Source organism: Rhizobium sp. BK060, assembly GCF_014193145.1.
Classification (GTDB): domain Bacteria; phylum Pseudomonadota; class Alphaproteobacteria; order Rhizobiales; family Rhizobiaceae; genus Rhizobium.
Map to the genome: position 1 here is coordinate 229,014 of NZ_JACHYW010000005.1, position 51,486 is coordinate 280,499.

Annotated in this window: 39 protein-coding genes and 3 pseudogenes (1 of these 42 cut by a window edge); 29 read left to right on the forward strand and 13 right to left on the reverse strand. The window is 58.0% G+C overall.

Annotation, left to right across the window (positions count from 1 at the left end):
* The 8 genes from FHT71_RS07985 to FHT71_RS08020 all read left to right on the forward strand — a co-directional run.
* A protein-coding gene (locus tag FHT71_RS07985) for a phosphomannomutase (RefSeq protein WP_183719424.1) crosses the window boundary here: on the forward strand, positions 1-894 show its 3' portion. Its footprint begins 555 nt before the window's first position; only the last 894 of its 1,449 coding nucleotides appear in the window; its start codon lies beyond the left edge, outside the window; its stop codon occupies positions 892-894.
* A 101-nt stretch (positions 895-995) separates the two neighbouring features.
* Positions 996-2,372, forward strand: a complete 1,377-nt coding sequence (locus FHT71_RS07990; protein WP_183719372.1) for an SEL1-like repeat protein — start codon at positions 996-998, stop codon at positions 2,370-2,372.
* 15 nt (positions 2,373-2,387) lie between these two features.
* Positions 2,388-3,578, forward strand: a complete 1,191-nt coding sequence (locus FHT71_RS07995) for an AGE family epimerase/isomerase (protein WP_132589056.1) — start codon at positions 2,388-2,390, stop codon at positions 3,576-3,578.
* A gap of 216 nt (positions 3,579-3,794) precedes the next feature.
* Positions 3,795-5,231, forward strand: a complete 1,437-nt coding sequence (locus tag FHT71_RS08000) for an MBOAT family protein (protein WP_132589057.1) — start codon at positions 3,795-3,797, stop codon at positions 5,229-5,231.
* Between the two features lie 14 nt (positions 5,232-5,245).
* Positions 5,246-6,394, forward strand: a complete 1,149-nt coding sequence (locus tag FHT71_RS08005) for a hypothetical protein (protein WP_183719374.1) — start codon at positions 5,246-5,248, stop codon at positions 6,392-6,394.
* 63 nt (positions 6,395-6,457) lie between these two features.
* Positions 6,458-6,646 (forward strand): hypothetical protein, encoded by a 189-nt coding sequence (locus FHT71_RS31480; protein WP_246717972.1) that lies wholly within the window; start codon positions 6,458-6,460, stop codon positions 6,644-6,646.
* Between the two features lie 14 nt (positions 6,647-6,660).
* Complete coding sequence (locus tag FHT71_RS08015) at positions 6,661-8,409, forward strand: type I secretion system permease/ATPase (protein ID WP_210294096.1); 1,749 nt, start codon at positions 6,661-6,663, stop codon at positions 8,407-8,409.
* On the forward strand, positions 8,406-9,716 hold the full coding sequence (locus FHT71_RS08020) for an HlyD family type I secretion periplasmic adaptor subunit (protein ID WP_183719376.1): 1,311 nt from the start codon (positions 8,406-8,408) through the stop codon (positions 9,714-9,716). Before FHT71_RS08015 ends, FHT71_RS08020 begins: the two co-directional genes overlap by 4 nt.
* 263 nt (positions 9,717-9,979) lie before the next feature.
* Here the strand turns inward: FHT71_RS08020 and FHT71_RS08025 are convergent, their stop codons facing one another.
* The 6 genes and pseudogenes from FHT71_RS08025 to FHT71_RS31485 form a co-directional block, all read right to left on the reverse strand.
* Positions 9,980-12,280, reverse strand: coding sequence for a cellulose synthase (locus FHT71_RS08025; RefSeq protein WP_183719378.1), 2,301 nt, complete (start codon positions 12,278-12,280; stop codon positions 9,980-9,982).
* Complete coding sequence (locus FHT71_RS08030; RefSeq protein WP_183719380.1) at positions 12,277-13,326, reverse strand: glycosyl hydrolase family 8; 1,050 nt, start codon at positions 13,324-13,326, stop codon at positions 12,277-12,279. The genes FHT71_RS08025 and FHT71_RS08030 overlap by 4 nt, the downstream gene beginning before the upstream one ends.
* Positions 13,323-15,818, reverse strand: a complete 2,496-nt coding sequence (locus FHT71_RS08035) for a cellulose biosynthesis cyclic di-GMP-binding regulatory protein BcsB (RefSeq protein ID WP_183719382.1) — start codon at positions 15,816-15,818, stop codon at positions 13,323-13,325. Before FHT71_RS08035 ends, FHT71_RS08030 begins: the two co-directional genes overlap by 4 nt.
* On the reverse strand, positions 15,818-18,007 hold the full coding sequence (gene bcsA, locus FHT71_RS08040) for a UDP-forming cellulose synthase catalytic subunit (RefSeq protein ID WP_183719384.1): 2,190 nt from the start codon (positions 18,005-18,007) through the stop codon (positions 15,818-15,820). The genes FHT71_RS08035 and bcsA overlap by 1 nt, the downstream gene beginning before the upstream one ends.
* A gap of 58 nt (positions 18,008-18,065) precedes the next feature.
* Complete coding sequence (gene bcsN, locus FHT71_RS08045; RefSeq protein WP_246717973.1) at positions 18,066-19,028, reverse strand: cellulose biosynthesis protein BcsN; 963 nt, start codon at positions 19,026-19,028, stop codon at positions 18,066-18,068.
* A gap of 207 nt (positions 19,029-19,235) precedes the next feature.
* A pseudogene (locus FHT71_RS31485) lies at positions 19,236-19,366 on the reverse strand (3-hydroxyacyl-CoA dehydrogenase family protein); the annotation flags it as partial.
* A gap of 676 nt (positions 19,367-20,042) precedes the next feature.
* Here FHT71_RS31485 and FHT71_RS08055 point away from each other — a divergent pair.
* Positions 20,043-20,960: a hypothetical protein gene (locus FHT71_RS08055; protein ID WP_132594764.1), complete on the forward strand. Its 918-nt coding sequence runs from the start codon at positions 20,043-20,045 to the stop codon at positions 20,958-20,960.
* 13 nt (positions 20,961-20,973) lie between these two features.
* Here the strand turns inward: FHT71_RS08055 and FHT71_RS08060 are convergent, their stop codons facing one another.
* Positions 20,974-21,162, reverse strand: a complete 189-nt coding sequence (locus FHT71_RS08060; RefSeq protein WP_183719388.1) for a hypothetical protein — start codon at positions 21,160-21,162, stop codon at positions 20,974-20,976.
* A 17-nt stretch (positions 21,163-21,179) separates the two neighbouring features.
* Between FHT71_RS08060 and FHT71_RS31490 the strand changes: the two are divergent.
* A pseudogene (locus FHT71_RS31490) lies at positions 21,180-21,355 on the forward strand (trypsin-like peptidase domain-containing protein); the annotation flags it as partial.
* A gap of 197 nt (positions 21,356-21,552) precedes the next feature.
* On the opposite strand, the gene FHT71_RS08065 reads toward FHT71_RS31490, so the two are convergent.
* Positions 21,553-21,933 carry a hypothetical protein gene (locus FHT71_RS08065; RefSeq protein WP_183719390.1) on the reverse strand — a complete coding sequence of 127 codons (381 nt, stop codon included), beginning with the start codon at positions 21,931-21,933 and terminating at the stop codon, positions 21,553-21,555.
* A gap of 194 nt (positions 21,934-22,127) precedes the next feature.
* On the opposite strand from FHT71_RS08065, the gene FHT71_RS08070 reads away from it, so the two are divergent.
* On the forward strand, positions 22,128-22,808 hold the full coding sequence (locus FHT71_RS08070; protein ID WP_183719392.1) for a redoxin family protein: 681 nt from the start codon (positions 22,128-22,130) through the stop codon (positions 22,806-22,808).
* A gap of 446 nt (positions 22,809-23,254) precedes the next feature.
* Positions 23,255-23,475: pseudogene (locus FHT71_RS31495) on the forward strand (M20 peptidase family dipeptidase); the annotation flags it as partial.
* Positions 23,476-24,020: 545 nt separating this feature from the next.
* Here FHT71_RS31495 and FHT71_RS08075 read toward each other — a convergent pair.
* Positions 24,021-24,740, reverse strand: a complete 720-nt coding sequence (locus FHT71_RS08075) for a GntR family transcriptional regulator (RefSeq protein ID WP_132594770.1) — start codon at positions 24,738-24,740, stop codon at positions 24,021-24,023.
* Between the two features lie 196 nt (positions 24,741-24,936).
* On the opposite strand from FHT71_RS08075, the gene FHT71_RS08080 reads away from it, so the two are divergent.
* From FHT71_RS08080 to FHT71_RS08125, 10 genes are all read left to right on the forward strand, one after another.
* Positions 24,937-25,770 carry a transporter substrate-binding domain-containing protein gene (locus FHT71_RS08080; protein WP_183719394.1) on the forward strand — a complete coding sequence of 278 codons (834 nt, stop codon included), beginning with the start codon at positions 24,937-24,939 and terminating at the stop codon, positions 25,768-25,770.
* 67 nt (positions 25,771-25,837) lie between these two features.
* On the forward strand, positions 25,838-26,620 hold the full coding sequence (locus FHT71_RS08085) for an amino acid ABC transporter ATP-binding protein (protein ID WP_132594774.1): 783 nt from the start codon (positions 25,838-25,840) through the stop codon (positions 26,618-26,620).
* A 9-nt stretch (positions 26,621-26,629) separates the two neighbouring features.
* Positions 26,630-27,292: an amino acid ABC transporter permease gene (locus FHT71_RS08090; protein WP_132594776.1), complete on the forward strand. Its 663-nt coding sequence runs from the start codon at positions 26,630-26,632 to the stop codon at positions 27,290-27,292.
* A gap of 10 nt (positions 27,293-27,302) precedes the next feature.
* Positions 27,303-27,968: an amino acid ABC transporter permease gene (locus FHT71_RS08095; protein WP_183719395.1), complete on the forward strand. Its 666-nt coding sequence runs from the start codon at positions 27,303-27,305 to the stop codon at positions 27,966-27,968.
* Between the two features lie 37 nt (positions 27,969-28,005).
* Positions 28,006-28,884 carry a 4-hydroxy-tetrahydrodipicolinate synthase gene (gene dapA, locus FHT71_RS08100; protein WP_183719428.1) on the forward strand — a complete coding sequence of 293 codons (879 nt, stop codon included), beginning with the start codon at positions 28,006-28,008 and terminating at the stop codon, positions 28,882-28,884.
* A gap of 50 nt (positions 28,885-28,934) precedes the next feature.
* A complete protein-coding gene (locus FHT71_RS08105) occupies positions 28,935-30,173 on the forward strand; it encodes an FAD-binding oxidoreductase (RefSeq protein ID WP_183719397.1) in 1,239 nt (412 codons plus the stop codon).
* A 33-nt stretch (positions 30,174-30,206) separates the two neighbouring features.
* Positions 30,207-31,682 (forward strand): aldehyde dehydrogenase family protein, encoded by a 1,476-nt coding sequence (locus FHT71_RS08110; protein ID WP_183719399.1) that lies wholly within the window; start codon positions 30,207-30,209, stop codon positions 31,680-31,682.
* Positions 31,683-31,693: 11 nt separating this feature from the next.
* Positions 31,694-32,755, forward strand: coding sequence for a proline racemase family protein (locus FHT71_RS08115; protein WP_183719401.1), 1,062 nt, complete (start codon positions 31,694-31,696; stop codon positions 32,753-32,755).
* A complete protein-coding gene (locus FHT71_RS08120) occupies positions 32,739-33,497 on the forward strand; it encodes an SDR family oxidoreductase (protein ID WP_183719403.1) in 759 nt (252 codons plus the stop codon). Before FHT71_RS08115 ends, FHT71_RS08120 begins: the two co-directional genes overlap by 17 nt.
* A 16-nt stretch (positions 33,498-33,513) precedes the next feature.
* A complete protein-coding gene (locus tag FHT71_RS08125) occupies positions 33,514-34,269 on the forward strand; it encodes an SDR family NAD(P)-dependent oxidoreductase (RefSeq protein ID WP_183719405.1) in 756 nt (251 codons plus the stop codon).
* A 182-nt stretch (positions 34,270-34,451) separates the two neighbouring features.
* Here FHT71_RS08125 and FHT71_RS08130 read toward each other — a convergent pair whose 3' ends face one another.
* On the reverse strand, positions 34,452-34,991 hold the full coding sequence (locus tag FHT71_RS08130; RefSeq protein WP_132594790.1) for a Pycsar system effector family protein: 540 nt from the start codon (positions 34,989-34,991) through the stop codon (positions 34,452-34,454).
* Positions 34,992-35,103: 112 nt separating this feature from the next.
* Between FHT71_RS08130 and FHT71_RS08135 the strand changes: the two genes are divergently transcribed.
* Complete coding sequence (locus FHT71_RS08135) at positions 35,104-38,874, forward strand: FecR domain-containing protein (RefSeq protein WP_183719407.1); 3,771 nt, start codon at positions 35,104-35,106, stop codon at positions 38,872-38,874.
* On the forward strand, positions 38,874-40,859 hold the full coding sequence (locus FHT71_RS08140; protein ID WP_183719408.1) for an adenylate/guanylate cyclase domain-containing protein: 1,986 nt from the start codon (positions 38,874-38,876) through the stop codon (positions 40,857-40,859). The genes FHT71_RS08135 and FHT71_RS08140 overlap by 1 nt, the downstream gene beginning before the upstream one ends.
* A 346-nt stretch (positions 40,860-41,205) precedes the next feature.
* On the opposite strand, the gene FHT71_RS08145 is transcribed toward FHT71_RS08140, so the two are convergent.
* Positions 41,206-42,132 carry a class I SAM-dependent methyltransferase gene (locus tag FHT71_RS08145; protein WP_183719410.1) on the reverse strand — a complete coding sequence of 309 codons (927 nt, stop codon included), beginning with the start codon at positions 42,130-42,132 and terminating at the stop codon, positions 41,206-41,208.
* A 379-nt stretch (positions 42,133-42,511) separates the two neighbouring features.
* Here FHT71_RS08145 and FHT71_RS08150 point away from each other — a divergent pair, with 379 nt between their 5' ends.
* The 5 genes from FHT71_RS08150 to FHT71_RS08170 all read left to right on the forward strand — a co-directional run bounded on the left by FHT71_RS08150 (position 42,512) and on the right by FHT71_RS08170 (position 47,813).
* Positions 42,512-43,624 (forward strand): glycosyltransferase family 4 protein, encoded by a 1,113-nt coding sequence (locus FHT71_RS08150; protein ID WP_183719430.1) that lies wholly within the window; start codon positions 42,512-42,514, stop codon positions 43,622-43,624.
* Between the two features lie 197 nt (positions 43,625-43,821).
* Positions 43,822-44,841 (forward strand): glycosyltransferase family 2 protein, encoded by a 1,020-nt coding sequence (locus FHT71_RS08155; RefSeq protein WP_183719412.1) that lies wholly within the window; start codon positions 43,822-43,824, stop codon positions 44,839-44,841.
* 4 nt (positions 44,842-44,845) lie between these two features.
* Positions 44,846-45,469, forward strand: coding sequence for a methyltransferase domain-containing protein (locus FHT71_RS08160; RefSeq protein WP_183719414.1), 624 nt, complete (start codon positions 44,846-44,848; stop codon positions 45,467-45,469).
* Between the two features lie 73 nt (positions 45,470-45,542).
* On the forward strand, positions 45,543-46,421 hold the full coding sequence (locus tag FHT71_RS08165) for a hypothetical protein (protein ID WP_210294099.1): 879 nt from the start codon (positions 45,543-45,545) through the stop codon (positions 46,419-46,421).
* Between the two features lie 330 nt (positions 46,422-46,751).
* Positions 46,752-47,813: a class I SAM-dependent methyltransferase gene (locus FHT71_RS08170; RefSeq protein WP_183719418.1), complete on the forward strand. Its 1,062-nt coding sequence runs from the start codon at positions 46,752-46,754 to the stop codon at positions 47,811-47,813.
* 168 nt (positions 47,814-47,981) lie between these two features.
* On the opposite strand, the gene FHT71_RS08175 is transcribed toward FHT71_RS08170, so the two are convergent.
* Together FHT71_RS08175 and FHT71_RS08180 are read right to left on the reverse strand one after the other, a co-directional pair.
* Positions 47,982-50,039, reverse strand: a complete 2,058-nt coding sequence (locus FHT71_RS08175) for a hypothetical protein (RefSeq protein WP_183719420.1) — start codon at positions 50,037-50,039, stop codon at positions 47,982-47,984.
* A gap of 396 nt (positions 50,040-50,435) precedes the next feature.
* Positions 50,436-51,486, reverse strand: a 1,051-nt coding sequence (locus tag FHT71_RS08180) for an IS66 family transposase (RefSeq protein WP_246717974.1), incomplete at its 5' end; no start/stop codon positions are given.

The window sequence follows — 51,486 nt, forward strand, 5'->3', positions numbered from 1 at the left end:
GACATGCTGAGCGAGATCCTGGTCTATTATGGGGCCGAGGTGTTCGATCTAGGCCGATGCGAAGTCTTCATCCCGGTCGATACGGAAGCCGTCTCCGCCCAAACCATCGCGGCGTTGCAAGAGTGGGCCGCCGAGCTCCGCCTCGACGCGATCGTTTCGGCTGATGGTGACGGTGACCGGCCGCTGATCGCCGACGAGACCGGCACACCGATCAACGGAGACATATGCGGCCTGATCGCTGCCCACTTTCTCGGCGCCGATGCGATCGTCACGCCGATCACTTCCAACTCGGGCATAGAGGCGCTTGGCAGTCATGTCGTGCGTACCAAGGTAGGCTCGCCCTTCGTGATTGCCGGAATGCAAGAAGCGCAAAAGACACACCAAGGCGTTGTTGGTTTCGAGGCGAATGGCGGGACGCTGACCGGTTCGTCCTTTCCGGTGGCGTCGGGCGTGCTCGAGCCTTTGCCGACGCGTGACTCGTTCCTGCCCATTCTGGCCGTGCTCGCCGCGGCGGCGGCTACCGGCCAGGCGCTGTCCAAGCTGAAACTGAGCCTCGGTCTGCCGTTCACGGCTGCCGACCGGCTGGAGAACTTTGCGACCGAGCGGAGTGCTGCACTGATGGCCTGGCTGCGCGCCGATGACACTAATCTTGAGCGCTTTACCGCCCCTTTGGGGCAGGTCTCCGGGATCAGCGAACTCGACGGACTGCGAGTGACTCTCAGCAACGGCAGGATCGTCCATTTCAGGCCGTCCGGGAATGCTCCTGAGATGCGTTGCTATGTCGAGGCCGGCAGCGCCAAGGAGACGGCGCAGGTGCTCGATATAGGGCTCGGATTGCTGCGCGACTTCGACACAGCCCGATCGGTGCTGAACATGGGGATAGGGCCGGCCTGACGCCGACCTTGGTGGTGGTTTGGATCTGCCGACGCGTGATCGGTTAGGGCCACCGTTGGATGTATTTGAGGGGTAAGGGTGGACTGACAATGAAGAAGATGATGAGTTTGAGTAAGACGCTCGTGGTGGGAACCATGTTGGCTTCCATAGCCGGGTGTACGACTTCGCCGAAGCTTGCCTATAACGACGCAAAGGTCCAGATCGGTTACGAGAAGGCGGGCTTCAAGTCGCGTCGTGATCCGGAACAGTTGCTTGCCTATGCCGCGCAGCATGCGAAGGCCGAGGACGAGGTGGTGCGCTACAACCGCGCCTATGGCAATCTGGTGCTCAATCGCGGTAAAAGCAGTGAGGCCTACGCTGCTTTCGAGCGCGCTGCACTTGCCGGCGATGCCAGCGCCGGCCGCCGCCTTGTCAAGGGGCACCTCGCTGGGGTCTATCGTCCGGCAAATGTCCCGATGATCGCCCGTTCGGTTTATCTGCCGCTGACAGCTGACAAGTCCGACGCAAACACGCGGCTGCTCTTGGCGCAGCTGCTCGATAGCGGCGAGATTGGGGGCGGGGAATTCCGCACCGCCGACGCCTGGCTCGATGAAGCTGCGGCCGCGGGTGCCACGAAGGCATTCCGCGAATTGGCCGAGCGGACTGAGAAGTCCGGCAACGTCGCGCTTGCCTCCGACTATTATTATCGGGCGGACAAGACATCGAAGGCCGATCGTGCCCTGCGCCAAGCGCGGGTCCACTATCTCGGCCTCGAGGGCGGCCCCAACCCGAAGCTCGGTCATGCCTGGCTGGAACTGGCGCGTAAGCTCGACAAGCAGGGCGCTGGCCAGCTTGCCGCACGCGTCTATCGCGCCACGTCCGGCGGGCGTGACGGATCCTATCTGATCAGCGTTGCGACGGCCGCCAGCGTCAACGTGCTGTCGCGTGAACAGTTGCTGGAAGCATATCGCAGTGCCAAGACCGATCTGGACCGGGCCAAGATCCTCGAGCCGCTGAAGGCAGCGGCGCGCAGCAACGACCCCAATGCGTCCTATGAACTGGCCGCTATTTACATCGGCACGCGCGGCGACCCGAGCGAAATCAACAGTCTCCTCGTCAAGGCCTATTCCAAGGGCAAGCCCGAGGCGCTCGACTTGATGATCTCGCAGCTGATGCGTGCGGAAGCCGGGCAGGAGGCCGCGGATATCCTGTTCGACGGTGTCGTCAAGGCCGCACAAAAGGGCAATGTCGAGGCGGCCCGCTCGCTAAGCTCGCTCTACCGCATCGGCGGCTTCAAGGCTGCCGACCGGGCAGAAGGCCGCAAGTGGCTGCAACGGGCAGCCGACGCGGGCGATGCCAAGTCGCAATACGAGCTCGGTGTCGATCTCTACGAGAACGGCGGCAATCCGCAATCCAAGCAGATCGCGCTGCAATATCTCAACAAGGCGGCCGGGCAGGGTGACCTCTTCGCCCAGAGCTATCTCAAATCCAAGACCTAAGGGGAGCGTTGGCGAATGTTGGACGCTGAGTATGCACGGGCCTTGGCCGCCTTTTCGGACGAAGTCTCTCTCTTGCGCGACTGGCTGCACGGTAACGCGCTGCCACTCTGGTTCGAGGTCGGCTACGACCGGCAGGCCGGAGGCTTCTTTGAACGGGTTGCGCTGGATGGCACACCTTGCGTGGCTGACAACCGGAGGGCTCGGGTGCATCCGCGGCAGATCTATTGCTTTGCGGCGGCGGGTGGGCGCAACGTGCTTGTCGATTGGCGCGAACTGATCCAGCACGGATTTTCGTGGTTTGAGCGCGTCTACCGCAGGGACGATGCGCTCTTCGGTAGTGTCGCGTCCCCTTCGGGGGAGATGATCGATGAGAGTTTCGACCTCTATAATCAGGCCTTCGCTCTCTTCGCTTTTTCCCAGTTGGCCCTGTCCGTCCCCGAACAGAAGGACGCGATGGAGCAAAAGGCGCGCGTCCTGCTCAGCACGTTGAAGGCGGAATATGCCCATCCGGAAGCGGGGTTCGAGGAAGGCCGCCCGGTCAAGCTGCCGTTGTGCTCCAATCCGCACATGCATCTCTTCGAGGCCTGCCTCGCCTGGGAGACGATGGCTGCGGATCCCACACCCTGGACTGCATTGGCCGATGAGATCGCCAATCTTGCGATAACGCGGTTCATCGATCAGGGGACCGGTGTTCTCAGGGAGTTCTTTGACCGCGACTGGACACCGTTTCCCGGTGACAAGGGACGGATTGTCGAGCCCGGCCATCAATTCGAATGGGCATGGCTTCTGACCCGCTGGGGGATTGCGCGCAACGCCCCGGAGGCAATTGCGGCCGCCGAGCGGCTCTTCGAAATCGGCGTCGAACACGGTGTCTGCGAGGAGCGGCAGGTGGCCTTCATGGGGCTGTTCGACGATTTTTCGATTTCTGACCACGTCGCCAGACTTTGGCCGCAGACCGAGTGGCTGAAAGCATCCGCCCTGCTGGCCCAGATCAGCCATGGCGAGCTACGGACTTACTATCTTCGCCAGGCAGCGAAGGCCGGTGCGGCGCTACGCAAATTCCTCGCCACCGACATTCCCGGGCTCTGGTACGACAAGCTCCCGCCGAGCGGGCAGTTTGTTAACGAGCCTGCCCCTGCCAGCAGTTTCTACCACATCCTTTGCTCGATCTACGAAGTCGACGAAACCCTAAAACAATTGCAGTGAATTCCGCCCGTTTCTTTGCCGGTCTGACCCGACGCCCCGCGCGACATGGTTCGTCGCCGGTCTGCAATCACGAATGAGGACATCAACTTGGCCACTGATCTTGCTTCTGACCATGAGGGTGCAGCTTTGCCCGGATGCGCGGTTTACTCGTTCTCGCACGCATCGAGCCGCGCGGGTCGCCGCCCGAGTTCCCGCCAGAACTAGGAGGTTGCGGACATGGTGTTTTCGTCGGTCATCTTCATTTTCGTCTATCTGCCGCTGTTCCTCGCGCTCTATTACGCCTGCCCGGTCCGATACAGGTCCTATTTCATCCTGATCGGCTCGTACGGCTTCTATGCTTGGTGGCGGGTGGATTTTTCTCTGCTGATGCTGGCCACAACGGCGTTCAACTATTGCGCGGCGCTGTCGGTCCACAAGGCACAAACGCCGCAAAGGCAAAAACTGCTCCTCGTCGCGACCGTCGTGTGCGATCTCGCCCTGCTTTTCTATTTTAAGTATTTCAACTTCTTCGCTGACAGCAGCGCCTATCTGTTCAATCAGGGTGAACCCTACAGCTGGTCCTTGCCGCACGTCATCCTGCCGATCGGCATCTCCTTTTATATCTTCCACAACATCAGCTATGTCGTCGACGTCTATCGGCGTGATCTCGAACCGTCGCGGACCTTCGTTGATTATGCGGCCTTCATCGCCTTCTTTCCGCATCAGATCGCCGGTCCGGTGCTACGCTTTTCTGATCTTGCCGAGCAGTTCTATGGCCGTGAGCACAACTGGGCGAAGTTCAACTATGGGGCGATGCGTTTCCTGACGGGGCTTGCGAAAAAAGTGCTTATCGCCGACTCGATCGCCCCGATTGCCGACGCGGCCTTTTCGATCCCAAATCCGACCATGGCGGAGAGCTGGCTCGGCGCCATAGCATACACGCTCCAGCTCTATTTCGATTTTTCCGGCTATTCGTCCATGGCGATCGGACTCGGCATGATGGTCGGGTTCCATTTTGTCGAGAACTTCGACGCGCCCTATAGGTCCGTCAACATTACGGATTTCTGGCGCCGCTGGCATATTTCACTCTCGAGCTGGCTACGCGACTATCTCTACATTTCGCTCGGCGGCAACCGAAAAGGTGTTGGACGTACCTATTTCAACTTGGCGGCCACCATGGTCCTTGGAGGCCTGTGGCACGGAGCAAATACGACCTTCCTTGTCTGGGGAGCCTGGCACGGCTTGTGGCTTGCGGTGGAGCGCTATTTCAAGATTTCGGCCAATGCGCCCTTTCGCGTTTCGTCCTGGCTCTTCACCATGCTGCTCGTGGTGATTGGCTGGGTCTTCTTCCGGGCGGCCAATATGACCGAGGCAATGAGCATGCTCGCCGGCATGGTCGGGCGGAATGGCTTTGGCTTGCGCAGCGACTATGCCTGGGAGTTTCTCAACTTTGGATTTCTGCTGATGGTCGTCGGCGTTCTCACGGCGCTTGGCGAGCCGCAATTACGCCGGTTCTTCGGACTGAAGACCACCAAGGAACTGGTGTACGTCGGAGGGATCGACTGTCCGCATGTCAATCCCGTTCTGGGGGTTACCGCGACCGTTCTCGGATTGGCCGCGATCGTCAAGCTCGTGGCCGATAGCGACACACCCTTCCTCTATTTTCAGTTCTAAGGAGAGTCCCTGATATGGACGAGATCACTCAGGTCGCTACTTCCGGCGAAATAGATACTCTGACTTCGAACAAAGACGGGCTTAGTCTGAAGGGGAAACTGGCCTATCTACCGGCCTTTTCGATCTTCATCCTGTTTGCTTGCGGCGTTGCCGTCCTCGGCCATTTCTGGAATAGCAAGGAGATGGCTGAGCATGGGCAGTTGAAGCGTTCCCTCGCCGACGTCATCCAGGGGCGTGAGGCATCGGCGGTCGAGAGGATCTACAAAGATGTCTTCCCGATTAGGGACTTCTCCACCGGCCTGTTGAACCTGATAAGCTTCAAGGTATTTGGCGAAGCGCGCAAGGGACTGATCAAGGGGAGCGACGGCTGGTTCTTCAGTGACGAGGAATTCAGCTGGAACCGCAAATCCTTGAGCATGCTTGAGAAGCATCTAAGCTTCGTCGAGGACACGCTTTCCACGCTCAGAGAGGCCGGCGTCGAGCCTATTCTTCTTTTGGTTCCTGAAAAGGCGGACATTTATCGCGACAAGCTCGGTGATGTTGCCGTGCCTTCGTCACGTGAGCACTATTATGAAAACGTGCGGCTCCGGCTGAGCATCATGGGTGCTCCGGTTCCCGATCTGCGGGAGGCTTTCCTCCAGGCTCGTGAACAAGAGCCGGTCTTCCTGAAGTCCGACACTCACTGGACGGTGCAGGGCGCTCGTGTGGCCGCCCGTTCGGTCGCTCAGATGCTAGCGCATCGTCCCGAGCTGAAGCACAAGGAATTTACACTGAAGCCAGAAGAAGAGATTGTACATATGGGCGACCTTTATAAGTTCGCCAAGTTCTCGATCTTTGAGCCTTTCGTTTCCATGCCCGGCGATCGTCTCACGTCACTTGCTGCCGTGACCGCGGATGCGAGCCTGGACGACCTGCTATCCGATGAGGACGAGGGCCCCCAGGTGGCGTTAGTGGGCTCCAGCTACAGCGCCAACGCCAAATGGAGCTTAGAAGCCCAGCTAAAGGCGGAGGCGAAAGTCGACATCATCAATTTCGCTGAGGAAGGAAAAGGACCGTTCGCCCCGATGAAAACCTTCCTCAAAGACAAGCTCCACGAACAGAAGGAACTCAAATACGTCATATGGGAAATACCGCTGCGCTACTTCGATGAGGTGGCGTACTAAGACCTATGAGGGGCATTGTGAATTGATGACGGCGGCTGCGAGATAGACGATAGCGGAAAAGCTTTGATCGGTTTTGTCGGCTCCAATGGCGATGCGCTTGAACTCCTTGAGCCGACAGAAGACGTTTTCGATGAGATGCCGCCATTTGTAGAGTTCGCGATCGGGCGGCAGCGGTCTTGCGCGTCTTGGGCGCGGGAGATGGCGACGAGCATCGAGATCGGCGACGACGTCCGCTTTACGGCAACCATGTAATCGAGGTCAAAGCTTTGTCAAAAGTCATCGCAAAGCCGCCGCAAATCTTCCTCGTGGCGGTACTTTCGTCCCTGCAGAAAGCCGCACTGGGTATCGGAGTGACCAGCGCCGTCATCAACCTGTTGGCGCTGACCGGATCGTTCTTCATGCTGCAGGTCTACGATCGGGTGATACCGGGACGCAGCCTACCAACACTCGTCGGCCTAGCTATCGTTGCGGCGACCCTCTATGCGTTCCTCGGAATACTCGAATTCATTCGATCAATGCTTCTCGTCCGTGTCGGCATGTCGGTGGACGAGCGCTTTGGCGGGGCAGTCCACGACTCTCTTGTCCTGTTTCCTTCCCGCATGCAGCCATCCGGCGATGGTCTCCAATCATTACGCGATCTCGACACCGTTCGGGGCTTTCTGTCCGGTCCCGGTCCGACTGCGCTGTTCGATTTGCCCTGGATGCCGTTTTATCTCTGCCTCTGCTTCCTCTTCCATTTCTGGATTGGCGTCACTGCACTGGCTGGCGCTCTGCTATTGGTTGGCCTGACCGTTGTTGCCGAATTTAAGTCGCGTCGACCGGCGAAGGAGGCCGCGGCGATTGCATCTGAACGAACCGCTTTGGCCGAAATGACACGCCGTAATTCGGAAGCCGTCCTGGCCATGGGCTTCGGCCAAGCGCTTGGTGACAGATGGAATGAAGTCAACCGACGTTACCTTGCCAATCACCTGCGTTCGACAAGCGTGACCGGCGGCCTTGCGACATTGTCGAAGATACTGAGAATGCTGCTGCAGTCAGCCGTCCTTGCTGTCGGCGCTACACTTGTGATCCGCCAGGAAGCGACAGGCGGCATCATGATTGCAAGCTCGATCCTGGTCAGCCGGGCTCTTGCGCCGGTCGAATTGGCAATCGGCCACTGGAAAGGATTCTCGGCAGCACGTGGCAGCTGGTCCCGATTGCTGCGTCTGACGGAGATCATGCCGATTGATGAACGTGAGGTTTCGCTGCCAGACCCTGCGAGCGTGCTCCGCGTGGAGAACCTGTATCTTGGGCCTCCCGGTTCGAAGGTTCCATTCGTACGCGGTGTCTCTTTCGAGCTTCGGGCCGGGGAAGCCGTCGGCATCATCGGTCCAAGTGCCTGCGGAAAGTCCTCGCTCGCCCGGGGCCTAGTCGGGCTCTGGATTCCAGTCGGCGGGAGCGTACGCCTTGACGGTGCATCGTTGTCTCAGTGGGACCCGCGGGCTCTCGGCAAGCACGTCGGATATCTGCCCCAGGATGTTTCACTGCTCGAAGGATCGATTGCGGAAAACATCGCCCGCTTCGACCCGCATGCGTCGTCGGAGAAGATCATCGCGGCGGCAAAGGCGGCCGGCGTCTATGAGATGATTGTACAGTTCCCGGACGGTTTCGAGACGCGGATCGGGGAACAGGGTTCCGTCCTTTCAGGCGGACAGCGACAGCGAATAGCCCTGGCCAGAGCGCTATACGGCGATCCGTTCCTGGTGGTCCTCGACGAACCGAACTCGAACCTCGATGCCGACGGAGATGCTGCATTGTCGCGTGCGATCAGCGGCGTGCGAGAGCGCGGTGGTGTTGCGGTCATCGTTGCGCATCGGCCGAGCGCACTTGCTGCGGTTGACAAGGTCCTGGTCCTTGCGAACGGTCAGATGCAGGCCTTCGGACCAAAAGACGAAGTCCTCGGAAAAATAACTCAGCCGTCTCCGATGCCTCAATCTATCCGGCTGATGACTGCCGGTGGGGAGATCGCGCAATGAAGCAAGGTCACGCCCCACTTGCCGAACGGGCGATCCGGAGTCTGACGTTGGCGGCCGTCGCCACGATCCTGCTATTGGTTGGAGTACTGGGTGGCCTTGCGGCGACAATCCACCTTCAGGGTGCAGTGATCGCCCCCGGTACATTGGTGGTCGATAGCTATGTCAAACCGGTCCAGCATCAAAAAGGTGGCACCGTCGCACAAGTCTTTGTCAGGAATGGTGATCGCGTCGAAGCAGGCGAGACCCTCGTGCATTTGGACGATACCCAAACTCGTGCCAATGTCGCGATAGTTTCCAAACGCCTGAAGGAACTGGCGGCAAGAACGGCTCGTCTATCGGCCGAGCGAGACGCCAAGGATATCATTGCGTTTCCAGCATCGTTTCTGGAGGAGCACGGTGACATTGAGGTCGCCGCAATGCTCGATGGTGAACAGCGGCTGTTTGACGATAGACGTTCATCCAGGGCTGGCCGCAAGGCGCAACTGGCCGAAAGGGTGCGGCAGCTGTCGAAGCAGGCGGAGGGACTGACCGCCCAGCAGGATGGGAAACGTCAGGCCATCGCCATTCTCAAGAAGGAGCTTTCCAGCCTCCAGCCACTGCTTGAACAGGGGATCATTCCTGCTACTAGGGTTTACGCGTTGCAAAGGGACGCTGCCGACCTCACCGGTGAGCTCGGTAGCCTGGTTGCTTCGGAAGCCGAAACCAGCGGGAAGATTGCGGAGACGCGATTGCAGATCATCCAGATTGATGATGATCAGCGAACGGAGGTGTCGGATCAACTGCGGCAGGCCGAAAGCGAAACTGGCGAGTACGCGGAGCGGCTGGTTGCTGCCGAAGACGACTTGAAACATATCGACATTCGCGCACCGCAAGATGGCATCGTTCACCAGCTCTCGGTTCACGCTCGAGGAGCAGTGGTGACGCCCGGCGAAGCCATCATGCAGATCGTACCGAATAATGACGTTCTCACGCCAGAGCTTAAACTGTCCCCGCAAGACATCGATCAGGTGGTGATCGGACAACCTGTGACGCTTCGCTTTTCGGCGTTCAGTCAGCGCACCACGCCGGAATTGAATGGCAGGGTGGCAAAAATTGCGGCGGACCTGACGACCGATCAACGAACCGGTCAGAGCTATTATAGTCTGCGCGCGTCTGTTCCCGCGGAAGAATGGGCGCGGTTTCGCGCCCTGACGCCTGTGGCTGGAATGCCTGTCGAAGCTTTTATTCAAACCGGCGAACGAACAGCACTAGCCTATCTGACAAAACCTCTTACAGACCAAATTGCCCGGGCATTCAGAGAGGAATGAAGCATCTGGGCACCTCCTATGGCGCAGCGCAACTGGGCAGGGATGATCAAGCCGCCTTCCAGAAGACATCGTAGCCTTCTGCCGGCAGTGGCCTCAGGTGCGTTGGACGGCTTGCAGCGCAATGGCGGGGACGAGCACCGAGCGCTTGGCCAGGCCAGAGGGGCTGATCCAGGCACTCCAGTCGCTCCCCCACGTCGCCCACCGCCCGCAACACCAGACAATCTATCTGGCGGCCCGCGCCTTACACAGACTTTCCGCCATCGTTAGTAGACGCTATCAGGATGTGTCGATGCCTTCAGATCGGCCAGGCCGCGGTTTGCATCCTTGCTGCCGGTCGCCGCGGCGGCCGTGAAGATCCGCTCCGCGTCTCCGTACATCTTCATGCTCAAGTAAGCGTATCCGCGAAGCACCATCAAGTCGATCGGTTCCTGCTGGAGCTGCGCGCGCTGGTCAAGGAATATCAAGGCCTCTCGATAACGCTTGGCGTCAAAGGCGGCCAAGGCCCTGTCGGCCAAGATCGCGACCTGCAGTTCGGCTGCGCGTTGTTGTGTCTGCGGCGCCCTCGTTGCTGCAACGGCGGCATTGTTGGATAGGCCGGCGCGCAGATAGGCGAGGCTCTGGCCATAGGCTGCATCTTCGCGCGTCTTGCGGTTTGGACTGGCCAGCGCTGCCTCGAACGCCTTTACCGCCTCCATCGGGCGATTGAGGTCCATCAGGCACCAGCCGCGTGATAACGCCGTTTCCGGATCGAGCAATTGGGCATTGATCGTGGTCGTGCACCCGCGCACCTGCCGTGCACTGCGGCGAACCGTCACCGTTTGCATCGCAGGCTGGCGCGAGGCCTCGACGCGGGCCGGTGGACTTACGCTCTCAATGGGTTCCGTCGGTGCCCTAACAGTTTCAGGGGGCGAGGCCACTGCGCCTTGCGGCACCGCCTGCCCCGGAGCGGGCAGGGGAGGTTGTGTGGCTTGCCTATTGGTGGTCTCGCCTAACTGCGCGATACGCTCGGACTTGCCCGCCCATAGCCGTTGGATCTCGGCCACGCCCGCGCGGTCGTGCAACTGCTCGCGCGTGATGGCCAATCCGTAGGCGGATGGTTCGTCATCCGGTTTCCAGCGCAACGCCGTCTCGAACCAGCGAGCCGCCGTCTGTGGTTGGTTTAAAGTGCGGGCGAACCAGCCGAATTGCTGCGCCGTCGGCACATATTTTTGCGCAATGACCTCGGCGGCGATACGCGAAAGCACCTCTTCACTAAGGTTCGCCGGTGGCTGCAGGGCCATCAGGTTTGCCGTCGCTGCAAGATAGGTCGCGGTCGCGTCCTTGGAGGTACCGCGCCACTTGTACATGACGTCCTCAGCCTCCTGAGGCTTCTTCCCGGCGATCAACACCAGCGCCAGCCCCTGGGAAGCAATTGCCGTGTCTTCCTTGTTATGCGCTGCCCGGAACCATTTTTCGGCATCCGCATAGTTTCCCCGACGAAGCTGGGACCAGCCGAGAAGAAGGGCGTCGGATGCCAGGCCCTCGGTTTCTGCAAGTCGTTGAACAATCGAAAGGTAAGCCGGCGCCACAGCAAGATCGGGGTCGTCGTTGCCAGCTGCGACAAAGCGACGGGCAAGGTCATTGCGGATGCTGTCGAACTCGCGACCGCCGTTGCCATCGGGGCGTTCGAGCGCCAGGAGATCCTGCATCGTTGCGTAAGACAGCAAAGCGGACGCTTTTTGAATGGTCGCCAGACGCTCCTGCGGATTCGTGCAATTCTTCAAGATATAGAGATAGGCATCCCGTGCGCGAGGTGCGCGATCCGTCCTCGCGAAGGCTTCGGCAACCCGCCAGAGCACATCGATGTCGCTGCATGTCAAAAGGCTCGGCGTGTTGGCGCCGATCTGGACGACAGTTGAGTATTGCTTCAGGTCGGACGCATTGACGAGGCGTGCACGGGCTTCCGCGACATCCAGTCGGTCAAGCAAGTCGGGTGGCGGCTGCCATCCCGGTTCGGAGGCCTGCCGATCGGCAATGGCCTTGCGAAGCTCCGCGTAGCGTCCCTCCGAATACAATTGCCACATCTGTTCCAGTTGCCTGTCGCCGCTCTGCGGAACGGCCAGGGGGTCGGCGGGCGGCACCCAGTTCGGATAGAGGGCCTGGAGGCGCGCGATCTCGGCCTGCAGTCGCGCCTTGTCGCCGCGGCTGGCGAAATAGCGCAATGCACTCTCATCGACTTTCGGCTGAGCCGGCTTGGCTGGCTGAGAAGCGGGAGACTGCGCTTGCGGTGCCTGTGCGACCGTTACGGGTTCTTCGATCTCGTCACCGGCGGTCTCGCTCTCCTGAGGCAGCGGCGGGACTGTCGTTGCGGCTTGCAGCCGATCGGCAATCGCCTGCACGTCGATCTGAGGCTTGGGGCTGATCTCTGGCCCCGTGACACGACCCATCAGCATGAACTGTGGCGCGGGTGCATGACCCGATCCGCCGAAGCCGAGCATCTCCTGAAGTGCCACACGATCCTTCAGGGCGGTCACCAGACCGGCCACCGCCACCGCGACAACAATTGCGACGGATGAGGATCTCACAGACACTCCGGATGCTTCTCCCCGACAAATGCCAACCCAAGAAGATGAAGGGTCGATGGATAGTAGAGCGATGGCTCAAACTGCCGCGACGACTCAGGCAGCTTCGTTCCGTCTGTCACACAGGCCACGACATCGTTAACAATTCGATAACCCGGGTCCGACAGCAGCGTCTTTGGCTCACCGGAGGCGAGGCTGATCGTCGCCAAAGTGCCGTCCTCGGCGGTCATTCCCTGGCGCAATCTTGACAGCAGAGCCTTGTCGGAAATTCCCGCGCGAACGAGGTAGAGCGGTATGCGCAGGCTGTTGTATCCGAATTCGGCATCGAAGCCCTTGGCGGGCTCCGGCATGCGATTGAGGCTCACCCAATCGCTGGGCAGCTTTCGTGGTCCGAATTTCATCGACCGCAACAGTGACAGGCCGTCATCCGACAGTTTCTGCCAGGCGTTGGACGGCGCCAGGAGCGCCATGATCGGGATCGCCTCGTAGACCCAATAGGAAGGGTTGATGATAGGGCCGTCCTTGCGATCGGGAGAATCAAAACCGCTGGCACCGGGCAGCAGCAGCGTGCGTCCGCCTGAACTGACCACGACATGCGAAAGAAGCGCCTGAGCCATCTTCGCGGCGGACTCGATATAGTCACTTCTGTTCCAGGCAGACCCAGCAAGGGCCAGCGCATAGGCAATCAACAGATCGCCGTCCGACGCGTTGTTGATATCGGTGACATGCGGCGTAACGGCGGGATCCCATTTCCAGGCCGCCAGGCCATCGTCGCGCAGCAACAGTTCAGTGCGCGTGAAGTACCATATCTGCTCGAAGTCTGCGGGGCTGTTGGCAAGGTAGGCAAGCAGCAGACCATACCCTTGGCCCTCGCTGTGGCTGATATTGCCGTTTGCATCATCGACGATGCGGCCGCTGGCATCCAAGAACTTCGCCTTATAGGCGCCCCATGCCTGCGGGTTGATCCCCGGACCTTGCGCCTGTGCGGACTGGCAGGCGGCGGCGACCGCGAAGCTTGCGGCGCAGATCAGTTTCAACAGTCTCTTCATTCGCGCCTGCCCAGCCTGGAAAGCATGGCTGCCGTGGCAACACCGATTAGAAGCGAAAGGACGACCAGAAGGAAGGCGTAGGACAAGATGTTCGTCGACAACCAGTTCGCAGCGATCAGGCGATAATTTGAGATTGACCACGGCTGAGAGGCAACGAAATCGAAGCGACCGACCGGGATGCTTTCGACCTTGCCGGTCTTGCTGGAATAGGTGGTGATATGACCCGCGACCTGCGGCCAGTTGACCTGTGCGGTAACTGCCTCGGCGCCCTCGCGCAGGTCCTTGGCGGAAGGAGCCGTGACGATGGTCCAGGACGATCCCCCGGCGGCGCTTTTGCCCTGAGCGATCAAGAAGCTGTCGTCGTTCGAGGGCGTGAAGGCCTCTTCCGATCCGGGCACGAACTGCAGCGAACTCAGCGAAATGTCGAAGTTGCGGCGAAGCCACTCCTGAAATGACGTGATCTGCCCGCGCCATACTCCGCCGCCAACTTTCGAGCGCCAATCATCAAAGGTCACGGCGCGTTCGGTCTGGTTTGATTGTGCCGCGGCGGGGGGGCGCCAAGAGGCCTGACTGCTCGTCGCTATGTTCAGCTGCGTCAGCACTGCCGGCGGCATCTGCGAGATCGATCCAATGAAAATGGCGTCTCGCTCGCCGATGGCGCCCGGTGTCGCAGCCGGCTCAACGTCGATCGGGCGGCCGGCAACGATCGCCATTTGTCCGAGCAGCGTAGCAGTCGCCGACAGCGTATCGCTATCGATCCGGTCGATGAAGAGAGGCGTTGGCTGCGTCGCACGATTATAGGGATAGCCGGTTCCAGATAGGCCGGCCAGATTCGGCCGCTGCCCGATCCGGGCAAAGTCGGGAATGTGAAGCTCGCTGGTGTCGAAGAGCGCAAAGCGCGGTGCTGCGCCAGCCGTCGTGCCGGGCACGCAGACCTCGTCCTCCTTCGTCATGAGGATGGCTTCGAGCGACAGCGTGTTCAAGCCCGGCCTGAAATGCCGCATCGTGACGCGAATGGGCAAATGCCGGAAGATGCCTCCACCCGTTGACGAAATAGGCACTGTTGAAGCGATATTGCCGTTGACATAGATGTCGATATGGCTGCCGGGCAGGACGTTCTGCGTAAAGGCTGCGTCGAGCAGTACAGTGGCTTCGCCATAGGCGTTCGCGTAGAAATCGGACGGCACGGCGATATTGAAACTGGTACGGAAGCGTCGTCCCGAAAACTCCGTCGTCGCCACGCCCAGCTGCGCAAACGTCAGGTTCGCGGCCGACAGAATGAGCGGCGCATCCGGGGCGCTCCAACGCTCCGTCACCAGCGTGTCGCGAACGGCCGTCGCTGGGCGATCGGTTGTCGAAACGATCGTGTCGATTGCAGACGAGATTGCTGGCCAGGACGGGCCGCTGATCAAAAGAACGGGTGTCCCAGACTTCGGATCCGTCACGAACGAGGCCAGCGGCGCCGCTTGCGCGGCCGGCGGCGTCGCAATGACTGATTGAAGCTCGGCCGGCGTTCCAACGACGACAGTCATACGACCCGCACCCGCTTGCGGCAACGTGTCAGGCGTGAATGAGAAGGTCTGGTTCGGCATGCCGCTTAGGACCGCGAGGCCCTGGGCAAGGCGTAAGAGAGGCTTTGTCGTGCCCGGCTGCTCGAGCGCCGGCACGACGAAATTGAACTGCGTTCTGCCGGTTTCATCGACGCCGATCGCGCGAATGGCGTCTGTACTGGAAAACTTCGCGGCCTCTTGCCCACTAAAGCTCAGATAGGTCTTTGCCGGGTCAATGTCCGTCCAAAGTTCATAGGTCGATTGAACGGTGCAGTCGGTGCGGTGGCGTTGGGTGGCTTCGAATGTCAGAAGATTCGCGCCCGGTTGCAGCAGTCCCGCGGGCACGTCGAAGGAGACATTCGATGGCGCGTCTGATGAGGCGATCGGCTGTTGGCCGACGATCCGGTTGTTCAGAAGAACCGTCAGTTGCGACGCCTCCGGGGCAACGACGACAGCATTTTGGTAGGAGAAGTTGAACTTTGCTGGCGCGGCAGCCTGCTCTGGCGTGATGTAGATCGACCACGACTTGCGATCATACTCGCCATCGAGACCCAACTTCGCGAAAGGGATGACATACCTCAGGACTGAGCTTTGACTAGCTCGCTGGATGGCCGGTTGCGCAGGGCGTTGCGCCTGTGCCGGAGCAACTGGTGGGGCAGGCTGCGGTCGAGCAACGTCGGCCGGGGTCTGCGGTTGCGATGGTGGCGTTGCCGAGGCTGACGGTGAAGCGGGGGGCATGGAGAAAGGGGGGGTGGGCGCGGCAGGCGTCGCGGGGGCCATCGGTGTCGCTGCCGGCGCTGGCGTGGCCGGCAATGTCAGTCTCGGCACCATCGGCGTACTGCCCTGCTCACGCTCACCCGACATGTCGAAAGGCGCCGTTTGCGCATAGGCAACCGCGCAAGCGGCGAGGAAAAACGCAAAGATCGATGTGATCTTCTTCATCAGTTGCCTGCCTTCGCGACCTGATGCTGCCGCTCGCGTTCGGGCCGCATGCTGCGGAAAAGGTACACGAGACCGCGGCTTGTCTGGTAGAGCGATAGACCGAGAAACCAGATCGTCCCGCGAATAAGGCCTGGGTTGTGGCGACGCGCCTGCTGGAACTGCGTCCACTGATCGGAATTCGCAAACATCAGGTCGGCGATCAGGCGGTGATCGAGGGCGCTCTTCGGACTATATTGGCAGCCAACGGCCAAAATCTCGCCAGAAGGCTGGATATTGCGGACGATAAGCGGCAGCGTTTCGATGCTTGCGCCGCTGTGAGGCTGGAAGCGTATCTCGCCTTCGGCGCCAATTACCATCGGATCCAGCTGCTTATTGAACACATGCAGCCGTGCGCCGTGTACTGAGACATCCTCGACGGATGCCGTGTGCCACTTGCCGTTGACCCCGAATTCGCAGCGGCGGTTCACGCGCACGCGCCGAGACGCGGCCCGCTCGCCACGTTCGGAAACGACGCCTAGGGCGCAGCCGGCCATGATCAGGTTGATCATGTTCCAGCCGCCGACAACCAAGGTCACGTCGGCCTTATAGGGCTCGGCATAGATACGATAGATGGTCACTGCCAGAGCAATCAGCAGTACGGCAAAGATGACGAAGAACGGTCGGCTGATTTCCGAAAGACGGCTGAGCGCGATCGACTCGTCCTTCGCCGTAACCTTGAACGTTGGCTTTTGCGGATTGAGCATGACCGAGACCACTGCCGGGAGCAGGTGAACCGTCTGAACATACTCGTAGAGTTCCGATATCCACGGCCAGCGAAAAGACCCATAGAGGTAGTTCTGCATCATCAGGTTCACGAGCATGTATGCCAGCGTATAGGCAAGGAACTCGCCGCCCGATGCGGTGAAGATCTCCAGATCGAAGAAGAGGTAGAAAAGCGGTGCGAACAGAAAGATCGTGCGGGGAAACGGGAAGAGCCAAAAGAGCGTCGACGACATGTAGCAAAGGCGTTGCGGCAGTGTCAGCCCCCGCTTCAGCAAGGGGAAGCGGAAGCGCAAAATTTGCATCATTCCCTGTGCCCATCGGCTGCGCTGGCCGATGAAGCTTGCAAAGGTCGCTGGCTGCAGCCCGGCGATCAGGGGCTTGTCCACATAGATGCTGTTCCATCCGTTGCCGTGAAGCGCAAGGGCAGTTTCGCAGTCCTCGGTGATGCTGATGCCGCTGAAGCCACCCTGGGATTCCAGCGCTCTTCGGCTAAGGACGGCGGCCGAGCCGCAGAAGAACGCTGCGTTCCATTTGTCGAGACCGCGCTGGATGATGCCGTAAAACATCTCGTTCTCGCTCGGCATTCTCTCGAAGGTTCGAAGATTTCGTTCCAGGGGATCCGGGTTGATGAAGAAATGCGGTGTCTGGACAAGGAACAGCTTCGGATCGTCGTCGAAGTAGCCGACGGTTTCGAGCAGGAAGTCGCGGGCCGGTGCGTGGTCGGCATCGAATACGGCGATCAGCTCGCCGCGCGAATGCTTCATTGCGGCGTTGAGGTTGCCAGCCTTGGCATGCTCGTTTCGGTCGCGCGTTAGGTAGCGTACGTCGAGATCCTCGCAGAGCTTCTTGAGCTCGTTGTGGCGCGCCACTGCTGCCTGGGCTTCGAGAAGCTTGTTGGAATTGCGCTTCTGCAACGTGCCGCCATCGTCCAGCAGCCAGACATGCAGCCTTTCAGCGGGATAATCCATGGCCTTTGCGGCGGCCAGCGTGTTGGCCAGGAGGTGCGAGTCCTCATTGTAGGAGGGAACGAACACGTCGACATGGGGAAAGCGTTCTTCCTTGCTCGCGCGCGAAGGGCGCGAAGGTAAGGGCGTGGCGACGATGAACAGGCTGAGCGCCAGCATTGCCACGCTGTACATTTCCGCGAGATAGAGCAGCAGGCCGGGGATGAAGTTTTCTGGCTGATTGATCGGCGGCAGCGTGCTGGTCGTGCGCCAGTAGACATAGCGAAGAACAATGGAGGTGCCGAAAGCAAGCGCAATCAGCCTCCAGGTGCCTTCGGCCTTCAGCCCCTTGATGATCGCCATTCCAGCGACAACGACAATGCTCGCAATCAGCTGGGTCTGAAGGTTCACTGGCAGTGTGATCAGCGCGATCACACACAGAGAAACGATGGCCCACGTAACGATGCTTCGGGCTTTATGCATCAACATCCCTTTGACAATGCAGACCGGGTGCTCGGGAACACTTACAGCCTTCTCACGTCTATCTTCGGCACGCGGCCGTCATGGCCGAGTCCCCTATACACTCTGGCGACGGCACCGCCAGACCGCTCGCCGTCGCGGTTTTCGGTTGCGGCTGTTGGTTCGAAGGCACGGCTGACATGCCTGGTTGCGGCAAATCGCTCGTCGTGTCCGGCAGCGGGACGCGAGGACCTGTCGGCTGCGGTAACTGTGTAGGCGCCTCCTCAGCTTTCGGCTGAACGCTGCGTACGCGAACGACACGAGATTGGATTTCCGGGCGGGCGGGTTCATAGCCAAAGGCCATCGGCATGCTCCTGTAGCCGCCTTCGTCCGGATAAATCGCATTGCCGGGGCGCCCGAGCGTCGGATCAATGCCCTGCGCAGATCCAAATGGATTCCAGATTTCTCCGTCCAGCATCCCGACGATCGTGTAGCCGTACATTATTCCGAGCAACTGTCTTTCGGTTGCCCGCGCATCGCAGAGGCGCAACCGTAGCTGGATCATTCCGAAGTTGCGCGCTTGCGTATGAGCGGATCTGCTCGAGCGGATCTGCTGCCAGCCATAAAGACAGGTATCGCCTGAAGCGCTCTGGCCAGAGGCATAGCCGAACGGTCCATAGCTGTTTTGCAGATAGGTGGTGGATCGCGTCATCTGCACGCCGGGAACGGCCGCAAAAGCCTCGCGGATTATCCCGTTTTCGCTGATCATTTGATACGAGGCGTTTCCGATACCGGGATTGGAGCCTGATGCCCCGAGGAACTGCACCTTGAGAAAATTCTGCCCGGATACGGAAGACGACGTGTAGAGCGAAATCATCTGCTCGGTGCCGTTGCCGCGCTTGTGCTCTACGACGCTGACGATCGAGGGGCCACCGGGCGGAGGCAAGGCCAGCGCCTGCTCTGCAGGTACCGTTTCGGGAATATTTGGGGCCCTGACGTTTCCCGACGACTGGCATCCGACCACGAGCCCGCAAAGCAATGCCAAGCATGACGCCTTCAGCAAACTGAACGTTTCGGGTCGCCGCAATCGTCTTTCCTCACATCCATGCGCATGGTTTCGCGGTGGACTTCCGAATCAACGACCCTTGAGGCCGCCACCCATGGTAAACGACGATTATGGTTAACCCCAAGTTAATGCGTGGGGTCAGGATAGCTCTCGTGGAGAAACGGTTCGCGCAGCCATTTCAGCGCTTCATTTTCCGGCCTTCTGCCCCAGCCACTTCGCTTCGACATATTTGACCAGCAGCAGGGGCGGTACTTGGGGTCCGCAAGCCCCTCATGGAGCACGTTCATGATGACGAAGCAGGTGTCAAGGCTGATGAAGCGGCCGCATCGAGCGCGCCCTGTTCATCATCGAATGGTATTCGTGACCTCCCAGATTCACTCGATTACACGTGGAGTGACGATGCGGTCCTGAGGCGCAGGAAGTCGAATCAAGAAAAGCTTGAGTACTGGGTAACTTCAATTAGAAATATCTAATAGAGCTCGCGCTTATCGTGTGGTATAAATCGAATATCGCTGGGAATTATGTTCGAAGATATTGAGCGAGGGCCTAACATGAGCTCGATTGTATTTGTTCCTCCCATAGGTTTTCAGATAGTCACTCGCGAGGACGGCAATGAGGTGGCCATTGGCGTCTCGGCCACGGGAGAGACACCCTCGGAGAGCCCCTTAAACAAGTATCCTCCCGACACACCGGTTGTGGTAAGAAAGCCACCCCCTACTGACCGTGGGCCAATCGTAGCTGCTACCCGAGTAGATGAAATGTTTCCCCTTCCGGGGGGGCCGGAGTTTCCCACTCTTCGCTCTCTAATGGACAACCTGTCCACCATACTTGGCGAAAACCAGTCTGTAACATTGCGAACGGAGGGGCTATTGGAAACGGGTGCGCTGCTGGCCGCAATGGCGGAGCGTGCTCCACCCTCCACGCAACTCACTGTGTTTCTTGACCCAAGATCCACTCACTTCCCGTTGGGATTTGAGCAAATGGTGGGATGAGATGACTGACGCCGCTGCAGTTGGGGACGATAAAGCGACCGGAGCTGCGCCGGTTGGGGAGGCTAAAACGACTGGCGCTGCGCCGGTTGGTGACGATGTCGTTAAGCGCAACAGTGAGGTGCGTTCCAACATACGTGATATGGCTCGCTGGCTCATCGTCGGCCTCGGTGCAATTGTAACCTTTGCAATCGGCGGGAGCAGCCTGACCCAACTGGGGTCAATGGGGTTTGGCTCGCGATTTTGGTTTGCCACCTTCTCATTGGTGCTGGGGTTGGCCGCGTGTGTATTGCCTTTGGTCAGGGCCATCGACCTCATGACCATGCGCATCTACGCGCGCGACGAGGTGTTCACGAACCAGCGTTTCGAGAGAGCACGTAGCGAGGTAGAACGCCTCATTCTTCGAGACAAGCTGTACGAACCCTATCGGAAATTTGGAACGCTCAACGACTTGTTCGAAGAGATCACTGCTGAGATCAAGGACCAGATGACCCGCGGCGAGGACCCGGACTACACGGCCTACGATGCCGTAGAGCCTAACGTGCGGCAGGCAGTCGAGTACGCGCTCACCCAATACACTCGCGATCGCTTTGATGCGTTGCTCAGCAACATGAAGTGGGTTCTTCCCATATTTGGAGCGCTTATTCTGGTTTTTCTGATCCTAGCCAATCCAGGAAAGGAGGATCCCAATAAGCAAGTGCCACCGTTCCCTCTAAAGATCGCCTGGAACGCGTCCGATGAGGCGGTTCTGAAAGCGGCAGGAATAGGCCAGGGATGCACGAAGGTTAGTCAGTCTGCGCTCTACGTCCTTACCGAGGGACTTCGTCCAGAGGTTCTCGCGGTTCCGCCTGATCTGCAGACGGGCTCTTGCAAGGTCGTTCGAGTTACCCTCGACAGCGACCGACATCTTGCGTTGCCGTAAGCCAGAGTGTCTTTTACGTCTGTCGCAAGTCGATGCGGCTCTCGATCCAGACGACGAGAGCGGTCAGTTCTTCACTTTGATCATGATCGTGACGCGTCGACGGCAGCTCCTTCGCGCGAGCTTCGGCCGCGGCGATATCATCTTTCTCCCCGTGGGCCAGGTCCGCCTCGTTCGGCAGCGCCGTTGATGCCGTCGAGTGCACTCGGCGCTTCAACGGCGGATATCGTAGCGATAGGCTACCCCTTGGCCGACCTCCTTGCAGACTCCGTAAAATCACGACGGCAATGTGATTGCGCTAAATTAGCGGGCTTGCGGAACGATACGCGCTATATCCAGATTTCGACGCCGATCCAGCCGGCAATTCTGGCGGACCTGTTGTGGACCGAGATGGCTTCAAGGGACGGGCTCGGGGCTACGGTAGTCGCAAAAACCCTTGTCGACCTGCAGCCCTAGCCACTTCGCTTCGACATGTTTGACAAGCAGCAGGGGAGGTACTGCCTCATGGAGCAGCTGATGACAGGTCTTAAATGGATTTGAACTTTGAACCCTCAAAGGGGTAACCTACACCGGCCTGCTCGGCGCAAAAAGCTGATCAGAAAGGCTGATCCTGTATCGAAAAATAAGGGTCGACCACGCCTTCGAACGCACCGGAATATAGTGCTGATTTTCCCAACACCGTCGAGGATGTTGGAGCCTTGGCGGTCTTTTTGCTCTCCGACAAGGCAGCCGCGTTGAGCGGAAGCGAAATTATCGCCGACCAAGGCATGTCGAGCAGGCTAGGAGCATTCTGAAGCACGTTGGCACGGGCAGTGCGGTGAAACGATAATTCCGTGCGTGGCCGCATTTTCGCCGCCACAAGTGGCGCAAGCTTTCCTTTCCTTTCAATCATCAGCGGGCAATGACCGTTGTCGTCTCCACAGACCAGCAAGATTCTCGCCCCCATTTTGGTCGTTGCGGTTAGCCGCTGGATCACGCTTTGCTGCTTAACGCTTGCTCGTGGGCCAATGTGGGGCCATTCTCAGGGGTGATCCTGGCGGTACGCCGAAGCGAGAAGTCAGGCCTGTAACGCTTGATCTTAGCCTCGGCAGCGCCCAACGCGGGCTCGACTTCAAAAGCACTTGTCGTGGTGCCTTTTCTCGACGGATCGCCGCGGTGAGGAGGTTTTCCATGTCTGCGTGCCATGTCGAACATTTGTTGCAACCGGGAGACCAAGCCCCGAATTTTGTGCTGGATGCGATTTCGCGCCAAGGGAAGATCGCACTTGATGACTTTCGCGGCCGCAGCCCGTTATTGATCGGTCTGTTTCGGGGCCTGCACTGTCCGTTCTGCCGCCGCCATGTCGCGGCGATGGCACAGCTCAACCCGGCCCTGCGCGAGAACGGCATAGAATCCCTGGTCGTTGTAAGCACCCCGGTCGAACGCGCACGGCTCTATTTCCGTTACCAGCCAATCCCCAATCTTCTTGCCGCATCCGACCCGGAACGGGCTTTGCATCGCGCCTTCGGCTTGCCCGTGCTCGAGTTCACCCACAATGAGACCGACTGGCCATACAAGGTCGGAATGGACGTGGTCATGGCAATGCGGGTCGATCGACCGGGAGAGTTACCTGAACCGATGCCCCCGCCCACAGCAGGTGATCTTCTCAACAAGAAGGACCGGTACGAAATTTTAGAAGCCGATCGGCAGGTGAGCCTGGCCGGACATATGCAGCTTGTCGGTCACTTCTTGCTCGATCGAGAAGGTGTGGTGCGCTGGAGCTTCACGGAAGTCGAAGACGAGGGGCGAAATGTGTGCCAGGCGCTCAATCCCGAAGAATTGCTGTCGGCAGCTTCCCAACTCGCCGAATAACGACGAAGAACGAGAGCTGATGCTACCGAAGTCGTTCGTTGCTCTGCGCCACAAGCGGCCCCGCCTTGTCGTGTAGCGCCTCGGAGCCCGAAAACTAAATGTTGTTCTCAATCTGAATGGTGGATAGCCACAGCAAGAAGCGGGTCAACCCAGGAGGCGCCAAACCGACCTTCAGGTGCGGTTCGCTTTCCACCAGCGTAATGTAACATCCAGAAACCTATTTTGAGACGACATCGCGTTTGGTTTCGATAAGGTTACCCTCGAGGGGAGTAATCATCATGGATGCAGGGGCTCGCGACGACGCGCATCAAATCGACTGGCATAGCTTCGCCATGGTACTAACAATGCCGATGGCGATTGCCGCGGTTTCATTTGGATGCCAGTTCTTTTTGTAATAGGGCACGCTCTGCTAAGCCGTGCCCGGGCTGCATGCACTGGTTGAGGCTCATAAGGAATTATTCCGCGCCGTCGTGCTGATCGCCTCGGATGGTCCGGCCCTTCCGCCGCGCGGCCGACCGTCTTTCTGGGATCTCGCGGCGCGATTAGCTTTGACATTTGGGTCGATGCGCGCAAAGGCGGCCATCATTCCGGCAACTGGGACGGTCTTCTCTCCGATCCTGCAATCCAGCTTGCCCATGCGATCGCCAGTATCACTGAGCCCTCCGGTATGGCTCCCGGTGAGTATCCCGGACGCGAAGGACTCGCGTTGATGGCCGGGCTTTATTGGGACCTCGGAGAGCGAAACGTTCCGGGAGTATCAACTGGCGATCTGGCTCGTAAGTGAGCGCGCGGATGGTGGCAGTTTCTACATAGGAGCGGAATTATCTGCCCTCTCTCACTTTACAGCAGACGATGTCTGCCGCCGCTTCGACAAGCGACAAGCGACAAGCGACAAGCGACAAGCGACAAGCGAGAAGGAGGTGGTGGCGGATTGAGGAACGCAACGACCTCCGGAGAAGGATCGTCCAGAAACGCTTCTGCAAAGCCCTGCTGCCCCGAGGCATAGACGCCAACAGTAGCTCCATTCATGCGTTCAATATACGCTGTCACACCCATTTCAGTCCGGCTCCCAGCCTTGGGATCGGCTCGATGTGCGGCTTCGGTCGCGAGCGGTCGTTTCCCAGGGACTGAAGAGCCTTCCAGGCGCAATGTTCAGAGCGTCCGTCGGGTCTCAGTCACCGCTCGGGACGCGGGTTTATTGCTGGCACCCAACTACTGCGCCGCCCGAAGCGGGCCGAGCGTCACGTCGGTTGTGTAGTTCTCGCGCATGAAGTTGATGAAGTTATCCTGGAACTGGCGGGTATGGGCGTGGGCCAGCTCGTCGGCCAAATCAACGTTTCTGTCCCGGATCGCTTCCAGCATCTGATTGTGTTCGTCGGTTAGAAGATAACCCTCGTGCGTCCTCTCCAGGTATTCGAAATGCAGATGAAGCATGCGCTGCCCTTGGGAGAGGAGCTTCTCGTAAAAGGACGCGAGGTACTGATTTTTGCCGGCATAGGCGATCGCCATGTGAAACTCTTTGTTCGCCTCCGACATCGCAAGGTGGTTTCCCGTTTTAACCGCAGCTGCAAACGCTTTATCGCGCTTGGCGATGACCTTCAGGTCGGCCTCGGTGCGTAGCGCGGCGGCCAGGCGCGTATTCATGCGTTGGGCGATATCGAGCGCCTCAACATATTTCGGGAAGGTCGCAACCTCGATCGGCGCGACGATCGTGCTCCGGTTTGAGAGTGTGACGACCAGTTCATCGGCGCCAAGCCTGATGAGCGCTTCGCGGACGGGAGAGCGCGACATGTCGAAGCGTTCGGCAAGCGTCATCTCGTCGAGAAGCTGACCGGGCGGAAGTGTCAGGGCAAGAATCTCGTTTCGAAGCGTCTCGTAGACGCTTTTCCAGCCCGTTCCCCGGATCCGTTTCACTTCAGTTTCGTCAGACACTTAGATCCCTTTCATTCGCGATGGCGTCATTGGGCCAGAAAAACAGCATGTCGGCAATGTAATTTTTCTTCTTGACTTTGTCGACACGGTGTTGACTGATAGCAACCAGTCGACACGCAGCCGACACATAAAATCAGAAACGGCTAGAGCCGACGAGTGGAACAACGCGCTTCGCGCACAGCAAAGAGGAATGCCGATGCTTACGAAGATGATAACGTCCGCCTTGCGGACGCTGCCTGCGCTCGCCCTTATGGGTGGCCTGTCAATCACAGCGGCTCATGCCCAGACTGCCGAGGGATACTGGCAGGGCGTTCAGAAGGCGGGCGTTTTGAAATGCGGCGCGGCAGTTGCTCCGCCCTACATCATGCGTGACCCGGCAACCGGCGACTATTCCGGTTTCTATGCAGACCTTTGCCGCGAGTTCGCCGACGTCCTCAAAGTGAAGCCGGAATTCGTCGACACGACCTGGGACAACATCGTGGCAGGCCTTCAGGCCGGGAAATGGGATGTCTCACTTGCTCTCAACCGCACGCCTGCGCGCGCCATGGCCGTCCAGTTCTCGATCCCGGCGATGGAATACCAGATCTCTCTTGTCTACAATAAAATCAACCCGAAGATTCCGGAGGGTGCCGCATCTGTTGCCGACATCGACAAGGCCGGCGTGACGATCGCGGTCATGTCCGGCACGGCCCAGGACAAGGCGATCTCGGCAGTCGTGAAGAATGCCACCGTCATGCGTCTGCCCGGCAACGACGAAACGCGTCTCGCCCTGACCTCCAAGCGCGCTGACATATTGGTCGACGCCTCCGATACCAACCAGCTTCTCACGCAAGCCAATCCCGACTGGGCCGTCGCCTTGAACCCGACGCCGGCACTTGCCAAGCAGGGCGTGTCGTTCGGTCTGCCGCACGGTCTGTCTGCCGCCGACGTCGAAGTCGTCAACATCTTCCTCGAAGAGAAGGTCGCGACCGGTCACGTGGACGAGTTGATCCGCAAGGCCGTCGATCAGGTCCTCAAGGGTTCGAATTGATCCCGTCGGGCGTCGGCGGCTGAGCGCCGACGCCACCCCTCGCTTTTCAGACGAACCGAGATCGGCCATGACCATGTCTTTCAGCCTTCCCCTCGTGAAAATGCAGGCGCTCCACAAAAGCTATGGTGATGGAGCAATCCAGGTGCTGAAAGGCATCGACATCGAAATGAAGCCAGGCGAGCGGGTCGTCGTCATCGGCCCTAGCGGCGGCGGCAAAAGCACGTTGCTACGGGTCATGATGGGGCTGGAGAAGATCGACAGCGGGTCGATCAGCTTCGACGGGAAGGCCTACATTTCATCGCAAGGCGTTGGCAAGAAGACCGTGATCGACACCAATGTCCGCCGATCGATCGGCATGGTCTTTCAGCACTACACACTGTTTCCGCATCTGAACGTCACGCAGAACCTCGTCCTTGCACCCTGCAAGGTCCGCAAGGAGCCCAAGGCGAAAGCTGTGGCGCGCGCACAAACGCTCCTCGAACGCTTTGGACTTGCGGCCAAGGCGAAAGCCTATCCGGCCCAGCTTTCGGGAGGGCAGAAGCAGCGCGTCGCGATCGCTCGTGCCCTGATGCTCGACCCAAAGCTAATGCTCTTCGACGAAGTCACGTCGGCCCTCGACCCCGAACTGGTCAGTGAAGTCGAACAGGTTATCCTTCAACTGGCGTCCCAGGACATGCCGATGATGATCGTCACTCACGACATGTGGTTCGCCAAGAACATCGCCTCACGCGTGATCTTCTGTGCAGGCGGCGTGGTCGTCGAGGACGGCCCGCCGGAGCAGGTGCTGGGCTCGCCAAAGGAGGAGCGCACCAAGGATTTCATCGACCGCGTCTTCCACATCAAGCAATAGGAGGCGGTTGTGAACTATACGTTCGACTTCAACGCGGTCTCGATCGCCCCATTGCTTCAGGGGCTCTGGGTTTCCCTCGAGTTGACCGCAGCGGCCAATGTCATCGGCGTCGTCCTCGGTTTTGTGCTGGCCCTTTTCCTCATGAGCCCTTATCGGATGATCCGGCTTCCCTTCATGCTGTTCGTAGAGTTCTTCCGCTGCACGCCGGCGATCGTCCAGGTCGTCTGGATCTTCTACTGCGTGCCGATGATCTTCGGCGTCTTCCTCGACCCGATCACGATGGGCGTCTTAGCCCTCGGCTTGAACCTCATGGCCTTCAATGCAGAGGCTTATCGCGCCGCGATCCAGGCCGTTCCGCGCGAGCAGCTCGATGCCGGGATTGCACTCGGCCTCTCGCCTCTGCAGCGTATCCTCTACATCGTCTTTCCGACCGCGTTCCGGGCCTCGATACCCGTTCTCTTGACGAACGGCATCGTCATCTTCCAGCAGAGCGCGCTGGTGGCGATCGTCGCGATCCAGGATCTGATGTACCAGGGCAAAACGCTTGCCACCGAAACCTATCGTCCCATCGAGACGTTCACGGTCGTGGCTCTCATCTATTTTGCCGTGTCATTCCCGATAACGCAGATCGTCGGCCTCCTTGAACGCCGCCGGCAACTTCTCGCCAGTTAGGAGGCCAAGGATGGCACTCGACTTTTCGATCCTTCTGCGCTTCGAGCATGCGCTTCTGCTCGGCCTTTGGACCACCGTCAAGCTGACCGTGATCTGCATCGTGCTCGGATGCTCCCTCGGCTTCCTCGTCGGTCTCGCCAGAACGTCTCGCAGCATGGCGCTGCGGGCAATCTCGGGAGTCTATGTCGAGTTCTTTCGCGGCACGCCCGTCCTTATCCAGCTCTTCTGGATATTCTTCTGCCTGCCGCTGATCCTCGGCGTTGAACTCTCGAACCTTGCATCAGGCGTTATCGCTCTGACGCTCTACATGGGTGCAATAACCAGCGAGACGTTTCGCGCCAGCCTTAAGTCGATCGGGCACGAGCAGATGGATGCCTGCGTTGCTCTGGGGCTGTCGCGCAAGGTCCAGGTCGTCAACGTGGTGCTGCCGCAGGCGGTGCTGCGTGCAATCCCGACGCTTTTGTCGAACTGCGTCAGTCTCTTCAAGGAGAGCGCTCTGGTCTCGGCCGTCGGCATGGCTGACCTGATGTTCGTAGGCCAGAACATTTCGAACAACACGGCGCGGCCGGTCGAGGTCCTGACAGTCGTTGCCCTGATCTATTTCGTCATCGCGTTCCCGCTGACGAGGGCAGTCTCGCTCGTCGAGGGCCGCATCCTCAAGAAACTCGCCATCTAGTCGTACCCATTCGAACGAACAGGAGAAACCCATGAACATGAAATTGTCCGGCGTCATGCCTGCGCTGATCACCCCATTCGACGCGAACGGCAAGGTCGACTTCAAGGCCTTCGAGAAACATCTGACGGCGCTGCGCGCCGCAGGCGTGACCGGATGGGTGCCGATGGGATCGACGGGCGAATACCCCGCGCTCTCGAACGCTGAGCGCGACGAGGTCCTGACGTTCGTCAAGGATTTCGCCAATGAAGGTGAGGCCCTTATCGCCGGAACCAACGCTCCGGCAACCCGGGAGGTCATCGAGAACACGCTTCGAGCCAAGGAGATCGGCTACGACACCGTGCTGCTCGCAACGCCGTTTTACACCCGCCCGACGCAGGAAGAGCTTCTGGCGCATTTCCAGAAAGTGCTTAACGAGACCAACGTCAATCTCGTCCTTTACAGCTACCCCTACAAGGACGGCCTCGAGATCGGCTTCGATATTCTGGACGCGCTCGCTGACGATCCCCGCGTCCTCGGCATCAAGGAAAGCTCTGGATCACTGCAGCGCGCGATCGACATCCACGCTCGCTACGACGGCCGCATCGACCTCATTTCGGGATCGGACGACATCGCGCTCGACTTTATGTTCTGGGGCGCGGATGCTTGGATCTGCGGACCGGCAAACTGCATGGCGAAGGCATGCGTCGATCTGGACCGGACCTTCCGTTCAGGCGACTTCGCCAAGGCGCGCGAAAAGATGATTGTGCTCTATCGTGCAATGAACATCCTCGAAAGCGGCAAGTTCGTGCAGAAGGTCAAATATGGCTGCGAGCTACAGGGATCGTCGGTCGGCAGCTGCCGTGCGCCGCTCGGTGAGCTGACCGCTGAGGAAAAGGCCGAGTTCAAGGCTGCAATGCAGCCGATCCTCAACTGGTAAGAGCTTGGAGCGGTTTGGCTGCTCCATATTCCAAATTCTATGAGGTCGTCGTGGCATCTACCGTGGTCGTCGGAGCCGGCATCATCGGCGTGGCAATCGCTTACGAACTGCAGCGTCGCGGCAAGCAGGTCACCTTGCTTGACAGGAGTGCGCCAGGATCTGGCGCCTCCTTCGGCAACATGGCGAGCATTGCCGTCACCGAATTCATGCCTGCCTCTCGGCCGGGCATCTGGGCGCAGATGCCGAAGTGGATGCTCGATCCGGAAGGACCGGTGCGTGTGCGGCCGGGCTACATGCCGAAGCTCGTCCCCTGGTTCCTGCGTTTCCTGGCGGCAAGTCGTCCCTCGAAGCTTCGTGAGCTTGAGGCTTCGGGCGCGGTACTGTGCCGGCGGGTTCACGAAGACCTTGACGCTCTTCTCAAAGAGACGGGACTGCGACACATGCTGAGCGCTGAGGGTTGCCTCAGCCTTTATGCGGACGACGCGGAATTTCGCGCGGATCGGGAGCACATCGAAATCCTGGAACGCTTCGGCTTTCGCCATGACGTTCTTGGCAAAAATGCCATCCGCGAGCTTGAGCCGGCGGTGACCAAGAAGATCGGCAAGGCAGTGCTGTTTCCCGACAACCGGTCGGTTGCTGATCCTTACAGGCTCGTTGTCGCCCTTGCCGAGAAATTCCGGTTGCTCGGCGGCCTGATCGAGGAGGGCGAAGTCGTTGCATTTGACCATAGCGACCCTGGTGTCGCGGCACTGCGGCTGGCCGACGGGCGAAGAATTCCCGTCAAAGAAATCGTGCTTGCCGCGGGCGCGTTTACAGGACGGCTCTCTGCGCTTCTTAAAGAAAACATCCCGCTTGAAACAGAGCGCGGCTACCACACGCAGATCATGGATCCCGGCATTTCAATGCGGCACTCGATTATCTGGCCGGCGCGCGCCTTCATGGTGACGCCGACCGCGGGCGGTATCCGGGTCGGCGGTACCGTCGAAATGGCCGGCCTCGATGCACCGCCCGATTTTAGGCGTGCAAGGGTATTGGTAAAACGGGCCAAGGAAGCTCTTCCAGAACTGCAAGCCCGCCAGACGACGGAGTGGATGGGACATCGCCCGGCTCTGCCGGACACCGTTCCCGTCATGGGACCGTCGGCCAAGCGCAAGAATGTCTGGTACGCAACGGGCCACGGGCATCTTGGTCTCACCTACGCGGCAACCACCGGCCGCTTGATGGCCGACCTCATCACGGGCGTCGAGCCGCCCGTGGACATGAAACCCTATCGCGTCGACCGGTTCTAGAACCGGCCGCGTGGCTACAAAAGAGGGAACGATATGCGAAACGAACTGTACATCGATGGCAAGTGGACGAGGCCGGTGAAGGGTGGCACCTGCGACGTCATCAACCCTGCGACCGAAGAGGTCATTCAGGTGATTGGCGCCGCAACCGCCGAGGACGTCGACATCGCCGTCAAGGCGGCGCGACGGGCCTTCGACAAGGACGGATGGCCGAAGCTTACGGGCGCTGAGCGGGCCAAGTACCTGCGCGCGATCGCAGATGGTATCCGTTCCCGGCAGGCGGAGATTGCCCGTCTCGAGGTCCTCGACAACGGCAAGCCCTTGCCGGAGGCCGACTGGGACGTCGCTGACGCTGCCGGATGCTTCGACTTCTACGCAAGTCTGGCCGAGCAGCGCGACAACAACCCGGAAGAGCCGATCACTCTCGCCGATGATCGCTTCACCTCGAAAGCGGTCAAGGAGCCGATCGGCGTGGCGGGCGCTATCATTCCATGGAACTATCCCCTTTTGATGGCGGCCTGGAAGGTGGCGCCGGCCCTTGCCGCCGGATGCACGGTCGTGCTCAAGCCCGCCGAGCTGACGTCGCTCACCGCGCTTGAGCTTGCGGCCATCGCCGATGAGGCGGGGCTTCCTGCAGGTGTCTTGAACATCCTCACGGGCGCAGGTTCCGTTGCTGGTCAGGCGATCATCGACCACAAAGGGGTCGACAAGTTGGCGTTCACGGGATCCGGTCCGGTGGGCTCAAAGATCATGGCTGCGGCCGCCCGCGACATCAAACGCGTCAGCCTTGAGCTTGGCGGCAAGTCGCCATTCGTGGTGTTTGAAGATGCCGATATCGACGATGCTGTCGAATGGATCATGTTCGGCATCTTCTGGAACCAGGGTCAGGTCTGTTCTGCAACCTCCCGCGTACTTGTCCAGAACACCATCTACGACCGCCTCCTGGCACGTCTTGTCGAGGAAACAAACAAGATCACGATTGGCAATGGTCTCAACGAGGGCGTTCTTCTCGGACCGCTCGTCTCGAAGCGCCAGTATGAGCAGGTTGTTGGCGCGATCGAAGGCGCCCGGCTTGCCGGTGCGACGATCGCGTGCGGCGGAACACGACCGGAAGGGTTCGACAAGGGCTACTACCTGCGGCCGACGGTGCTGACCGACGTTCCCCTCGACAGCGACGCCTGGGTCGAGGAGATCTTCGGCCCCGTCGTCTGCATCCGGCCTTTCAAGACCGAGGAGGAGGCCATCGAACTCGCGAATGACTCGCGTTTCGGTCTCGCCGCTGCGGTCATGTCGAAGGATGATGCCCGCGCCGAACGCGTTGCCGCCGCCTTCAGGGCGGGCATCGTCTGGATCAACTGCTCGCAACCGACGTTCACCGAGGCACCTTGGGGTGGGTATAAGGAATCCGGGATCGGCCGCGAACTCGGCCGTTGGGGTCTGGAGAACTATCTCGAAACCAAACAGATCACGAAATACGTCACCGACAAGCCCTGGGGCTGGTACATCAAATAGGGGGCCGCAGGATGCGCTTTGATCGATCCCTCGAACTGCTGCTCGTCCATTGCCAGGGTGAACTCGGGCATGTCCTGGTCAGTGGCGCTCCGGAAATCCCCGGTGCGACCATGCTCGATAAGATGAACCACATCAACACGGTCGATGACAGTCTGCGTCGGTTCGTCACTTTTGAACCGCGCGCCAACGTTGCCATGTCGGTAAACCTGCTTGTCGCGCCGACGCGTCCCGATGCCGATGCCGGGTTCATCGTCCTTCAGGCCGACCGCGCGCACCCGATGTCGGGCAGCAACTGCATCTGCGTCGTGACAGCGCTCCTTGAAAGCGGCCGCGTGCCGATGCAGGAGCCGGAGACGACGGTCCGACTGGATACGCCAGCGGGCCTGATCATCGCTCGAGCCCGGTGTAACAACGGCCGCTGCGTAAGCGTCAGTCTCGACAACGTGCCAAGCTTCGCGGAACTCCTCGATCACGAGATCGACACGCCGGCATGGGGTCGGATCAAGGTCGATATCGCTTTCGGGGGTGTGTACTACGCGCTCGTTGATGTGGCCGAGGTCGGCCTGACCATCGAGCCGGCGAATGCTCGCGAGCTTGCAGAGGCGGGCATCGAGCTGAAGCGCCATCTCGCCGAGCAAGTAAAGGTGGCGCATCCGACGCTGCCGGGCGTCGACGAGATCGCCTATGTCATGTTCCGCGACCAGGAGCAGGGCGGTACTGTCCGGACGTGCACCACCCTGCAACCCGGTCGCGTCGACCGTTCGCCTTGCGGCACCGGCAGTTCCGCTCATCTGGCAACGCTCTACGCACGAGGCCTTGTTGCGGTCGGCGATACGCAGACCTCGCGTTCCATTATCGGCGGGGAATTCCTTGCCGAGGCGATCGGCGAGACGGAGATCGGCGGTCGGAAGGCAATCCTTCCCCGTATCACTGGACGCGCTTACGTTTACGGACGCTCGAAGCTGAGGCTTGCAGAAGACGATCCCTTCTCCGGCGGCTTCGCGCTCTCTGATACATGGGGACCGCAGGTCGGTCTATTGAAGGGAGGAGCGAGGCATGACCAAGCCGCTTGAAGGACAGGTCATCCTAGTCACCGGGGCAACAGGCGGTATCGGGGCGGCGATCGTCGAGCGCCTCGCCATGGAAGGCGCTCGACCGATCATTCACTTTGGGCGAGACCGACATGGAGCCGAGGCACTGTTGGCCAGGATCGGGGGACACGGCTGGCTTATTGAGGCCGACCTATCCGCGCCAGAAGGCTCGTTTGAGCTCTGGCGGAAGGCTGTCGAGGCGGTCGGACGTGTTCACGGGCTCGTCAATAACGCGGGAATCCGCACAGAGATCTTGATCGACGCATCGGCGGAAGAATGGCGGTCCGCCTGGCAGAGGGAGTTCCAGATCAATTTCTTCGCCGCGGCAGATCTTTCCAAGGAGGCGATCCGCCACTTCAGGGCAAATGGCGGCGGCCGCATCGTCAATTTGGCGAGCCGCGCCGGACAGCGCGGATATGCGGCGGACGCCATGCCTTACGGTGCTACGAAGGCGGCCCTCCTCAACCTGACAAAATCGATAGCCCGAAGCTTCGGTGCTGACGGTGTGGTGGCGGTTGCGATCGCTCCCGGTTGGGTAAGGACGGAGATGGCGGAGGATTTCATCGCGACCCACGGGAAGGCTCAGGCCGTCGCCGATATCCCGATCGGCGAGATGGCATCACCGTCCGAGGTCGCCGAACTGGTCGCCTTTGTTTTGCGCCCGAGCCAGACGTCGCTCAATGGGGCGACATTGGATGTCAACGGCGGAAGCTACATTCGATAAAGGGAAGGAAGTTTCCATGAGACGGTTTGAAGGCAACGTCGCCATTGTTACCGGTGCTGGTGGCGGGATCGGTTCGGCAATTGCGCGTCGGCTGGCATCGGAGGGCGCATTCGTCGTCGTCACCGACGTAAACGCCAAGGCTGCCGCGCAGGTCGCAAGCAGCATCGAGGTTGACGGGGGCGGCGCCACGACGATCGCGGCGGACATCTCGAAAAAGGAGGAATGTTTCGGGCTCGTGGCGAGGGCGTTCGAACTGAAAGGCCGGCTGGACGTTCTCGTGAACAACGCCGGCATCAATCGGCGTGGAAACTTGCTGTCACTCTCCGACGAGGATTGGGACTTAAGCTTCACGGTCAATCTGGATTCGATGTTCCATCTGTGCCGCGCAGCACTTCCTCACATGATTGCGGCAGGCGGCGGCGCGATCGTCAACACAGCCTCGCAATGGGGGCTCTATCCGGCGCCGAACCACATCGCCTACAACACGACCAAGGCTGCGGTTGCAGCATTCACCCAGAACCTGGCTCGTGACTACGCGCCCGACAAGGTCCGCGTGAACGCTGTCTGTCCAGGCGAAATTCACACACCGATGTTGGAGGCGGGAGTGAGACGTTCCGGGAAGACGATAGCGGATCTCGACAAGCTGGTACCATTCGGCCGTATTGGCAAGCCTGAGGAAGTCGCTGCGCTGGTCGCATTTCTGGCCTCAGATGAGGCGGCTTTTATGTGCGGATCGCTGGTCGAGATCACTGGTGCGCAGGCGGTTGCGTGAGCAACAAAGAATTCAAGCGCGACCAGTGTGTCGGATCACCGAACGGGGCGAGGGCGACTTCCGGGGGCTGTCGGCGCTGCCGAAGAGAAATAAGCCGACGGGGGTGACCCTGTCGCGGGCGGCAACCAACGGCACGCCGGTTTGTTTGCCGGTTGCGATCCAGTCGCGATTGCTTTCGGCGACTAAGTGCTGACCAGCAGAAGGATGTAGGCGATCACAGTGACCATCAATGCCCGGAACGCGTAGCTCACGCAGCGGTATTTTCCACGCGCTATGGTCGAAAGGATATCCGCATTCTCGACATACTGCTCGAACAGATAGCCCTTATCGCGTTTCGTTGCCGCCTCGCGAAAATGACCACGATGCTTGGGCCAAGCTCCCCAGAACAGGGAGGTCGAGGAGTTCACGTGACGCGGCAGAACCACCAGAATCGCTGAGAGGATAGAAACGATTGACGCCAGTGCCAAAGCGCCAGAGAGAAGTATGCCCTGTGGCGAGCCTTGGGCATAGCGACCCCAGGTAAAGACCTCACGTCCCTCGCTGGACGTTACTAAAAAGGCGAGCATAAAAGTAAAGATATAGGCGGCCTTCTGATCAGAAAGTTTGATTTGGTCGTAAAATATGTCGTTTATCTTCTTGATGTGGTCAAGATATTCCGACCCCACATCTTCAGTCGAAGGTACGCTGAACAAATAATCCGAGGAATTCTCAAAATCACTCACGCCGCACCCCCGTGCCAAAGTGTTTCCTTGATATTACACCTGCCATGCAAAGCAAGTCTGCCTTCTGATGTCCACTTGACTTTTCAAGTATAGGTAGACAAATCCTTGCGATATGAGGGGTAGATTTGCGAGATACGCGTGCGGGGGCACGGCGATCGTGGTGGCCGCGTTGTGCCTGGCGCAGCCGGCCGTGGCGGAGCCTCTTCGGCGCACTGCGCGGGCTGCAGGCTCGGTCATTGACCGCAAGGCGGGCGAAGAAGTCCGCTTCATCGATCTTTCCAGCTGGCAGAACGTCGCCCTGCATCAAGACCTGCTTGGCGGCGACGTGCTTCGCACCAATGCCAATGGTCAGCTGGCGATCTTGTTTGCAGACCACACGCAGGTTCGCCTGGGCCGCAATTCCGCGCTGCAGGTGAAACAGATGGCTGCCGATGGCGAGACGGTTCTCAATCTGCAATCCGGCACGATGTGGGCACGCGCGCAGCGCGGCGGTCAGGGACTGACAGTGGAGACGCCGGCAGCAGCCGCCGCCATTCGCGGGACCGACTGGACGCTGACGGTCAAGGGCGACCAGACCTCGCTGATTGTGCTCGAGGGGCGGGTCGAGCTCAAGAACGAGCATGGCAGTGTCGAGGTCGCACAGGGGGAAGGGGCGGTCGCGACGATTGGGCAGGCACCGCGCAAGCTGGTCATCGTTGCCCCTGACGATCGCCAGCAGATGCTGTTTTATCTGACACTGCGCAGCGGCTTTACGTTCATGCCCGCTTCGCCGCTGCCGATGCAAAAAATGCGATCCGAACGCAGCCGCATCGAAGCCAAGGCACCGGAAGCAAGAACGTCAGAGGACTGGCTGACACTTGCCGAAGTGCAGATGTCGTTCGATGGGCGTCAGCAAGCGCTCAAGTCGTTGGCGAGAGCTCGGGCACTCAAGCTCTCAGCCAGCCAACGCGCCCGCGCCGATCTGATCGAAGCCCTGATCGCGGGCGCAGAAAAACGCTACGACGATGCGGCAAAACTGTTTTCGCGGGCTGAGCCGGCACTCGATCCTGCGCGCCGCAGCATTGCCGCCTATGGAGGCTACTATTCGCGCTCGCTACGCGATCCCGATCATGTGGAGAAGCCGCCAGCGACCATTATCGGTCCCTACGCAGCGGTGATGAAGGCCTATACCGCCGGCTTCCTCGAGGACATTCCCGCCGCCATCAAAATCATGAAAGAGGCGGAAGCGCGTTATCCGAGCGATTCGTCGCTGCCGGCTCTGCGCGCACAGCTTGCCATCTTGATCAACGACCAGGTCCAGATGCGCGAGGCGATCGAGCGTTCGCTTTCGATCGATCCCACGGATCCTGATGGGTTGCAGGCCCGTGCTCGCGTGCGCGCCGACTTCGAGGGAAACCTCGACGGCGCACTTGAAGACCTGAACAACGCCATCAAAGTGGCGCCGGGCTCGTCGATGGCATGGAACGATCTCGGTCTGCTTCAGGATGCCCGGGGGGCGAGCCGTGAGGCGGAGGCTGCCCTCAAGAAGGCGATTGAACTCGATCCGGACGATCCGATCAGCCACGCCAATCTTGCCATCCTTTATCTTGATCAATCACGCATGAAGGAAGCAAGACGCGAGATCGACCTGGCATTGGCCGCCGATCCAGCCTTTGACGTCGCCCTTCTTGCCCGTGGACGTTACTATCTCCAATCGGGCGAACGGGACAAGGCGATCGAGGACCTTCTCGCCGCATCGACGGCCAATCCGGGCTATTCGCAAGCGCAGCTCATGCTGGCGGCAGGCCATTATGAACGAGGCGATCGGGATCCTTCCAATCAGGCTGTCGAGAATGCCGATCGACTGGACAAGAACGATCCCGTCATCTCGGCATTTCGAACCGCAGTTGCCATTGATGACTACGACGCTGATGGAGCGATCGCAAACGCCCAGGAGTTTTTAAGGCGGGCACGCGCTCGCGGGGGAGATTTCAGTGCACTCGGTGCCAACCAGGATGCCGGCTCTACGCTCAACAACGCCTTTCGTCTGCAGGGGCTCGATGCCTGGGGGCGATATTATGGCGATGCGGTTTTTGATCCGTTCGAAGGCAGCGGCTTTGTGGATCAGGCGCTTAAGGGCAGTATTAATCCGTTCAAGAATGCAATCACCTTCGGCGACAGCGTGATCGAAAACACGAGCAATGCAACGAGCTTTTCGTCGCTTTTTCAAGGACTGCTGCTCGACCCGCACATGTTGTCAGGCCGGTCGAGATCGGCCACGTTGCTGCGCACACCGTTTATTGAAGGCTCTGTTGGCGGCGGCGTAAATAGCGTCGGCGGTCACACGGGACGCATTGGTGAGGCCGAGGTCCAGGGCTTTGCCAACCAGACGATACCGATCAGCTTCCTCGGCAATTTCGAGTGGGAGGAAATACCCGCTGAGGGAAGCTATCCCAACTCTGGCAGTTTTTCGACCGAGACCAAACTGCTGAACGCCAACGGATACCTCACGGCCACTCTCACGCCAGAGGATCGGGTGGTCGCGTTCGTCAACCGGACCCGCAGCGATTTTGACCTGAATTCGTTGACGCTCGATCCATCGCCTTCGATCCGGCTTAACGCCGAGCTCTTCATCCCTCTCTTCGGGGTGCCGCTAGCACCGCCGGAATTGCCGCTCTATCGCAGTCAGCACAACAGTCTGGATAACCTCAACAGCGGCATAGGCTGGAGCCACACCTTCGGCTACCGAAATATCGTGAACGCGGCGCTTCTTTATTCAGACGTGAACTCGGAGAGCACGAGTGACTTCGAATTCGATCAATCACCGATATTCGGGGCCACCACTCCAGACCTGCTGCCGTTTGGACAAACGCGGCAAAGCCTGTCCTCCAAGAGTTACGTTGCCGCCGTCAGCCACAGCCTGGGCGCGGACGACGGCCTGACTTGGCGATACGGTATCGAGGCAGGATGGATTGATACTCACAGCAGCACCTTCAACGAGCTTTACGAGCTGGTCCCGGTGTTTGTGCCCGATATCACGGACGGCCCGAACGAAGCGTCCAGTCGAACAAATCTGACCCGTGCTTACGTAGACCTGCTGCACGAGATTACGCCAAACCTGACGGCAGAATATGCCCTGCATGCCACGCGGCTGGATGGAGATGGTGTTGACGTCAGTCGTCTGGAGCCACGATTGGGTGTCGCTTGGGCTCCGGTCGAGAATCAGTGGCTGCGCGCTGCGTTCATGCGCCAGAGCGTCGAAACAGGCGTACCGACACTTGCCCCGATCGGCATTGTCGGACTGCAGCCAAATCAGATTGCCGTCGGGATCGATGGCTATGTCGATACCGTGGCCTTGCAATGGGATTCCCAATGGACCGATAAGTTCTTCACGTCCATGAGCTATCAGCACCAGGAATTGCATGATCTGACGATCGGGCTGCCGCTGACGGCGCTGCCCGCGATTGATAGCCTACCCCTGGACAGGGGGAGCATTGATCGGGCAAGCATCACGGCAAATTTTGCGCTGGGGAATGGGTTCGGTCTTTCAGCAACATACGCCCGCATGGAATCGGAAAACAAGGATGAAACAAGCGCCAACTTTGGCGGGGCACTTCCGTTCATCCCGCGCAACTCAGGCCAAGTCGCGCTCACTTGGGTCAATGAAGCAAAGGTGAAAGCGACAATCGCCGCCAATTATATCGGCAAACGAGACGGCGACGACATCGGGACAGAGCTTGATGACTTTTGGACGCTTGATGCCAACATGATTTGGGAACCGTTCGACAAGCGTTTTGCTCTTGAAGTGGCAGCGTTCAACCTGCTCGACGAGGATTTTGAAATAACCCCGGGCGTTCCTGGCTGGGGTCGTGCCGTAAAGGGCACTTTCAAAGTTCGATTCTGATGAACAAGGCCCCGACCCCTGGTCAATCTAGAGAATCTCTCGGCTGGCCATTCAGCAGCCGGAGCCTACGACTGCTTGTCCTCATTCTGGTGACCCTCATCGGAATCTCCCTGCTTTCGCGCCTGCCGGCGTGGCCGCTGCTGGAGCTGAAGTCCTTCGACTATTTGTCGACGGTCGACGACCTGCCGCCGCCGGAGGATGGGCCGGTCATTGTCGCGATCGACGAGCCTTCCCTTGCGGCAATCAATGCGCAGTGGCCTTGGCCGCGCAGCCTGCATGCCGAATTGATCCGACAACTACGAGCAGCCGGCGCAAAGGTGATCGGCCTCGATATCATCATGGCGGAGCCCTCGTCAGTCGAAAACGATGCGGCGATCACTGCTGCAGTGGGCCCGGATGTGATACTTGCCGGCGACGAGACGCTCATCCAGACCCCGCAAGCCGATCAGCTGGTGAGAGCGACCCCACTGCCTCAACTGACGGCAGCCGGTGCTCGCACGGGCATAGCCTCGATCGAGCTTGGTGGGGACGGCGTCTTCCGGACGATTCCCCCTTACGAAGACGGCTTTGCCGTCACGCTTCTGCGGGCTGCCGGCAATGATGTTGACACGATCCCGTCGAACTCAATGATCCAGACATTCGGCCCGGCGCGTAGCTATCCAACCGTCTCCTACTATCAGGCCCTCGACCCGAAGAACTTCCTTCCTGAGGGCACTTTCAAGGATCGCATTGTCCTGGTCGGTCTCAGCCTCCAGAATGCGCCGGAGATAGACAAGGGGGGCGCTGACGCCTTTGCCACACCGTACACCATGCATACGGGCAAGCTTACCGCTGGCGTCGAAATCCAGGCAACGATCTATGATAATCTTCGCCAGCGGATGTCTATCACCCGCACGGGCGGCGTGCCTTTTGTCGGCTTCGTCCTGCTTGCGGCCGCGCTGGCTGCAGCAACTGTTTGGAAATCCACCGGTTGGCTGACACTATTAGCAACTGTCGTCGCGATCTGCGCATTCGCGCTGCTCTCCTATGCGGGTCTACGCTTCGACCATTTTTTCGTATCTCCGTTAGGGCCGACCGTCGCTTTTGTGTCCGTCGCCTTCGGACAAGCGGCTTTCGATTTTGCGGAGGAGCGCAGGAACAAGCAACGCATTACCCGAGCGTTTTCGCAGTACATTTCGCCCGATCTCGTCAAAAAGCTCTCTGACGATCCGTCGCAACTGAAGCTCGGCGGAGAAAGACGAACGCTGTCGGTCCTCTTCTCCGACGTCCGTGGCTTCACGACGATTGCCGAAACGATGAAGGACGATCCGGAAAGGCTGACGGGCTTGATCAACCGACTGCTGACGCCGCTCTCCGATATCGTCATGGATCACGGAGGTACGATCGACAAATACATGGGCGACTGCATCATGGCATTTTGGAACGCTCCGCTCGATGACCCCAAGCACGCGCTCCATGCTGTTCAAGCATCGCTTGCAATGCAGACCGCTATTGGAAAGCTTAACAAGGAGCTTGAATCAGAAGCCAAAGCAAGCGGCGCACCTCTGCATGTGCTGAAGATGGGCGTTGGCATCAACACGGGTGAATGTGTCGTCGGCAACATGGGGTCGAACCGGCGCTTCGATTATTCGTGTCTCGGCGACTCGGTCAATCTCGCCTCACGGCTTGAAGGAGCATCGAAGAACTACGGGGTGGCTATTCTGCTCGGGGAGGAGACCGCGCGGCTTGTCCACGGGCGTTACACTGTGGTCGAGCTTGACCGTATTGTCGTAAAGGGCAGAACGGTACCGTCGCCTGTCTTTACAATCATCGAAAGCGCCCGACCGGAAGATCTCGAAATGCACGCTGCATTTCTCCTGGGGAAATATGATAGAACGTTAACGCCCCTCGATCCCGTCTTCGACAGACTGGAGACTGCCATTCCAACTCTCCGGCTATATTACTCGATCATTCGAAGCGAACTTGCTCGTTCGACCGAGGAGTAGCCTGGCGTCAATGAGGTGGTCGCTCGGCGCGCATCAGCGTCTCAGTCACCGATTGAGTCACCGATTGAACTAAACCACGACAAGCGGAACCATTGATCAAAACTGATCAGAACCCCTTCAAGGTACATGGCGCAATGATCATGCTACTCGTCAATAGATATCGAAAGTCAGACCTCTCGATGTTCAATAAATAGTCGCGTCCGGCGCCCTCGTGGGTGATAACAGTACACCAGTATCCGGGCTCGAAGCCTCACTTCAACTAAGAAGGCGTCCCCAATTCTAACGATAATTCACCGCGTTGGCTCAGGATCCAACGTGGCATCAAGCAAGCGCCGCTGCTCCTAAATTAGGATTGCCGGCTTATCACCAGCAGTATTGAGGTTGACACGAACCCACCAATATCCAATTTCACATGGTGACGCCCGCTGGAGTAGTAAGGTGGCCTGTCATAGTCTCGGTCAAATTCTGCGTGGCCGACGTCGAATTTCAGCTCGTGCAAGGTCGCGCACCGATTGCGCAAGCGCCTCTCCAATTGACGCAAGTCAGTCTCTCTGTAGAGAACGTTGTCCCCAGCTTCAATTGTGTTTTCCCGCGAAGATACATTAAATTCTGTGGTGTGGACCGCGACGCCTCCGGGCTTCAACAAGTCCGTCGCCCGTTCTACAAACGTCAAGCCGGCTTCCAGAGAACCTAAGTGCTCCAACGAACATGAACTCCAAACGAAGTCAAAGCTGCGCTCGGGGAGCACGGATAGATCACGCATGTCAACCGACTGAAAGCGTACCTTACTTCTAAAGCTATCAAGGTCGATTAGATTAGGCCAAAAGATTTGATCGACCGATGCCACCTGTTGTCCTGTTGCCGCCCACATATCTGTGTGCGCAGGCTGTAGATCGGTGGCTAAAATTTCAGCCCCGGTTGTAGCAAATAAGGATGCTAACGGCTCATACCCAACGGCAAATCCGCAACCACGCTTACCTGGTTGGAGTTGCCCTCGCTCATCGAGAACCTGAGCAATAGCACACCATTCCCACATCTTGCGGTGGCGATAGCGAGGAGATTTTCCCTCAAATTGCATCGCCTCCCATACTTTGGCGAACGTCTTGGCAAAATCATCACCAAAACGGTAAAGATCGGGGTCGCCATTCGCGATGCGCAATGCCCATCGCCGATACCAGCTACTATCGAAATGTTCCGCCTTGCAGACGAACGATGGGAGCGTGCGTGAGTCTTTTTTCGCCCAGAACTGACTAAAGAACTGCTGAATTGCCATGACTGTTTCAAACCTCGAATGCCAGACACGCTAATTAAACGTTGCGATTCTGGAAACAATAAAATTCTCTGCGCTGACCGAGCTTGGTTTAGCAGAGCCTGGAATTTTCTGAGACTGGGTTAGGTCCGCGTAGGTAGCGATTGGCCATTCATGCGCGCAATAGATGCCGGACTTTGGCAACCTTACCTGTTTAAGATCATTTCTTGTGCTTGCATCGGGGGCTACTATTTTCCATGTCTTTGTTTATATGGGGCTCCGACCGCAGCCATCTCATGCCTCCTATGCCCCGGGGAGGCTAGCAAGCTGACGGCTGCTTTGACATGGAAAGATCTGGGCAGAGCGAAGACCGGCGACCTACATGACCCGGCATTGGAGTGAGATGCGGGTTTTACATTTCTTCAAGACCTACTGGCCTGATTCTTTTGGCGGGGTCGAGCGGACGATACATGCAATCGCCAAAGGAACTGCCGAGTACGGCATTCAATCGGACGTGCTCTCGCTGAGCAAGACGCCGCAGCAGAACAGTCGAGAGTTTGACGGGCACTCGGCTTACAAGGCCAAGCTTGACTTTGAATTCGCTTCAACAGGCTTTTCGCGTGAGGTCTTCGGAAAATTTAGAGAACTCAGCGAAAAGGCTGACATTGTGCACTATCACTTTCCGTGGCCGGTTATGGACATTGTTCACCTCACCTCGCGGCTAAAAAAGCCGACGGTCGTGACCTATCATTCAGATATCGTGAAGCAGCGGGTGCTACTGCAACTCTATAAACCGCTTATGCATCACTTTCTGGCAAGTGTTGACAGGATTGTGGCCACGTCTCCGAACTATGTGGCGACCAGCGAAGTACTGCAACACCATAAAGCCAAGACGACAGTCATCCCGCTTGGACTTGACGAGCGAGACTATCCACGCGCGTCGGAGACCGTGAAGGCACGTTGGCGAGAGCGATTTCCACAACCGTTTTTCCTCTTTGTGGGCGTTTTACGCTACTACAAGGGTGTCCACATACTCTTGGAGGCGGCAAGGCAGACTAAGCTTGATATCGTGCTTATTGGGGAGGGGCCTATGGAGGCGCAGTTGAGGGCCTATGCCAGGGAGCGCAGCCTGGAAAACGTCCATTTTCTTGGGGCATTGCAGGATGCAGACAAATCCGCGCTTCTCGAGCTCAGCAGAGGCTTCGTCTTTCCCTCCCACTTGCGTTCGGAAGCGTTTGGTTTGTCGTTGGTTGAAGCGGCTATGTTCAGAAAGCCGATGGTCAGCTGCGAGATTGGAACCGGCACGACCTTTGTGAACCAGAATGAGAAAACTGGTCTCGTCGTCAACGCGAATGATGCGAACTCGCTGAGCGAGGCGATGCTGCTGCTTCATACGGATGAAGCAAGGGCTCGCGCTTTCGGAATCAATGCACGTGCGCGCTACGAAAAGTACTTTACCGCGGAGCGGATGTGCCGTTCCTACGCAGATCTCTATGAGGTGTTGCCTGCAAAGTGATCTTGCCGCCGCCGAATGCAATCTGGACTGCGGCCTAATACTGCGAAAATGCTGCAGCTGACATGTAAGCGCTAGCTATCCTGTTCAAGAACCCAAACGAAAGGTTGCGATCGGTTTCAAATTGCCGTAGCCGAAGTTGTTCGCCAGTAGCAGTCTGTTCGGTCTTGTCTGCGAGACGATCTTAAAAGAGAGAGACTATGCCTAAGCTGATTATTCAAATTCCGTGTCTGAACGAGGAGGAGACCCTTCCAATTACTCTCGGGGACCTTCCACGATCTGTGCCGGGCTTTGACGTTGTCGAGTGGCTCATAATTGATGACGGATCAACAGATCGCACCGTGGAGATAGCAAGAGCTCATGGCGTCGACCACATTGTGTCACTTCCGCATAACCATGGTCTCGCGCGTGCCTTCATGGCGGGGTTGGAAGCTGCCCTCAAGCTCGGCGCTGATGTCATCGTCAATACCGATGCCGACAATCAGTACGACGCTTCTTGCATTCCCGATTTGGTGCGCCCCATCGTGGAGCGCAAGGCTCAGATTGTGATTGGCGCGCGTCCGATCACTGAAATTGAACATTTCTCTCCGATTAAGAAATTTCTCCAACTATTCGGAAGTTGGGTTGTCAAAGTCGCGAGCGACACGGTGATAGCCGACGCGCCTAGCGGATTTCGGGCCATCCATCGGGATGCTGCGATCAGGCTGAATGTGTTCAGCCCCTATACTTACACGCTTGAGACGATCATTCAGGCTGGTCGCAAGGACATTCCGATCATGTCGGTGCCCATCAGAGTGAATGGCTATTTGCGGCCCTCAAGGCTCGTGAAAAGCATTTCTAGTTATGTCTGGCGCTCAATCGTAACGGTTATACGGATATTTATCGTCTACTGCCCGATGCGCTTCTTTGCTCTATGCTCGGCCGTTACAGCTGCGCCCGGTTTGCTGATGATCGGACGTTTTTTTTACCACTACATGATTGGGATTGGTGAGGGGAACGTTCAGTCGCTCGTTCTCTCCGGCGCGTTACTTGCTTTGTCAGGTATCTTTTTGATGAGTGGCTTTCTGGCCGAGCTAATCTCCGTGAATCGGATACTGCTTGAGGAAATCAGAGTGAGACAGCTCCAGAAAGAGCTCGATCCGCGCGATTCTGGGGTAGTATTTCGAAACGTCAACAAAGATGTGGCAATAACACCAAATCAAATGAAAACGGCGGGTTAAAGTGATGACTGAGGCGTCAGTAGTCTACAAGAACATTCCGGGCAACTACTACGACAAATATCATACGAGGAATCCGATTGCCCGCTATCTCATGAATGGTTTTTTGCAGAGTTTTGACGAGCTCACCGAAATCGCCGGCACGCGCCGTGCATATGAGGTTGGCTGCGGTGAGGGCAATCTTTCGCTGCGGCTTCACGATCGTGGCTGGGATGTGCGGGGCAGCGATCTCGAGAGGGTGAGTGTCGATGAGGCGAACGCGCAATGCGCGGAACGCGGAATTGAAGCGAAATTTGACGTGCGGTCTTTATTCGATCTGACGCCCGAGCAGGCGTCGACTGAGCTTGTCGTATGTTGCGAGGTTCTGGAGCATGTTCCGGAAACTGAACGTGCTTTGTCCGTCTTGCGGTCGCTAGCTAAGCCTTATCTTATTATCAGTGTTCCCCGAGAGCCAATCTGGCGCGTTCTGAATCTGGCGCGCGGTAAATACTTTAAAGCATTCGGAAATACGCCGGGGCACATTCAGCATTGGTCATCCAGCAGCTTCATCAAGCTACTTGAGAAAACAATGAATGTCGTAGAGGTGCGAAGGCCGCTTCCTTGGACGATGGTTCTTTGTCGTTGTGAATAGTCTGAAGACGGCCGTAAATTCCTGGTGGCCCGGTGGAGGCCGGGCGCTTCGTGCTGCCGGTCTGTTGACCGGCATGGGAGCGCTTGTATTTGTTGGAAACGCTCTTTACCATTCGTTAAGGGATCTTCGCGGGCAGGTCGCATCGCCTGACTTCTTAGTGGCGGTTGCGGTCTGCGCGATACTATATGCAGTTGCTCTGCAACTGGTCGGGCTGGCATGGTATCGATTGCTGGCCGCAGCGGGTGATGTTCCGTTGGGAATCGGACAAGCACTTGCGATTTTCGGCAGAACCCAGATCTACAAATATTTTCCCAGCAATATCTTGCATATGGTCGGACGTTTCGCCGCTGCAAAGAAGGCAGGCGCCTCGAATGCGGCATTGGCATTTGCTCAAGTCGGGGAAGTGGCGATCATCGCATCCGCGGCAGGTACGGTCGCTGCGACCTTCTCCGCTCCGGTAATGAGCAAGGCGCTTGCTCGATTCGGTATAGATTCTACTCAATTCGCGACTGCATCGACTGGTATAGCCTTGCTTGTTGCGGCCATCATCATTTTCTTCACGTTACGCCTTAAGGCAATGGATGTCGGTCTCCGCGCAACGGTGGTCGCCATCGAAGCCTTTTTTCTTTACGCTCTTTTTTTTGCCGGAAACGGGCTCATCCTTCTCACTTTGGCTTACAGCACCGGTTCCATTTCGCTCGACGTTTGGGACCTGATGGGTATCGGAGCAGCCGCGTGGCTGATCGGGTTCGTGGTGCCAGGCGCTCCAGGAGGGCTGGGTGTGAGGGAGGCGGTCATGATAATGGGCCTAAATCTTGCGGGGCACCCTGTGTCGTCAGCCACAGTCATCGCGCTGGGGCATCGCTTAGTGACGATACTTGGAGACGCGATTGTTGCTTTGTGCGAATTGGTAATACGCAATCTACGCTCTGCTTACGGAGTGAAAGAATAAGGGCTCCCTCCGGTAAGTATTTTATGAAAATAAAAACGCTTCAGTGGTTTGTCGAGTGAAGCCCTAACGTTTCCGTGGTCTCCTTTTCGCCAAGGCCCAGTACCGTTTTTAGCTGCTTCCCCAAGCATCGTGAGCGGTTGGTTTTGGGCGTTTATTTGTAAAAGAAGCGATCTTAAGCAGTCACGAAGTGAAGATGTGACGAGGCGTCGAGCGGCGGAGCTTGATTGGATCAGTCAGAGATAGTGGTCTCCGGATTGTGATGGAAGTCGAGATCGTGTATGGCTTCGACAGAAGTCTTGGAGCTGGAAGCCGAAGGGATTTAGCCGCTAAATGTTCGCACGGATAAGAGCCAAAACAGCCAAAAAGACCTTCACTCGTGAAGAACTGCTGGCATCTTACCAAGAATTATTGCGACGGAAGCCGGCGGATGAAGCGGACGTGCAGGCGCACCTTGCAGCCCATCTGACAGAGGCGGATTTTCGAGCATCGATCATGAAATCGCCGGAATACATCGCTCTACAAGCGCCTTACCCCGGCAGGAAAATCCAGCTATCTGAACTTGACGCCGAGATGAACCGCATCGATGAATTGGCGCAGTCGGACACGTTCAATGACCTCAAAGAAACCAATTCATTTTGGGTCGATCTTCCAGCAATTAGTGCCGATCCATCATCCCACGTCTACATGGACTGGGTTATGGAGACATACCGATCAATAGCGAACCAAGACTACGCCACCAAGAACGAGGCTTCCACCTTCCTTAACCAGGATCTTGCCTCGGTCCCATTTCCCTACGCGACCAGAGATCCGCATGTCGTTGGCGAACAGTTGATGGCGATTGGACATGTGATCCAGTCAATGAAGTTAGCATCAGGTTCCAGGATCCTTGAAATGGGATTCGGCTGGGGCAATACCTCGCTCCAATTGGCGCGAATGGGCTATGACGTCTCAGGAATCGATATTGAGAAAAAATTCGTCGACATGGTCAATCTCCAGGCGAAAATGCTCAACGTCCCGATCCGCCCAAAACAAGGGACTTTCTTTGACATTGAGACTTTGGACGAAAAATTCGACGCCGTGCTGTTCTTTGAATCCTTCCATCACTGCGCCGATCATGTGCGTCTACTGAAGAGCATCCCAGCAGTTTTGAAAGTCGGGGGGAAACTGGTTCTCGCAGGAGAAGCAATAAATAACGCCCTCCCGTACCCATGGGGAATCAATCCGGGCGGCCAAGCAGTCTATTGCATACGCAAATACGGATGGCTGGAATTGTGTTTTCGCGAGAACTATTTGCTGGACCTTCTCGACGGATTGGGATGGGATGTTGTTAAACACAACTTCCCTCAGTCGGCGACGGGTATTACTTATATCGCTACCCTCCGAGCGTCCTAAAGCTCAGGCTAGGCTGGCGAATGCCGATATCTCTGACGGCGGAACTCTCTCAGGAGTATAAAGTCGATCACTTCGACGGGTGCGATCTACTGGTTTTGAATAGATCAATAGGTTAGCACCGACGATCGCGATCGAGCGATTTAACTAAAATAATGGACACCACTGGCTTCATTCATCAGACGTTTTTTGCAGCTTGATACTTTCTAGCATAATACCAAGCTTTCTGGTATCGGCGGCTCCGAATTCGGATGGCGATAGAAGCGGTGAGACATGGAACTTGATGTCTATTACTCCGTTCCGGATAAGTTCAGAGGGGACCTCGATTTTGTCCGACCGAGGTGATGCTGGTCCGCGAAGTTTACGAGAAGCCAACAGTCTATCATTGACTGTTATCTCAAATTCGCTTGTATCGCTTTCGCGAGGAAGAAAGGGCGTGTAATTTATTCGCAGAAACACGGCGGATTGGTCTATCTCCTCTCTATTGATGAGGCCAACCGTAGCATTCTCGGCCGTCGACCAGATGCCCTGAGGTTCCAGGGTCGACCATCCGCGGCTATACATCGCCAGTGGATCTATCCCGTCTATTTGAAATTTGACAGTTCCATCAATCGGAATGCGAACATCTTTTACCGCAACTCCCCCGGCTCGATAGTCTTTCACCAATCGCGCTGTACCGGCAGTTGTCGACATCGCCGATACCAAGCTTCCGCTTTGGCAGTTGAACTTCGGGAACCTGAACGAAGATAGATCGACGATGTCGCTCTCCACTGTACTGCCATATGCGCAGCCGATTTGGACATAAGCCAAGCGATCAAAAGGTATGTTGATCTGCCTCCCCAATGGATTGAAATATTCGACCGCAATGGAGCAATCTGCTCCGCTGCAGTTTTCTTTGGTGTTCAGAGAGGCGATGTGTTGATCTGTTAGACGCGGGAACCCGAAAAAATACGGAAGCACCTGAAGCCCGATTATCGATATAAATGCTACAGCCGCGACCAAGGCAGTCTTCTCCCTTGTCGAGAGATAATCTCGCGCCAACAGGTGTAGTAGGCATACGAGTAGCGCCAATGTCGGGAAGAACATTTCCCGCATAAAGCCGAACTGCAACTGAAAGCTTCCGCCCATGATATAGGCTGCGTAGCCGACGGGCACGCCGACTGCTACCCCTAGGCCAATTAGCAACACTGGGTCAGTAAAGACATGCTTGGCGAGACTTGGCCGCCGTCCAAGGAGCCCGAGTCCGGCAATAAGCGCTGCCGCATAAAACGGGATCTGAAGAATAAACGGAAGCCTCCAGTTGCTAAAGCCAATGTCCTCAGCCGATACAAGCATAGTTGACTTTTTATAATCAACGGCTTCGCAATAAGAATAGTAGCAAGGATCGATAAAGAACTGGACCAGTTTTACAGGTATATCCTGCAGTCGAAGCACCGAACCGCCGAATGCTTCGTGAGACATTCCTCCACCAGTTCCATCCGCAGAATACTGTCGGAACACGCTCAATTCGCCCAGTTCAAGCGAATGGCTGACATAGGCAAGCCCAAATCCGATTACAGCTGCGCCGAGTAGTAGTCCGACCTTTGGGGCCAACAACTCTCTTGTATGAGTGGCAAGCCAAATCGCAAAGTATAGCGCGATCATGATTCCAATACTGTACAACTCGAACATTCTGACAGTGGCGATAAGCCCTAGCAGCGCGCCCAATATAAACGCACAAAGTATGCTAAGCCTGAAACTAAGAGCTACCAGGAATGTTGAACCCAATGCACCGAGTAGGAAGTGCGACCACGGGACCGTAGAGGCATAGAGGAATGGTGTGGAAAAAACGAAAGTCAGAAAGAGGATGAATGTACCTGCGACCTGCATTCGCGAGGATCGCTTTAGAATACCCAGAACGAACACTGGAAAAGTTATCCCCAGCACGATGGATAGCTTGTTAAGAATCACTAATGCGCCAACAGAATCCAAACCAACCAAGTTCTTGATCGCCTGGACGAACGCAATATAGGTGGGCCCCATATACTGGTATTTTAGCGCCTCTCCCGTTCGCCCCGCATCCACATCATCCAAAATTCTCATATAGAGCGATTGGTCCGCCCACCCGCGAACTACGTCATAAACCCGTCCAAAGTCCGGAAACAGGAGACAAATTAAGATCAGCGACAGGAAAGTGACACTCGGAAGGTGGGCGCGTAGCTTCAGTCCGGAATGAAAGTCGGTGTTCAACTCAGGTATCCTCATATTCCTTTGGACCTATAGAGCAACACCTCGCTAAACTGCAATGGCACAACAAATCCATTCTTGTGGAAGCATAACACCCAACCCATATTGTCGTTCATGTGGCCTGCCGCAGCGGCTACCAGCAACGATGCCGTGGTCGCAGTGTTTGGCATATGCTCGGGGTTTGTTGCAAACGTGCGCGAACATTCTAGTAATGACGCAATTGGCGTCCAACTAGAATATTTGTCGGAAACGATGACAAGGTCACGCACCAGCGGCCTCGCTCTTTGCAATATTTCGTTTTTAAGTTTGCCCGGTCGCTTGTTAGTAAGCGCGATTTTCGATGCGCATTGACGACGGCAAGACCGATGAACGTGCGCGCATTGGTAGCGAGATCCGGCTCTATCCGGCCGCAGTAGTCTTGGAGAAGTTGAACGGCAGCAGGTCGCCGATTTCGGCCGCTTCGCCCCGCTGCGGCAACTCTGTGAGCACGTGGCGCAGCCAGGCGAGCGGGTCGACGCCGCAGGCGCGGCAAGTCAGCATGAGACTGTAGATCACGGCGCTGGCCCTGGCTCCGTCAGCGGTATCGCTGAACAGCCACGATTTTCTTCCGGTGGCAAAAACTCTGATCTCGCGTTCCAAGATGTTGTTATCGATCGGCATCGTGCCGTCGCTGGTGTAACGCGTCAGGTAATCCCATTGGTTCAGGGTGTAGGACACGGCTTCGCCGAGCTTTGTATCCGGCACGACCTTTGGCGCGATATTGTCGAGCCACACCTTTAGAGCATTCAGAACAGGCAGGCTGTGCTGTTGGCGGAAACGGCGAATGCAGTCAGCCGTCGTCTCCCCGGCATCTGGGGTTTTGTCTCTTGCCTGCTTTTCGATGCGGTAGAGCTGCTCGAAGAACCGGAGCGCCTGTTCCGGCGGTCCGCCTCCATTCTTCCTGGTTTTGAGGGCCTCGACGAAGCGCCGCCGGGAATGCGCCATGCATCCGACATGGGTTGCGCCATTCAATGTGCGCCAGGCTGTATAGCCATCAGTGACGAGTATGCCTTGGTAGTCACCAAGGAAGGTCTGCGGGTGGATCTGACCGCGGCCGGGCTGGTAGTCGAGAAGCACGATCGGCTCGTCACTATCCTCGCTGCTGCGATAGGCCCACATGTACGACGTGCTGGTGGCTTCCTTGTCCTTTTCCTTGAGGACTTGGACCGTCGTCTCATCGCCATGAATGAGAGGCTGCGATCGCAACCGCAGTTTCAGGGCATCATAGATGCGGTGCAGATGCTTCTCGCTTGAGCCGATCACCCAGTGAGCGAGAGCGCCGCGGCTGATCGGAACACCGGCCCGCTCGAATGTCTGTGAGCGCGACGAACAGCCCACCTTTTCTTTTGTGATGGGGGCCGTGAGATAAGCTCCTTCATCGATAGGAGCGGAACGGAATGGTTGGAGATCG

Coding starts and splice junctions, on each gene's coding strand:
- FHT71_RS07990 (WP_183719372.1), top strand. CDS start 996: ATGAGTTTGAGTAAGACGCTCGTGGTGGGAACCATGTTGGCTTCCATA.
- FHT71_RS07995 (WP_132589056.1), top strand. CDS start 2,388: ATGTTGGACGCTGAGTATGCACGGGCCTTGGCCGCCTTTTCGGACGAA.
- FHT71_RS08000 (WP_132589057.1), top strand. CDS start 3,795: ATGGTGTTTTCGTCGGTCATCTTCATTTTCGTCTATCTGCCGCTGTTC.
- FHT71_RS08005 (WP_183719374.1), top strand. CDS start 5,246: ATGGACGAGATCACTCAGGTCGCTACTTCCGGCGAAATAGATACTCTG.
- FHT71_RS08020 (WP_183719376.1), top strand. CDS start 8,406: ATGAAGCAAGGTCACGCCCCACTTGCCGAACGGGCGATCCGGAGTCTG.
- FHT71_RS08030 (WP_183719380.1), bottom strand. CDS start 13,326: ATGAAGAGACTGTTGAAACTGATCTGCGCCGCAAGCTTCGCGGTCGCC.
- FHT71_RS08035 (WP_183719382.1), bottom strand. CDS start 15,818: ATGAAGAAGATCACATCGATCTTTGCGTTTTTCCTCGCCGCTTGCGCG.
- bcsA (WP_183719384.1), bottom strand. CDS start 18,007: ATGCATAAAGCCCGAAGCATCGTTACGTGGGCCATCGTTTCTCTGTGT.
- FHT71_RS08055 (WP_132594764.1), top strand. CDS start 20,043: ATGACTGACGCCGCTGCAGTTGGGGACGATAAAGCGACCGGAGCTGCG.
- FHT71_RS08070 (WP_183719392.1), top strand. CDS start 22,128: ATGTCTGCGTGCCATGTCGAACATTTGTTGCAACCGGGAGACCAAGCC.
- FHT71_RS08080 (WP_183719394.1), top strand. CDS start 24,937: ATGCTTACGAAGATGATAACGTCCGCCTTGCGGACGCTGCCTGCGCTC.
- FHT71_RS08085 (WP_132594774.1), top strand. CDS start 25,838: ATGACCATGTCTTTCAGCCTTCCCCTCGTGAAAATGCAGGCGCTCCAC.
- FHT71_RS08095 (WP_183719395.1), top strand. CDS start 27,303: ATGGCACTCGACTTTTCGATCCTTCTGCGCTTCGAGCATGCGCTTCTG.
- dapA (WP_183719428.1), top strand. CDS start 28,006: ATGAAATTGTCCGGCGTCATGCCTGCGCTGATCACCCCATTCGACGCG.
- FHT71_RS08110 (WP_183719399.1), top strand. CDS start 30,207: ATGCGAAACGAACTGTACATCGATGGCAAGTGGACGAGGCCGGTGAAG.
- FHT71_RS08115 (WP_183719401.1), top strand. CDS start 31,694: ATGCGCTTTGATCGATCCCTCGAACTGCTGCTCGTCCATTGCCAGGGT.
- FHT71_RS08120 (WP_183719403.1), top strand. CDS start 32,739: ATGACCAAGCCGCTTGAAGGACAGGTCATCCTAGTCACCGGGGCAACA.
- FHT71_RS08125 (WP_183719405.1), top strand. CDS start 33,514: ATGAGACGGTTTGAAGGCAACGTCGCCATTGTTACCGGTGCTGGTGGC.
- FHT71_RS08135 (WP_183719407.1), top strand. CDS start 35,104: ATGAGGGGTAGATTTGCGAGATACGCGTGCGGGGGCACGGCGATCGTG.
- FHT71_RS08140 (WP_183719408.1), top strand. CDS start 38,874: ATGAACAAGGCCCCGACCCCTGGTCAATCTAGAGAATCTCTCGGCTGG.
- FHT71_RS08145 (WP_183719410.1), bottom strand. CDS start 42,132: ATGGCAATTCAGCAGTTCTTTAGTCAGTTCTGGGCGAAAAAAGACTCA.
- FHT71_RS08150 (WP_183719430.1), top strand. CDS start 42,512: ATGCGGGTTTTACATTTCTTCAAGACCTACTGGCCTGATTCTTTTGGC.
- FHT71_RS08155 (WP_183719412.1), top strand. CDS start 43,822: ATGCCTAAGCTGATTATTCAAATTCCGTGTCTGAACGAGGAGGAGACC.
- FHT71_RS08160 (WP_183719414.1), top strand. CDS start 44,846: ATGACTGAGGCGTCAGTAGTCTACAAGAACATTCCGGGCAACTACTAC.
- FHT71_RS08165 (WP_210294099.1), top strand. CDS start 45,543: ATGGGAGCGCTTGTATTTGTTGGAAACGCTCTTTACCATTCGTTAAGG.
- FHT71_RS08170 (WP_183719418.1), top strand. CDS start 46,752: ATGTTCGCACGGATAAGAGCCAAAACAGCCAAAAAGACCTTCACTCGT.